At 71.7% G+C, this 55,581-nt stretch carries 52 protein-coding genes and 1 riboswitch (1 of these 53 only partly in view); of the genes, 19 read left to right on the top strand and 33 right to left on the bottom strand.

All coding sequences use genetic code 11. The features are described from left to right. Nucleotides 1-186: 186 nt before the first annotated feature. The gene (locus tag ACH4YL_RS32915) at nt 187-1,131 is read left to right on the top strand and encodes a 5-dehydro-4-deoxyglucarate dehydratase (RefSeq protein ID WP_398511160.1); all 945 of its coding nucleotides are present in this window, start codon (nt 187-189) and stop codon (nt 1,129-1,131) included. Then, complete coding sequence (locus ACH4YL_RS32910) at nt 1,128-2,291, top strand: hypothetical protein (protein ID WP_398511159.1); 1,164 nt, start codon at nt 1,128-1,130, stop codon at nt 2,289-2,291. The genes ACH4YL_RS32915 and ACH4YL_RS32910 overlap by 4 nt, the downstream gene beginning before the upstream one ends. On the opposite strand, the gene ACH4YL_RS32905 is transcribed toward ACH4YL_RS32910, so the two are convergent. Beyond that, on the bottom strand, nt 2,277-3,470 hold the full coding sequence (locus ACH4YL_RS32905; protein ID WP_398511158.1) for an MFS transporter: 1,194 nt from the start codon (nt 3,468-3,470) through the stop codon (nt 2,277-2,279). The two genes, ACH4YL_RS32910 and ACH4YL_RS32905, sit on opposite strands and share 15 nt — an antisense overlap. Nucleotides 3,471-3,612: 142 nt before the next feature. Between ACH4YL_RS32905 and ACH4YL_RS32900 the strand changes: the two genes are divergently transcribed. The 4 genes from ACH4YL_RS32900 (at nt 3,613) to ACH4YL_RS32885 (ending at nt 8,387) form a co-directional block, all read left to right on the top strand. Next, nucleotides 3,613-4,254 carry a GntR family transcriptional regulator gene (locus ACH4YL_RS32900; RefSeq protein ID WP_398511157.1) on the top strand — a complete coding sequence of 214 codons (642 nt, stop codon included), beginning with the start codon at nt 3,613-3,615 and terminating at the stop codon, nt 4,252-4,254. Further along, entirely contained in the window at nt 4,251-5,162 is a 912-nt protein-coding gene (locus ACH4YL_RS32895) for a dihydrodipicolinate synthase family protein (protein WP_398511156.1), read from the top strand. The genes ACH4YL_RS32900 and ACH4YL_RS32895 overlap by 4 nt, the downstream gene beginning before the upstream one ends. After that, on the top strand, nt 5,159-6,883 hold the full coding sequence (araD, locus tag ACH4YL_RS32890) for an L-arabinonate dehydratase (RefSeq protein ID WP_398511155.1): 1,725 nt from the start codon (nt 5,159-5,161) through the stop codon (nt 6,881-6,883). Before ACH4YL_RS32895 ends, araD begins: the two co-directional genes overlap by 4 nt. Nucleotides 6,884-6,980: 97 nt before the next feature. Next, complete coding sequence (locus ACH4YL_RS32885; RefSeq protein WP_398511154.1) at nt 6,981-8,387, top strand: NCS2 family permease; 1,407 nt, start codon at nt 6,981-6,983, stop codon at nt 8,385-8,387. Between the two features lie 12 nt (nt 8,388-8,399). On the opposite strand, the gene ACH4YL_RS32880 is transcribed toward ACH4YL_RS32885, so the two are convergent. The 6 genes from ACH4YL_RS32880 to ACH4YL_RS32855 form a co-directional block, all read right to left on the bottom strand. Next, entirely contained in the window at nt 8,400-9,848 is a 1,449-nt protein-coding gene (locus ACH4YL_RS32880) for a peptidoglycan D,D-transpeptidase FtsI family protein (protein ID WP_398511153.1), read from the bottom strand. Between the two features lie 93 nt (nt 9,849-9,941). Beyond that, entirely contained in the window at nt 9,942-10,598 is a 657-nt protein-coding gene (locus ACH4YL_RS32875) for a response regulator (RefSeq protein ID WP_398511152.1), read from the bottom strand. Beyond that, complete coding sequence (locus tag ACH4YL_RS32870) at nt 10,595-11,755, bottom strand: sensor histidine kinase (RefSeq protein ID WP_398511181.1); 1,161 nt, start codon at nt 11,753-11,755, stop codon at nt 10,595-10,597. Before ACH4YL_RS32870 ends, ACH4YL_RS32875 begins: the two co-directional genes overlap by 4 nt. 239 nt (nt 11,756-11,994) lie before the next feature. Beyond that, nucleotides 11,995-12,966, bottom strand: a complete 972-nt coding sequence (locus tag ACH4YL_RS32865) for a hypothetical protein (protein ID WP_398511151.1) — start codon at nt 12,964-12,966, stop codon at nt 11,995-11,997. A gap of 79 nt (nt 12,967-13,045) precedes the next feature. Then, a complete protein-coding gene (locus ACH4YL_RS32860; RefSeq protein ID WP_398511150.1) occupies nt 13,046-13,522 on the bottom strand; it encodes a GNAT family N-acetyltransferase in 477 nt (158 codons plus the stop codon). Beyond that, nucleotides 13,523-14,293, bottom strand: coding sequence for an IclR family transcriptional regulator (locus ACH4YL_RS32855; RefSeq protein WP_398511149.1), 771 nt, complete (start codon nt 14,291-14,293; stop codon nt 13,523-13,525). Between the two features lie 127 nt (nt 14,294-14,420). Between ACH4YL_RS32855 and ACH4YL_RS32850 the strand changes: the two genes are divergently transcribed. Further along, nucleotides 14,421-15,959, top strand: a complete 1,539-nt coding sequence (locus ACH4YL_RS32850; protein WP_398511148.1) for an aldehyde dehydrogenase (NADP(+)) — start codon at nt 14,421-14,423, stop codon at nt 15,957-15,959. A gap of 4 nt (nt 15,960-15,963) precedes the next feature. Beyond that, on the top strand, nt 15,964-16,578 hold the full coding sequence (locus ACH4YL_RS32845; protein WP_398511147.1) for a DUF1349 domain-containing protein: 615 nt from the start codon (nt 15,964-15,966) through the stop codon (nt 16,576-16,578). A gap of 5 nt (nt 16,579-16,583) precedes the next feature. Here ACH4YL_RS32845 and ACH4YL_RS32840 read toward each other — a convergent pair whose 3' ends face one another. Beyond that, on the bottom strand, nt 16,584-17,504 hold the full coding sequence (locus ACH4YL_RS32840) for a 2-dehydropantoate 2-reductase (protein WP_398511146.1): 921 nt from the start codon (nt 17,502-17,504) through the stop codon (nt 16,584-16,586). 120 nt (nt 17,505-17,624) lie between these two features. On the opposite strand from ACH4YL_RS32840, the gene ACH4YL_RS32835 reads away from it, so the two are divergent. Next, nucleotides 17,625-17,972 carry an ArsR/SmtB family transcription factor gene (locus tag ACH4YL_RS32835; protein ID WP_398511145.1) on the top strand — a complete coding sequence of 116 codons (348 nt, stop codon included), beginning with the start codon at nt 17,625-17,627 and terminating at the stop codon, nt 17,970-17,972. Here ACH4YL_RS32835 and ACH4YL_RS32830 read toward each other — a convergent pair. Both ACH4YL_RS32830 and ACH4YL_RS32825 read right to left on the bottom strand, forming a co-directional pair. After that, a complete protein-coding gene (locus tag ACH4YL_RS32830; RefSeq protein ID WP_398511144.1) occupies nt 17,884-18,936 on the bottom strand; it encodes a DNA-3-methyladenine glycosylase family protein in 1,053 nt (350 codons plus the stop codon). The genes ACH4YL_RS32835 and ACH4YL_RS32830 overlap by 89 nt on opposite strands. 2 nt (nt 18,937-18,938) lie before the next feature. Further along, a complete protein-coding gene (locus tag ACH4YL_RS32825) occupies nt 18,939-19,310 on the bottom strand; it encodes a VOC family protein (RefSeq protein ID WP_398511143.1) in 372 nt (123 codons plus the stop codon). 80 nt (nt 19,311-19,390) lie between these two features. On the opposite strand from ACH4YL_RS32825, the gene ACH4YL_RS32820 reads away from it, so the two are divergent. The 3 genes from ACH4YL_RS32820 (at nt 19,391) to ACH4YL_RS32810 (ending at nt 21,842) form a co-directional block, all read left to right on the top strand. Beyond that, nucleotides 19,391-19,852, top strand: a complete 462-nt coding sequence (locus tag ACH4YL_RS32820) for a MarR family winged helix-turn-helix transcriptional regulator (RefSeq protein ID WP_398511142.1) — start codon at nt 19,391-19,393, stop codon at nt 19,850-19,852. A 137-nt stretch (nt 19,853-19,989) separates the two neighbouring features. Next, the gene (locus ACH4YL_RS32815) at nt 19,990-20,700 is read left to right on the top strand and encodes a DsbA family oxidoreductase (protein WP_398511141.1); all 711 of its coding nucleotides are present in this window, start codon (nt 19,990-19,992) and stop codon (nt 20,698-20,700) included. Nucleotides 20,701-20,795: 95 nt separating this feature from the next. Beyond that, complete coding sequence (locus ACH4YL_RS32810) at nt 20,796-21,842, top strand: aminotransferase class V-fold PLP-dependent enzyme (protein ID WP_398511140.1); 1,047 nt, start codon at nt 20,796-20,798, stop codon at nt 21,840-21,842. On the opposite strand, the gene ACH4YL_RS32805 is transcribed toward ACH4YL_RS32810, so the two are convergent. After that, nucleotides 21,791-22,405, bottom strand: a complete 615-nt coding sequence (locus ACH4YL_RS32805) for a MarR family winged helix-turn-helix transcriptional regulator (protein WP_398511139.1) — start codon at nt 22,403-22,405, stop codon at nt 21,791-21,793. The genes ACH4YL_RS32810 and ACH4YL_RS32805 overlap by 52 nt on opposite strands. Nucleotides 22,406-22,539: 134 nt before the next feature. Here ACH4YL_RS32805 and ACH4YL_RS32800 point away from each other — a divergent pair, with 134 nt between their 5' ends. Then, nucleotides 22,540-23,619, top strand: a complete 1,080-nt coding sequence (locus ACH4YL_RS32800) for an alkene reductase (RefSeq protein ID WP_398511138.1) — start codon at nt 22,540-22,542, stop codon at nt 23,617-23,619. A gap of 52 nt (nt 23,620-23,671) precedes the next feature. Here the strand turns inward: ACH4YL_RS32800 and thpD are convergent, their stop codons facing one another. The 5 genes from thpD to ACH4YL_RS32775 all read right to left on the bottom strand — a co-directional run bounded on the left by thpD (nt 23,672) and on the right by ACH4YL_RS32775 (nt 28,300). Next, nucleotides 23,672-24,562, bottom strand: a complete 891-nt coding sequence (gene thpD / locus ACH4YL_RS32795) for an ectoine hydroxylase (RefSeq protein ID WP_398511137.1) — start codon at nt 24,560-24,562, stop codon at nt 23,672-23,674. Between the two features lie 3 nt (nt 24,563-24,565). Then, on the bottom strand, nt 24,566-24,964 hold the full coding sequence (locus tag ACH4YL_RS32790) for an ectoine synthase (RefSeq protein WP_156695024.1): 399 nt from the start codon (nt 24,962-24,964) through the stop codon (nt 24,566-24,568). A 36-nt stretch (nt 24,965-25,000) separates the two neighbouring features. Continuing rightward, a complete protein-coding gene (gene ectB / locus ACH4YL_RS32785) occupies nt 25,001-26,269 on the bottom strand; it encodes a diaminobutyrate--2-oxoglutarate transaminase (protein ID WP_398511136.1) in 1,269 nt (422 codons plus the stop codon). Nucleotides 26,270-26,292: 23 nt separating this feature from the next. After that, nucleotides 26,293-26,832, bottom strand: coding sequence for a diaminobutyrate acetyltransferase (gene ectA, locus ACH4YL_RS32780; protein WP_398511135.1), 540 nt, complete (start codon nt 26,830-26,832; stop codon nt 26,293-26,295). A gap of 367 nt (nt 26,833-27,199) precedes the next feature. After that, nucleotides 27,200-28,300: a pyridoxal-phosphate-dependent aminotransferase family protein gene (locus ACH4YL_RS32775; RefSeq protein WP_398511134.1), complete on the bottom strand. Its 1,101-nt coding sequence runs from the start codon at nt 28,298-28,300 to the stop codon at nt 27,200-27,202. Between the two features lie 83 nt (nt 28,301-28,383). On the opposite strand from ACH4YL_RS32775, the gene ACH4YL_RS32770 reads away from it, so the two are divergent. Then, on the top strand, nt 28,384-29,469 hold the full coding sequence (locus tag ACH4YL_RS32770; RefSeq protein WP_398511133.1) for an amidohydrolase family protein: 1,086 nt from the start codon (nt 28,384-28,386) through the stop codon (nt 29,467-29,469). Nucleotides 29,470-29,844: 375 nt separating this feature from the next. Then, nucleotides 29,845-30,756, top strand: coding sequence for an SCO1860 family LAETG-anchored protein (locus ACH4YL_RS32765; RefSeq protein ID WP_398511132.1), 912 nt, complete (start codon nt 29,845-29,847; stop codon nt 30,754-30,756). An 80-nt stretch (nt 30,757-30,836) separates the two neighbouring features. On the opposite strand, the gene cobC is transcribed toward ACH4YL_RS32765, so the two are convergent. From cobC to cobM, 6 genes are read right to left on the bottom strand one after another with little or no spacing between them, the layout of a single operon-like run. After that, nucleotides 30,837-31,898, bottom strand: coding sequence for an Rv2231c family pyridoxal phosphate-dependent protein CobC (gene cobC, locus ACH4YL_RS32760; protein WP_398511131.1), 1,062 nt, complete (start codon nt 31,896-31,898; stop codon nt 30,837-30,839). Next, nucleotides 31,882-32,814: a sirohydrochlorin chelatase gene (locus tag ACH4YL_RS32755; RefSeq protein WP_398511130.1), complete on the bottom strand. Its 933-nt coding sequence runs from the start codon at nt 32,812-32,814 to the stop codon at nt 31,882-31,884. The genes cobC and ACH4YL_RS32755 overlap by 17 nt, the downstream gene beginning before the upstream one ends. Next, nucleotides 32,811-33,395, bottom strand: a complete 585-nt coding sequence (locus ACH4YL_RS32750) for a precorrin-8X methylmutase (protein ID WP_398511129.1) — start codon at nt 33,393-33,395, stop codon at nt 32,811-32,813. Before ACH4YL_RS32750 ends, ACH4YL_RS32755 begins: the two co-directional genes overlap by 4 nt. Beyond that, nucleotides 33,392-35,137 (bottom strand): precorrin-3B C(17)-methyltransferase, encoded by a 1,746-nt coding sequence (cobJ, locus tag ACH4YL_RS32745; RefSeq protein WP_398511128.1) that lies wholly within the window; start codon nt 35,135-35,137, stop codon nt 33,392-33,394. Before cobJ ends, ACH4YL_RS32750 begins: the two co-directional genes overlap by 4 nt. Continuing rightward, nucleotides 35,134-36,390, bottom strand: coding sequence for a precorrin-6y C5,15-methyltransferase (decarboxylating) subunit CbiE (gene cbiE, locus ACH4YL_RS32740; protein WP_398511127.1), 1,257 nt, complete (start codon nt 36,388-36,390; stop codon nt 35,134-35,136). The genes cobJ and cbiE overlap by 4 nt, the downstream gene beginning before the upstream one ends. Beyond that, nucleotides 36,387-37,208 carry a precorrin-4 C(11)-methyltransferase gene (cobM, locus tag ACH4YL_RS32735; protein ID WP_398511126.1) on the bottom strand — a complete coding sequence of 274 codons (822 nt, stop codon included), beginning with the start codon at nt 37,206-37,208 and terminating at the stop codon, nt 36,387-36,389. Before cobM ends, cbiE begins: the two co-directional genes overlap by 4 nt. A 103-nt stretch (nt 37,209-37,311) precedes the next feature. On the opposite strand from cobM, the gene ACH4YL_RS32730 reads away from it, so the two are divergent. After that, on the top strand, nt 37,312-38,034 hold the full coding sequence (locus ACH4YL_RS32730; protein WP_398511125.1) for a ZIP family metal transporter: 723 nt from the start codon (nt 37,312-37,314) through the stop codon (nt 38,032-38,034). A gap of 20 nt (nt 38,035-38,054) precedes the next feature. Here ACH4YL_RS32730 and cobI read toward each other — a convergent pair whose 3' ends face one another. The 9 genes from cobI to ACH4YL_RS32685 all read right to left on the bottom strand — a co-directional run bounded on the left by cobI (nt 38,055) and on the right by ACH4YL_RS32685 (nt 50,808). Beyond that, on the bottom strand, nt 38,055-38,798 hold the full coding sequence (gene cobI / locus ACH4YL_RS32725) for a precorrin-2 C(20)-methyltransferase (protein ID WP_398511124.1): 744 nt from the start codon (nt 38,796-38,798) through the stop codon (nt 38,055-38,057). Next, complete coding sequence (locus ACH4YL_RS32720; protein ID WP_398511123.1) at nt 38,795-40,162, bottom strand: cobyrinate a,c-diamide synthase; 1,368 nt, start codon at nt 40,160-40,162, stop codon at nt 38,795-38,797. Before ACH4YL_RS32720 ends, cobI begins: the two co-directional genes overlap by 4 nt. Continuing rightward, nucleotides 40,156-40,752 (bottom strand): cob(I)yrinic acid a,c-diamide adenosyltransferase, encoded by a 597-nt coding sequence (cobO, locus tag ACH4YL_RS32715; RefSeq protein ID WP_398511122.1) that lies wholly within the window; start codon nt 40,750-40,752, stop codon nt 40,156-40,158. Before cobO ends, ACH4YL_RS32720 begins: the two co-directional genes overlap by 7 nt. After that, nucleotides 40,752-42,764 (bottom strand): putative cobaltochelatase, encoded by a 2,013-nt coding sequence (locus ACH4YL_RS32710; RefSeq protein WP_398511121.1) that lies wholly within the window; start codon nt 42,762-42,764, stop codon nt 40,752-40,754. Before ACH4YL_RS32710 ends, cobO begins: the two co-directional genes overlap by 1 nt. Then, on the bottom strand, nt 42,761-46,468 hold the full coding sequence (cobN, locus tag ACH4YL_RS32705; RefSeq protein WP_398511120.1) for a cobaltochelatase subunit CobN: 3,708 nt from the start codon (nt 46,466-46,468) through the stop codon (nt 42,761-42,763). Before cobN ends, ACH4YL_RS32710 begins: the two co-directional genes overlap by 4 nt. Further along, nucleotides 46,465-47,976 (bottom strand): cobyric acid synthase, encoded by a 1,512-nt coding sequence (locus ACH4YL_RS32700; protein ID WP_398511119.1) that lies wholly within the window; start codon nt 47,974-47,976, stop codon nt 46,465-46,467. The genes cobN and ACH4YL_RS32700 overlap by 4 nt, the downstream gene beginning before the upstream one ends. Then, nucleotides 47,973-48,917, bottom strand: a complete 945-nt coding sequence (locus ACH4YL_RS32695; protein WP_398511118.1) for a cobalamin biosynthesis protein — start codon at nt 48,915-48,917, stop codon at nt 47,973-47,975. Before ACH4YL_RS32695 ends, ACH4YL_RS32700 begins: the two co-directional genes overlap by 4 nt. Before the next feature lie 141 nt (nt 48,918-49,058). Then, a riboswitch (cobalamin riboswitch) is annotated at nt 49,059-49,133 on the bottom strand. A gap of 244 nt (nt 49,134-49,377) precedes the next feature. Then, nucleotides 49,378-49,596, bottom strand: a complete 219-nt coding sequence (locus tag ACH4YL_RS32690; RefSeq protein ID WP_398511117.1) for a hypothetical protein — start codon at nt 49,594-49,596, stop codon at nt 49,378-49,380. Between the two features lie 12 nt (nt 49,597-49,608). Continuing rightward, nucleotides 49,609-50,808, bottom strand: coding sequence for an anion permease (locus ACH4YL_RS32685; RefSeq protein WP_398511116.1), 1,200 nt, complete (start codon nt 50,806-50,808; stop codon nt 49,609-49,611). Nucleotides 50,809-50,943: 135 nt separating this feature from the next. On the opposite strand from ACH4YL_RS32685, the gene ACH4YL_RS32680 reads away from it, so the two are divergent. The 3 genes from ACH4YL_RS32680 to ACH4YL_RS32670 all read left to right on the top strand — a co-directional run bounded on the left by ACH4YL_RS32680 (nt 50,944) and on the right by ACH4YL_RS32670 (nt 54,309). Further along, nucleotides 50,944-51,606, top strand: a complete 663-nt coding sequence (locus ACH4YL_RS32680; RefSeq protein WP_398511115.1) for a class II aldolase/adducin family protein — start codon at nt 50,944-50,946, stop codon at nt 51,604-51,606. A gap of 91 nt (nt 51,607-51,697) precedes the next feature. Next, nucleotides 51,698-52,825: an alpha/beta hydrolase gene (locus ACH4YL_RS32675; protein ID WP_398511114.1), complete on the top strand. Its 1,128-nt coding sequence runs from the start codon at nt 51,698-51,700 to the stop codon at nt 52,823-52,825. An 89-nt stretch (nt 52,826-52,914) separates the two neighbouring features. Then, nucleotides 52,915-54,309, top strand: a complete 1,395-nt coding sequence (locus tag ACH4YL_RS32670; protein WP_398511113.1) for a hypothetical protein — start codon at nt 52,915-52,917, stop codon at nt 54,307-54,309. Nucleotides 54,310-54,583: 274 nt separating this feature from the next. Here ACH4YL_RS32670 and ACH4YL_RS32665 read toward each other — a convergent pair whose 3' ends face one another. Both ACH4YL_RS32665 and ACH4YL_RS32660 read right to left on the bottom strand, forming a co-directional pair. Then, complete coding sequence (locus ACH4YL_RS32665) at nt 54,584-54,988, bottom strand: VOC family protein (protein ID WP_398511112.1); 405 nt, start codon at nt 54,986-54,988, stop codon at nt 54,584-54,586. 109 nt (nt 54,989-55,097) lie between these two features. Beyond that, on the bottom strand, nt 55,098-55,581 hold the 3' portion of the coding sequence (locus tag ACH4YL_RS32660; RefSeq protein ID WP_398511111.1) for a neutral zinc metallopeptidase. 407 nt of this gene lie beyond the right edge of the window; only the last 484 of its 891 coding nucleotides appear in the window; the start codon falls outside the window, past its right edge — the gene reads right to left on this strand; it ends in the stop codon at nt 55,098-55,100.

The raw sequence follows: 55,581 nt of genomic DNA, 5'->3' as shown, positions 1-55,581 counted from the left end.
ACGCTAGGGAGTGGTCCGAACACCGTCAAGTGTTGCGCGGAGCGGCCGACTCCGGGTCTGAGTTGCGGTTTTCCGTCTTGACCCGCGCCGCATGGCTGGCCTAGCGTTGCGGCGTTCAGAAATATGGACGTCGATCAGAATTGTGCACGAGCCGCGGAGGCTCGGTGCACGGCCCAGGGAGCGCCCGTGACCACAGCCCCGCTCGCCGCCCGGCTCACCCGGGTCCAAGGACCGCTGTTCTTCCCCGTCACCGCGTACGGACCCGACGGGGCGATCGACCTCGACGCCTTCCGGGCCCATGTGCGAAACGGCGTCGACGCCGGCGCGGCCGCGGTCTTCGCCTGCTGCGGCACCGGAGAGTTCCACGCCCTCACGCCCGAGGAGTTCGGCGACTGCATCGCCGCCGCGGTGGCCGAGACCGCCGGCGAGGTGCCCGTCGTCGCCGCCACGGGCTACGGCACCGCGCTCGCCGTCCGCTACGCGAAGATCGCCGAAGAGGCGGGCGCGGACGGGCTGCTCGCCATGCCGCCGTATCTCGTCGTCGCCGACCAGTCCGGACTGCTGCGCCACTACACCGAACTCGCGGCAGCCACCTCGCTCGACGTCATCGTCTACCAGCGCGACAACGCTGTCTTCACACCCGAGACCGTCGTCGAACTCGCCGGGACCGACGGCATCATCGGCCTCAAGGACGGCTACGGCGACCTCGATCTGATGCAGCGCATCGTCAGCGCCGTCCGCCGGGACCGGCCCGAAGAGGATTTCCTCTACTTCAACGGACTGCCCACCGCCGAGCTCACCGGCCTCGCCTACCGCGGCATCGGCATCACGCTCTACTCCTCCGCGGTCTTCGCCTTCGCGCCCGACATCGCTCTCGCCTTCCACCGTGCGCTGACCACCGGCGACGACAAGACGGTCAACCGTCTGCTCGACGGCTTCTATGTGCCGCTGGTCGAACTGCGCAACATGGGCCGCGGATACGCCGTCTCGCTCGTCAAGGCGGGCGTACGGCTCGAAGGGCTGGACGTCGGCGAAGTCCGCCCGCCGCTGAGCGAACCCCTCGCCTTCCACGTCAAGATGCTGGCCGTACTGATCGAGCGCGGCCGCGCGCTGCTGGAGGATGTCGCGTGAAGACCTCCGCCTTCCTCTACCCCTGGGACGTCGTCGGCGACCCGGACGCCGCCGCCCGTATCGCCGACCTCGGCGTCCAGCAGGTCACGCTCGCGGCCGCCTACCACTCCACGCGTGCGCTGACCCCGCGCCATCCCAGGCACCGGATCGTCACCGCCGAACACGCCGCCGTGCTCTACGAGTTGGACGAGGAGCGCTGGGCGGGACGGGAGCTGCGGCCGTACGCCGCCGGTGACTGGGCTCCCCGGGACGCGTACTCACAAGCCGCGGCCGCGCTCGCCGACGCCGGGATCGACGTCCACTCCTGGGTGGTCCTGGCACACAACTCCCGCCTCGGCGCGGAGCGTCCGGATCTGAGCGCCGTCAACGCCTACGGCGACCGCTACCCGTGGGCGCCGTGCATCGCGCAACCCGCGGTCTGTTCCTACCTGGTGGAACTCGCCGCCGAGGCTGCTGCCCGGCCGGGCGCTCTCGGCACCGAGCTGGAGTCCTGCGGCTGGTACGGCCTCGCGCATCTGCACGCCCACGACAAGATCGCGGGAGTGGGGCTGGGAGACGCGGCTCAGTATCTGATGTCGCTCTGCTTCTGCTCGGCCTGTCGCGAGGAGTACGGACAACGGGGAGTGGAACCGCATCTGCTGGCCGCGGCGGTGCGGGGAGCGCTGGAGCCGGTGTGGGCGGGCACCGCGTCGCCGGACGCCGGGATCGAGAAGCTGCTCGGCGCCGAACTGACCGCCGCGACGCTGGACTTCCGGACCCGTGCGGCCCGCACGCTCCAGGAGTCCACGGTCGCCGCGGTGCGCGCGGCGGCGCCGGAAGGTTTCCAGGTGCTGCTCCACGCGGACCCGGTGGCCTACCACTGCGGTGCGAACGCGGGTGTCGACCCGGCGCATGTGCTGGCCGTGGCGGACGGAGTGGTGGTGCCGTGCACCGGAGGCGCGCAGCTGCTGAAGCCGTTCCGGGACCGCAGGTCGGAAGGCTCTGTGCTGGCCGCGAACTTCACCGTGGTGAGCGGGATGGGCGGCAGCCCGGGGACGCTGGCCGAGGACGCGGCGGGCGCGGCCGCGCTCGGCGCCAATGAACTGCGGCTGTACCACGCCGGGTTGGCGTCCGACGGCGACCTGGCGGCGGTGGCCCGGGCGCTGTCACGCGTGGGCTGAGCCCCGCACGCCTCGGAGCAGCAGCGCCGTGGCCACACCCGCCACCCCGATCGCCGGCAACAGCACCCGCACATCCACCACCGCCACCAACCCCGCACCCACCGCCAGCGCCACCGCGTTCGGGACGAAGACCAGAGTGTTGGCCGTCGCCGCCGTGCGGCCGAGTATCGCGTCAGGGGTCTCCCGCTGGACCGCTGTCATGGCCGCGATCAGGACGCACGGCAGGCCAAGACCGATCGCCACGCTGCATCCCACCGCCACCGCGTCGTACGGCAGCACGCGCAGCGCGACCGCGGCCGCGAAGAGCGCCGTACCCGCGGCGGCGAAGGAGCGCCCCGGCATGCGGCGCAGCAGCGGCCCCGCCAGCAGACCGCTCAGGACCGAACCGACGCCCTGGGCCGAGTACAACAGGCCCACGAACGCGGGGGAGCGGCCGAGCACACCGTCCACGACCGCGAAGATCAGCGCGCCGTTCAGGCCGGCCAGCAGCATCGTCGCACCGCCGCCGAGGACGAGCGGGCGCAGCGCCGGTGAACTCCACAGGTACCTGGCGCCCTCGGCCGTGCCGGTGCGCAGGCTCCCGGACGGCCGGACCGGGCGGTCCTCCCGCACCCGCAGCAGCGCGAAGATCCCGGCCGCCGCCGCGAACGACGCCGCGTCCAGCAGCGCAACCGAGGGCCCGCCGAAGCTTGCGAAGAGCCCCGCGCCGGCGAGCGGGGCGATCAGCTTCATGCCCTCGTTCGCCGTCATCCGCAGCCCGTTGAAGTCGCCGAGCAGTCTGCTGTCGACGGCGGCCGCGACCAGGCCCGCCTCCGCGGCGTCGTGCACCACCGAGCTCACGCCGTACACCGTGAGCACTGCGAACAGGATCCACAGCCGCTCCGCCGACCCGACCGCGAGCAGCGGCAGCAGGACCACCGCCATGACGAGATTGCTGCCGATCAGCAGCGGTCGCCGGCGCACCCGGTCGGCGACCGTCCCGAGGAGCGGTCCGACGAGCATCGGCGCCCACATCGCGAAGGTCGTCAGCGCCGCCAGACTGTCCGAACCTGTCAGCGACTTGACCCAGATACCGGCAGCCAGCCACATCGCGGACGTGCCGAAGCCCGACACGACCACGCCCGACAGATACAAACCCGCATTGCGGTCCCGCAGCACCGCGCCCGCCGCCCATCCCATGCGCCTCAGCGTGGCCGCTAAGGACCCCATGCCGGATCCGGCAGTTGACCTACCGGCAGTTGACCTACCGGCAGTTGACCTACTGGCCGTGCGTCGTATCTCATATACGAGACACGAGACGCGATGAGACCTGAGAGTGGCGATGACCTTCGCTCCCGCCCCGAACCCCTCCCGCACCCAGTACGTCCTCGACGCCGTGCGGCACGCCATCCTCACCGGACTGCTCAGACCCGGACAGGCCCTGGTCGAGACCGAACTGGCCGCGCAGTTCGGCGTCTCCAAGACACCCGTGCGCGAAGCGCTCAAGACCCTGGCCGGCACCGGCCTCGTCGTGATGAGCGAGTACAAAGGCGTCACCGTCCGCACCGTCGACGCCGCCATGGCCCACGAGGTGTACGACGTACGCCTGCTGCTCGAACCCGAGGCGCTGCGCCGGACCGTGCGGCGCGCGGATCTGGACGCCGCCCGTGACGCGCTGCTGAAGGCCGACGACTCCACCGACCGCGCCGAACGCTCCCTGGCCAACCGCGAGTTCCACCGCGCCCTGTATCTCCCGTGCGGCAACCCGCTGCTGACCCGGATGCTCGACGACGTACGCGACCAGGCCGCCCTCGTCACCGCCGTGGCCTGGGCCGCCGAGCCCTCCTGGGAACGTGAGGCCGCCGAGCACCGGGAGATCCTGGGCCTGGCGCTCACCGGCGACGCGCAGGGGGCCGCCCGCGCCCTGCACGCGCACATCGCCGGCTTTGTACGGCGGGCCTTCCCGGAGGAGGACAGAGCATGACCGAGGACCGGTTCACCGCACTGCGTGCCGCGCTCGCCGATGTCGTGGCCATCCCGGTCACCCCGTTCGCCGAGGACGGATCCGTCGACGACGAGGCTCAACGCGCCCTGCTGCGGCGGATGCTCGACGCCGGCGTCCGCACGCTCACGCCGAACGGCAACACCGGCGAGTTCTACGCCCTCACGCCCGACGAGCGCCGCAGGGCCGTCGAGCTGACCGTCGACGAGGCGGCGGGCACGACCACCGTAGTCGTCGGCGTCGGACACGAGGTGCCCACGGCCGTCGCCGCCGCACGGCAGGCACGCGACGCCGGGGCACAGCTGGTGATGGTCCATCAGCCCGTCCACCCCTATGTGTCGCAGCAGGGCTGGATCGACTACCACCGTGCCGTCGCCGACGCCGTCCCGGAACTCGGCGTCGTCCCGTACATCCGCAATCCGCTGCTCGCGGGCGCCGCCCTGGCCGAGCTCGGCCGGCTCTGCCCCAATGTGATCGGCGTGAAGTACGCGGTCCACGACGCGGCACGGTTCGCCGCGTTCGCGCGCGACGCCGGCCTGGAGCGCTTCGTCTGGGTCGCCGGGCTCGCCGAGCTGTACGCGCCCGCGTACTGGGCCGGCGGAGCCACCGGCTTCACCTCCGGACTCGTCAATGTCGCGCCGTCCGTCTCGCTCGGCATGCGCGACGCGCTGCGCGAGGGCCGGTACGCGGACGCCATGCGCACCTGGGAGCTGATCAGGCCCTTCGAGGAACTCCGCGCGGACCGGCAGTCCGCCGACAATGTGAGCGTCGTCAAGGAGGCCCTCGCCTCGCTCGGCCTGTGCCGCCGCGACGTGCGCCCGCCCAGCAGCACCCTGCCGGACGACCGGCGTGACCGGGTCGCGGCCCTGGTCAAGGGATGGGACGTATGACCGCCAGGCGTCCCGAGGAGCTGCGCAGCCACCAGTGGTACGGCACGGACGGGCTGCGCTCGTTCAGCCACCGCGCCCGCACCCGGCAGCTCGGCTACCTCCCGGAGGAACACCTCGGCAAGCCGGTCATCGCGGTCCTCAACACCTGGTCCGACATCAATCCGTGCCATGTCCATCTGCGGGAGCGGGCGCAGGCGGTCAAGCGCGGGGTCTGGCAGGCGGGCGGCTTCCCGCTCGAGTTCCCGGTCTCCTCGCTCTCCGAGACCTTCCAGAAGCCGACTCCCATGCTCTACCGCAACATGCTGGCGATGGAGACGGAGGAGCTGCTGCGCTCCTACCCGGTGGACGGCGCGGTGCTGTTGGGCGGCTGCGACAAGTCCACGCCCGCGCTGCTGATGGGCGCGGCCAGCGCCGATCTGCCTGCCGTCTTCGTGCCGGCCGGACCGATGCTGCCGGGCCACTGGCGCACCGAAGTACTCGGCTCCGGCACGGACATGTGGAAGTACTGGGACGACAAACGGGCCGGTCTGATCGGCGACGCCGAGCTGGCCGAGCTGGAGAACGGACTGGCCCGCTCGCCCGGTACCTGTATGACCATGGGCACCGCGTCCACCCTGACCGCCGCCGCCGAAGCGCTCGGCGTCACCGTCCCGGGCGCCTCCTCCATACCGGCCGTCGACTCGGGGCACGAGCGGATGGCCGCCGCGTCCGGCCGGCTGATCGTCGACCTGGTGCACCGGGACCTGAAGCTCTCCGAGATCCTCACCGCCGAGGCGTACGAGGACGCGGTCGCCACCGTTCTCGCGCTCGGCGGCTCCACCAACGCGGTGATCCATCTGATCGCGATGGCCGGACGCTCGGGCGTGACACTCACCCTCGACGACTTCGACCGGATCGCCCGTACGGTGCCGGTGCTGGCCAACCTCCGTCCCGGCGGCCGGTATCTGATGGAAGACTTCCACTTCGCCGGCGGACTGCCGGGATTTCTGACCCGGCTCACCGACATACTGCATCTGGACCGGCCCACCGTCGCGCACCCGAGCCTGCGCGAACAGCTCGCCGGCGCGCTCGTCCACAACCCCGATGTCATCCGCCCGCGCGACAACCCGCTCGCCGACGAGGGCGGGGTGGCCGTGCTGCGCGGCAATCTCTGCCCGGACGGCGCGGTCATCAAGCACATCGCCGCCGACCCGCGGCTGCTCAAACACACCGGACCCGCCGTCGTCTTCCCGGACTACCGGACGATGCAGCGCACCATCAACGACCCGGAGCTCGGCATCACCGCCGATCATGTCCTGGTGCTCCAGGGCGCGGGCCCCAAGGGCGGCCCCGGCATGCCCGAGTACGGCATGCTGCCGCTCCCCGACCAACTGCTCAAGCAGGGCGTACGGGACATGGTCCGGATCTCCGACGCCCGGATGAGCGGCACGAGTTACGGCACCTGTGTGCTGCACATCGCGCCGGAGTCGCACATCGGCGGGCCGCTGGCGCTGGTCCGCAACGGCGATCGGATCACTCTGGACGTCGCGGCCCGCACACTGCGCCTGGAGATCACGGACGAGGAACTGGCCCGCCGACGTGCCGCCTGGACGCCGCCGCCGGAGCGGTACGAGCGCGGCTACGGCGCCCTGTACAGCGAGCAGATCACCCAGGCCGACACCGGCTGCGACTTCGCCTTCCTCGCGCGCCGCGGCAAGAACCCGGATCCGTACGCGGGGTGAAAGTCCGGTGCGAAGTAACACGCGCCTAACCTGAAACAGCCTTCTCGCAGGAACAATCCAGCTACCCCCGGCCGGATCGCTGCCAACGAGGAGAGCCATGTCCGCACAGGTCGACCGCTATTTCCGCATCACCGCACGAGGCTCGACCTATGCGCGTGAAGTCCGCGGAGGGTTCGCCACGTTCTTCACGATGGCCTACATTCTGGTGCTCAATCCGATCATCCTGGGCAGCGCCGAGGACAAGTTCGGCGCCCATCTCTCCGGTGCCCAACTCGCCACCGCCACCGCTCTGGTGGCCGCCGTGATGACCGTGATCATGGGTGTCGGCGGCAATCTGCCGCTCGCCATCGCCGCCGGACTCGGCCTCAACGCCGTCGTCGCCTTCCAGATAGCCCCGCTGATGAGCTGGCCCGACGCGATGGGCCTGGTGGTGCTCGAAGGCCTGCTGATATGCGTCCTGGTCGTCACCGGCCTGCGCGAGGCGGTCATGCATGCCATCCCGTCCTCGCTGAAGCAGGCCATCAGCGTGGGCATCGGGCTCTTCATCGCCTTCATCGGCTTCATCGACGCCGGCTTTGCCACCCGCATCCCCGGCGAACAAGGCACCGTGCCCGTCCAGCTCGGCGCGAGCGGGCAGCTCTCCGGCTGGCCCGTGCTCGTCTTCTGCATCGGCGTGCTGCTCACCATCGCGCTGATGGCCCGCAAGGTGAAGGGCGCGATCCTGATCTCCATCGTCGCGACGACCGTCGTCGCGATCGTGATCAACGAGATCGCCACCATCAAGCCGACAGCCTGGGGACTGACCGTGCCGTCCGTGCCCGAGGACGTCGTGGCCGCACCCGACTTCGGGCTCGTCGGCGACTTCAGCCTCTTCGGCGCGTTCGACCAGATCGGCGTCATCACGCTGGTGCTGCTCGTCTTCACACTGATCCTGAGCGACTTCTTCGACACCATGGGCACGGTCGTCGGCATCTCCAGCGAGGCCGGGCTCCTCGACGAGAAGGGCAATGTGCCGAACCTCGGCCGGGTCCTGCTGATCGACGGCGCGGCGGCCGCCGCCGGCGGCGCGGCCTCCGCCTCCTCCAACACCTCGTACATCGAATCGGCGGCCGGCGTCGGCGAAGGCGCTCGCACCGGGCTTGCCTCCGTGGTCACCGGCGGACTCTTCGCCGTCGCGCTCTTCCTGACCCCGCTCGCCACCGTCGTCCCGGCCCAGGCCGCCGCCCCGGCGCTCGTCGCCGTCGGCTTCCTGCTGATGGCCCAGGTGCGGCACATCGAATGGGAGCGCTACGAGGTCGCCATCCCGGCCTTCCTGACGATCGCGGTCATGCCGTTCACGTACTCCATCACCAACGGCATCGGGGCCGGCTTCATCGCGTACGTCGTCATCAAGACGGTCCTCGGCAAGGCGCGCGAGGTGCACTGGCTGCTGTGGGGCACGACGGCGCTGTTCGCGATCTACTTCGCCATCGACCCGATCGAGCAGCTCCTCAACGTCAAGTAGCCATCGGACGCGTCAGGACTTCAGGGCCGCGGCCATCATCTTCTTCGCGATGGGCGCGGCCAGTCCGTTGCCGCTGACCTCCGAGCGGGCCGCGCCCGAGTCCTCGATCATCACGGCGACCGCCACCTGCTTGCCGCTGTCGGACGTGGCGTACGAGGTGAACCAGGCGTACGGCGTCTTGCTGTTGTTCTCGCCGTGCTGCGCGGTGCCCGTCTTGCCGCCCACCTCGACGCCGTCGATCTGCGCGTTCGACCCGGTGCCCTTGTCCACCACGGTGACCATGGCGCTGCGCAGCTGCTCGGCGGTCGACGCGGAGACGATCCGCTGCGAGGCGCCGTCCTCATAGGAGTTGAGCGTGTTGCCGTCGGCGTCCACGACCTTGGAGACCATATGAGGTGAGGCCATGACGCCGTCGTTGGCAATGGCCGCCGACACCATGGCCATCTGCAGCGGAGTCGCGGTGACATCGAACTGGCCGATGCCGCTGTACGCCGTCGACGGCTTGTCCATGTCCTTCGGATACACACTGGCGTAGGCGCGCACCGGCACGTCCAGCTCGCTGTTGTTGAAGCCGAACTTCTCCGCCATCGCCCTGACCTTGTCCTCGCCGAGGTCGACCGCCAGCTTCCCGAAGACGTTGTTGCAGGAGTACTGGAGCGCGGTGCGCAGGGTCGCGTTCTCGCAGGGCGCGGACTTGTTCTCGTTCTCCAGGACCCTGGTGGTGCCGGGCGGGGTGTACGGGTCCGGGCTGTCCGTCTTGTCGTCCACCGAGCCGTACAGACCGTCCTCCAGCGCCGCCGCCGCGACCACCAGCTTGAAGGTCGAGCCGGGCGGCAGCGGCTGCCGCAGCGCACGGTTGACCAGCGGCTTGTCCGGGTCGGCCAGCAGCTTCTTCCAGGCCTCTCCGTCCGTGGTCCCGGCGATCGCCGACGGGTCGTACGACGGTGTGGAGACCATGCCGAGAATCTCGCCGGTCTCGGGGTCGATGGCGACGGCCGCGCCCTTGGTGTCGCCGAGCGCCTCGTAGCCCGCCTTCTGCACCGCCGGATCGATGGTGGTCAGCACGTCGCCGGGCTGCTGCTGCTTGCCGGTGAGCGCGTCGACCGGGTTCTTCAGCCGGGTGTCGGTGCCGTCCAGAACCTTGTCGTAGATGCCTTCCAGCTGCGTGGTGCCGTACGCCTGCGAGCTGTAGCCGGTGACGGCCGCATAGAGCGGGCCGTCGGCGTACGAGCGCTGGTATGCCAGATCGCTGCCGGTCGTCCGCTTCGAGCCGGTGACCGGTGATCCGGCCACCACGATGTCGCCGAGCGGCTGCCCGTACCGGGCGATGATCTTGCGCCGGTTCTTGTCGTTGTCCGCGAGTGCCGTGCCTTCGTACGCCTGGACCCAGGTGGCCCGCACCAGCAGGGCGAGCACCAGCAGCAGGCTGAAGACGGCCGCGTTCCTGATCGTCTTGTTCATCCCGCTCAAAGGACGAGCGAAGCGGTGGGACCCGTTCCCTGTTCATCCCGTTTCTCAGGAATTCTTCATGTCGTGGGTGAGGCCACGGAGCCGTCAGCCGGGCGAGATGAAGCCTGATTCGTACGCCGCGATCACCGCCTGCGTACGGTCCCGCGCGCCGGTCTTCGCCAGCACCGACGCCACATGTGTCTTGGTCGTCGCCGGACCCACGCCCATCCGCCCGGCGATCTCCGCGTTCGTCAGGCCCTTCGCCATCAGCCGCAGCACCTCGGCCTCGCGCTCGGTCAGCCGGGCCGCCCACGGCGGGGCAGCGGCGGGCCGCGGCCTGCCGTACTCGGCGGCCAGTGCGCGCACCGCGGAGGGAAAGAGCAGCGAGTCGCTGCGGGCCACCAGCCGCACCGCCTGGACCAGGTCCTCGGCCTCGGCGCGCTTGAGCAGAAAGCCCGCGGCTCCGGCGCGCAGCGCGTCGTACACGTAGGAGTCGTTCTCGAAGGTCGTCACCACCACGATCCGAGGCGGCTCGGACAGCGTGCCGAGGATCTGCTCGGTGGCCCGGATGCCGTCGATCTGTGGCATCCGCACATCCATCAGCACCACGTCCGGGCGCAGCTCACGCACCACGGACACGGCCTCGGCGCCGGTCGCCGCCTCGCCGACGACCTCCATGTCCGGCTCGGCGTCGAGGATGACGCGCAGCGCCGTACGCACCATCCGTTCGTCGTCGGCGAGGACGACCCGGATCGTGCTCATCGCTCGCTCCCCAGCGGCAGCTCGGCGGACAGCCGCCACACCGCGTCCCGCGGCCCCGCCTGCGCGGACCCGCCGAGCAGCGCGGCGCGTTCGGCGATGCCACGCACGCCGCGGCCGCCTCCCGGGCGGACGGCCGGGGCCCGGTCGGGCAGCGGATTCTCCATCGTGATCTCCAACTCCTCGCCGCGTACGGCGATGCGCAGGGTCACCGGGGAAGCCCCGGCGTGACGCAGGGCGTTGCTCAGCCCTTCCTGGACGATGCGGTACGCCTCGCGGGAGACGGGCGGCGGCACGGCGGTCAGGTCGCACTCGGCGGTGTACGACACCGGCACGCCGCTGCGGGCCAGCAGCCCGTCCAGGGTGTCGAGGCAGGGCCCGGACGTGAGCGCGTTCGCCTCGTCCTCGCCGTCCTGCCGCAACAGGCCCAGTACGGAGTCGAGTTCGCCGACCGTACGGCGTGTGGTCTCCTCGATCGCGGCCAGCGCCTCCCGTACGAACTGGGGATCGCTGTCCAGGACCTTGCGGGCCGCGCCCGCCTGCAGGGTGACCGCGCTCAGCGCGTGTCCCACCGAGTCGTGCAGCTCGCGGGCGAGGCGGTTGCGCTCGGCCAGTTCGGTGGCCCGCCGCTCGGCGGCGGCCAGCCTGTCCTCGGGCGTCGGGCCCAGCAGCACCGGTGCCTCGCGGGCCAGCAGCGCGCCGGCCGCCGCGGCGCAGCCCGCGAGCGCCAGCAGCATCGCGATCCCGGCGATCGGGAACAGGGCGAGCTGCCAGCCGGGATCGTCGGGCATCTCCAGCCAGTCCCGCATCGCCGGGAAGAACGGGACCGCGATCAGGCTCACCGCGAACGGCGGCAGCGCCAGCGACGCGCCGCTGACCAGCGCGCCGACCCCGGCATGCAGCGTGAACCAGGCCGAAGTCCGCACCCGCGCGGCCCGGGTGCGCGCGGGCCCGTCGGCGTACAGCTCGGCCGGCACCCCGCACAACGGCCGGGCAAGGGCCACCGACAGCGGCCTGGTCAGCCGGAACAGCGCGGTCACCGCGGCGATCGGCAGCGCGAGCGCATACGCCCCGAGCTGGTGTGTCAGCGACCCGTTGAAGACGTTGTCCGAGCCGACCAGCGGACCGATCACCGTGGAGCCGACGAGCCAGTAGGGCATCAACAGCGCGCCGCCCAGGATCAGATGGACCCAGCGCAGCCTGGCCCGCGCCCCGAACAACGTCCTAAGGGGGTGTCTTTCAGATCTTGCCGGGCTCGCGTGCCCTGGCACGGCACCTCGCCGCGTTGTCGTCAGTCGCCGACGCTCCGCGTCGTCTCCCTCCTCCGCCTTGCGATGCACCGCACCAGACCCCGCTCGCTGATCCGGCCTGATCCGAAAGACACCCCCTAGCAGCCGCTTCACGCGCCGCGCCGCCGCAGCAGCGAGGTGGTGCCGGTGACGACGAGCAGACCGACGATCATGCCCACAGCGTAGGTCAGGGACATCAACACCGATGCCCGCTCGCCGTCTTCGGCCCCCGGCAGCACCGCGGCGATCAGCAGCCAGATGCCCCAGCAGCCCGCGGCGCCCGAGCCCAGCCAGGCCATGGCCAGCGGCACCTTCACAGGCAGGGCGCGGCCCCGCCGGAAGGCAAGCATCAACCCGCCCGCCACGGCGACGGCCACGAAGATGAAGCTGATCGCTTCGAGCACGTAGAAGTCGGCCGTACGGTCCGCGATCCGCGCCCGGGAGAGACCGGCCGTCGCGCCGCACGCCCACAGCAGGCGCATCGTGGCGGGGAAGAGCGCGAGCACGGCGGCGGCCGCGGCGGTCACCTTCAGCGTCCGGCCGGTGGCGGCGGTGGGCAGGTCCCAGACCCGGCCCCGCCACACATGGCTCCAGCGCTCCCGCGCGTACAGCACGAAGAGCGCGCCGAGGGCCAGGCCCTGGACGATGAAGCCGGAGTACACGACGCCGAAGACCCACTCGTCGAGGAACGGCTCACCGCCTGCGCCCCCGGGTTCGTCCCCGGTGAAGGCCTTCACCAGCAGCTGCACCGGGAAGCCGATCATGATCGGGAGCAGCAGCCCGCCCGCGATCCACATCGGGGCGGCCAGCAGCCAGGACGGGACGCGGCGGCCCCAGGGCCGGGTGAGCAGCAGAGCCAGGACGATGACCGCGCCGTCCATCAGAACGGTGACGCTGTTGGCGAAGGCAATCGTGACGCGGTGCTCCAGCAGCACACTGCCGCTCGGGATGCCGATCGTGCTGCCCGCGATCCAGGCGATCTTGAGCGAGAGATACGGCACGCAGGAGGCGATCGCGGCGGCACGGAGCACGGAGCGTGCGGCGGGAGCCCGTAGGACGGAAGCGGGCTGTGTCTGTGTCATGACACCCACGCTCCCGGCGGGAGCCCTCGCGCACGTCCTGCGCTGCGACGAGCCGCCTCCGCCGCGCGGCGGAGGCGGCTCAGCCGGCCAGGGTGAGCAGCACCTCGTCGGTCTCCGCACCACGGGCGTTCGCAAAGCCTCGGTCGCTGCCGGTGACGGTGAATCCGCACTTCTCGAGGACCCGGATCGAACCCGCGTTGTCCGCGGCGGCGCGGGCGTGCAGCGGGCGTTGCGGTACGAGTTCGAGCAGCGCGCGCAGCGCGGCGGTGGCGATGCCCCGGCCCCAGTGCGCGCGGTCGATGAAGTACGTGACCTCGAGCTCCTCGGGCGGCCCGTACACCGCGGCGTGGCCGACGACCACCCCGTCTGCGACGACGGTCCGTGTGACGGCGTCCGAGGCGCGGACCCGCACCCAGTGTGCGTCGAAAGCGACCCGGTCGGTGGGGTCCTTGCTGGTGAAGGCGGCCATCCGGTTCGACTCCGGATCGCTCATGTGCCGGAAGAAATGCGGCAGATCGCCGTCGGCGACCTCGCGGAGAGTGACCTGCGTGGACATTCAGAGCCTCCGTGTCGCCAGTGTCAGCCGGTCACGCGCGTCGAAGAGCGCGTCCTTGATCATCTGTTCGTGGGCCGGGGTGAGCCGGGCCACCGGGACCGAGCAGCTGATCGCGTCCCGCGCCGGAGTGCGGTACGGGATCGCGATGCCGAAGCAGCGCAGGCCCAGCGTGTTCTCCTCGCGATCCACGGCGTAGCCCTGCTCGCGGATCACATGCAGGTCCTCGATGAGCTTCTCGCGGTCGGTGATCGTGTGCTCGGTCAGCGAAGCCAGCGTCTCCGGGAGCATCTTGCGGACCTGCTCGTCGCTGTGCGTGGCGAGCAGCGCCTTGCCCAGCGAGGTGGAGTGCGCGGGCAGCCGGCGGCCGACGCGGGTGAAGGGGCGGAGGTAGTGCTGCGACTGGCGGGTGGCGAGATAGACGACATTGGTGCCGTCGAGCCGCGCGAGGTGGATGGTCTCGGTGGTGTCGTCGGAGAGCCGGTCCAGCGTGGGCCGGGCCGCGGCCACGACCTCGTCGCCGTCGATGTACGAGGTGCCGACCAGCAGCGCGCGTACGCCGATGCCGTACCGCGTGCCGGTCGCGTCCGTCTCCACCCAGCCGAGTTCGACCAGCGTGCGCAGCAGCATGTACAGGCTGGACTTCGGGTAGCCGACGGCCTCCTGGACGGCGGCGAGCGAGTGCATGCCGGGGCGCCCGGCGAAGTACTCGAGCAATTCCACCGTCCGCACCGCGGACTTGACCTGTGCCCCACCGGAATCGGCCGTCGACATTGCTCTCGCCCCTTCTTGACCGTGCGGAACGCACGGAAATAGAGTCCCCAGAGATTCACCATCAGGAACACTGTTCAGAATACCGAACACTACTGATGGGTGGCAGAAGAAGGGGAAGGAAGCCGCGGTGGCAGCAGCACCAGTCTGGAGTGTCGACCCCCGAACCGGGAACCCGCGTGAACAGGTTGCCGTGGAGTCCACGGCAGAGGAGATCGACCGCGTGGTCCGCGCCGCGCACGCCGTCCGCCCCGCTCTCGCCGACCGGAGTGTACGCGCGCGGCTGCTGCGCACCGCCGCCGACCTGCTCGACGAGGCGCGCGAGCACGTCATCGAAGCGGCGGACGCCGAGACCGCGCTCGGCCCGGTGCGGCTGACCGGCGAACTGGCCCGCACCACCGCCCAGTTGCGCGCCTTCGCCGAGGTCGTCGAGGACGGCGGTTATCTCGACATCCGCATCGACCACGCGGACGCCACCCGCACCCCGCCGTGGCCCGATCTGCGCCGCTACAAGATCCCGCTGGGCGTTGTCGCCGTCTACGCGGCCAGCAACTTCCCGCTCGCCTTCTCGGTGCCCGGCGGTGACACCGCCAGCGCGCTCGCGGCCGGCTGCCCGGTCGTCGTCAAGGCGCACCCCGACCACCCCGCCACCTCCGAACTCTGCGCGTCCGTGCTGCGCAGGGCCGCCCGCCAGGTCGGCCTGCCCGAGGACGTCGTGACGCTCGTCCACGGCTTCGACGCGGGCGTCGAACTGGTCGGACACCCGCTGGTCTCGGCCGCCGGCTTCACCGGATCCGTACGCGGCGGCCGGGCGCTCTTCGACGCCGCGGCCTCCCGTTCCGCCCCCATCCCGTTCCACGGCGAGCTGGGCTCCCTCAACCCGGTCGTGGTCACCGAGGCGGCCGCCGCGGAGCGGGCCGAGCAGCTCGGAGCCGGGCTCGCGGGCTCGATGACGCTGGGCGAGGGCCAGTTCTGCACCAAGCCCGGCTTTGTCCTCGCGCCCGCCGGCGACGCCGGCGACCGGCTGCTGAAGTCGCTGACGGCCGCGGTCAGCGAGACCGAGCCGGGTGTGATGCTCGACCACCGGATGCGCGGCGCGTTCGTCGAAGGCGTACGGGAGCGGGCCGCACTGCCCTTCGTCGAAGCACCCATCACCCCGGGTGCGGGCGGCGAGCACACCGTGAGCGCGGGCTTCCTGTCCGTACCGGCCCGGCTGCTGGCCGCCGAAGGACCGCACGACCTGCTGCTCGAGGAGTGCTTCGGCCCGGTCACGGTCGTCGCGCGGTACGACTCCGACGACGAGATCACCGCGGTGCTCGGCCGGCTCCCCGGCAACCTCACGGCCACGCTGCACCTCTCCTCCGGCGAGGCGGACGGTGCGGGCCGCGGCACCGAGCTGCTCGCCGAACTCACCCCGCTCGCGGGCCGCGTGCTCGTCGACGGCTGGCCGACGGGCGTCGCCGTCGCACCGGCCCAGCACCACGGCGGCCCCTACCCGGCCACCACCTCCACCTCCACCTCGGTCGGAGCCACCGCCATCGAACGCTGGCTGCGCCCGGTCACGTACCAGAGCACACCCGATGCGCTGCTCCCGCCCGAGCTGCGCGACCAGAACCCGCTCGGTCTGCCGCGTCGGGTGGACGGACGACTTCAGACTCCAGCAAGCTGAGCGCGTGACCGACCAGATCGAACTGCCCGAACTCCCCTTCCCCCTGCGTCCGTACGGCCCCGACGCCAACTGGTCGTACGAGAAGGGCACGCTCACCGGCTGGGCCGGCGCCCGGCAGGACCGCTTTGTGCCGCCATCCGGCCACGCCCTGGACCCCGCGTCCGACGCGCCGCGGCTGCTCGGCGCGCCGGAGGGCGACTTCCAGCTGATCGCCCGGGTCACCGTCGGCTTCGCCGCCGCGTTCGACGCCGGAGTGCTCTATGTGCATGTCGGCGAGCGGGAGTGGGCCAAGCTCTGTCTGGAGCTCTCGCCGGACAAGCCGACCATCTGCACGGTGGTCACCCGCGGCTACTCCGACGACGCCAACTCCTTCGAGGTGGACGGCGACCGCGTGTGGCTGCGGGTCAGCCGCACCGGCAAGGCGTTCGCCTTCCACGCCTCGACGGACGGCGAGCGCTGGACCTTTGTGCGGATCTTCGCGCTCGGGACCGAGGAGCAGGCCGGAGCGGCGCTCGTCGGGTTTCTGGCGCAGTCGCCGGTGGGCGAGGGGTGTGTGGTGACCTTCGACCGGATCGAGTACCGGGAGGGCTGGCCGGAGGGCCTGCGCGACGGATCCTGACCAGGTCAGGCGGAAACGCGGTGCTGGTGGACACGCAGGTGCAGGGTCGCCAGGTCCAGCAGCGGTGTGGCGACCGACAGCCCACGCGCACGCGACACCAGGTCCGCGAGGATGTGCTCGGCCTCGGCGGGGCGACCGGCCACGACGTCCCGGTACATGGAGGGCGCGAACGGCACATCGGTCCGGGTCACCAGCTCCTTGGTGGCGGTGAGTTCGGCGTCCGGGACGGGGAACCCGGCCGCCGCCGACACCGAGGCCGCCTCGGCGAGGATCGCGGGGCCGAGCGCGGGCCCGCCGGGCACGGCGTTGATGTCCGCGACCGTCCCGCGCATCAGACACGTCAGCGCGCCCAGAGTGGCGATGAAGACCCACTTGTGCCACATCGCGGCCACGATGTCCGCCGAGGCATCGGCATCGACGCCGGCGGTACGCAGCAGAGCCGCGAACTCCTCCACCCGCGGTGACAGCCGGCCGTCCTGTTCGCCGACGGCCAGCTGCGCGAGCGGGGCGAGCCGCACGATGTCGCCGTCGTCGTTCAGGGTGGTGACGACCTTGGCGACACCTCCCAGGACCCGGGCGGTGCCGAAGCGGGCATTCAGGTCGTCGAGGTGGGCCATGCCGTTGAGCACGGGGAGCAGCGCGGTGTCCGGGCCGACCGCGGGCGCGAGGTCGGCCACGGCCGAGTGCATGGCGGCCGCCTTCACCGACAGCAGGATCAAGTCGTACGGCTCCGACAGGCCGCCGGCGGTGGCCAGTTGGGGAGTGAGCACCTCCTCCTCGCCGAGCCCGGTGAGGCGCAGGCCCCGCTCGCGAAGTGCCTCGGCGCGCCGCGGGCGGACCAGGAAGGTGACGTCCCCGCCCGCCTGAACCAGTCGCGCGCCGAAGAAGCCTCCTGTGGCGCCGGCGCCGACGACCAGAACCTTCATGGGAATCCCTCCGCAGTGGCCCGAGGCCGATCAGGTGTTCAATAGAAGTCGAACACCTGGAGTGTAAGATCGCCATCGAACACTCGGCAAGAGGCATTCACAGGACGCGAGGAGAACGCCATGCGGGACCAGGCCGCCGGCGGACACCGCGCCGCCCCGGTGCACACGCACCCCGACGACGTCTCCGTGCTGACCGCGCTGTCCGCTCTCGCGGACCCCGTGCGCATCCAGCTCGTCCGCGAGCTGGCGGGCTCCGGCGACTGGACCCGCAGCTGCGGCAGCTTCGACGTCCCGGTCGGCAAGGCGGCTCTCAGTCACCACTTCACGGTCCTGCGCGGAGCGGGTCTGGTGGAACAGCGCGACCAGGGGCCCAGGCGGGTCAACCGGCTGCGCCGCGAGGAGTTCGACGCGCGCTTCCCGGGGCTGCTCGATCTGCTGCTGCGGCCGGAACCTCCGGCGCCCAGGTGACCGGATTGCCGAACCCTTGGGCCTTCTGCTCGGCGCGGACGCGGAGCAGGAGTGCGATCCAGCTGCGGTACGGCTTCCAGTGGTCGGCGATCTCGGCCAGCCGGTGCACATCGTCCGCGCCGGTCTCACCGAGGTCGTAGGCGTCGGCGATGGACGCGTGCAGCCGCCGCTCGTGGCGAGGGAAGACGTCGGGATGTCCGGCGCCACGGATGAGAATGAGTTCGGCGGAGAAAGGGCCGATGCCGGGAAGGGCGCGCAGCGCCGCGAGGGCCTCGTCCGCCGGCATCGCGCGCAGCCGTGCGGCGTCGAGCTCGCCGGCGGCGGCCGCTTCGGCCAGCGCGTGCAGCCGCTCGACCTTCACGTCGGTCAGGCCGGGGACGCGGGTGATCGCGCGCAGCGTCGGCGGGGCAGGGAAGGCGTGCAGGGTCCGGCCCGCGAACTGGACGCGCTGTCCGTGCTGCTCGGCGATGCGGGCCTTGACGGCGGCGGCCTGGGTCATGCGGATGCGGTGGCCGATGATCGCCCACGCGGCGGCTTCGTAGGGCGAGTTGAAGCACACCGGCCGAAGCCCTGGATGGTCCGCCATGAGCCCGGCCACCACGGGATCGGCGGCAGCGAGTTCAGGGAAGCCGCTCGCGTCGACGTCGAGCGAGAGAATGCGGGCGAGCTGGGCCCGGACGGCCTTGGCGGGCCCGGACCCGGCGGACACGGGGTCCGCCGGAGGCTCGTCCGCGTCGCCGGGGTACAGGGTGAACTCGGCCCGTACCCTGCCCGCGGCACCGTCCGCCGTCTCCTCCTGCCGCACCGCGACGGCCACCGTCGAGTCGCCGTCGTCGGCCGGAAAGGCCAGGCGGAGGACCCCGTCCGCCGCGTCGTCATAGCTCGCGGGCGTGAAGCCCTCCAGGAAGCGCACGCTCGCCGCGAGCGAGAAGGGGCCGGACGGGGTGATGGCGACGGCGGTCATGGTCAGCCTCCGTGGGCCGTGATGGCGTAGCCCTCGGGGCCGTTGAAGGTGAACGTGCGGCCGAAGGGGCTGTCCATGGGCGGGCTGATGATGGGCACCCCGGCGGCGGTGAGCCGGTCGTGCAGTTCCTGCGCGTCCGTAGTGCGGAACCACAGGGCCACGCCGAGCCCGGGCCGCGCGACACCGTCGAGATCCACGCCCGGCAGCGGCTCGCGGACGGCGAACGAGACCGGCTCGGTGGCGAACACCACCGCACCTGGCGGCGAGGCCGGTGCGCGCCGCAGTCCGAGGTGCTCTTCGCAGAAGGCGGCGGCTGCCTCGACATCGCGTACTTGCAGAGCGATGAAGTCGGGGCCGTCGACGGTGACACTCATGGTGCTCCTCGATTCTTTGATGTCAGGACTTTGACATACGGAACTGTACTCACGGCGGCCTCCTATGTCAAAATCCTGACATGGAAGAACGGAAGCCCGTGGCCCCGCCCCACCCCGCCAAGGACGTCACGGAACATGTGGGATACCGCCTCAAACGCGCCGCTGCGGCACTGCGCGGCGCCATGGACAAAGCCCTGCGCGAGCACGGCCTGACGGTGCCGCAGTACGCCTGCCTCGAACTCCTCGACCAGCGGCCCGGTCTGTCCAACGCCGAGCTCGCCCGTGGCACTTTCGTCACACGGCAGTCCATGAACGTCGTCCTCCGCGGCCTCCAGGACACGGACCTGATCTCCCGGCCCGCCACCACCGACCACGGCCGCGCCCTTCCCGCACACCTCACCGCAGAGGGCCGCCGCCGTCTCGACGCGGCGCGGTCCGCCGTCTATGCCATCGAACGGCAGATGATCGACGCGGTCCCGCAGCGGCGGCTGGCCGCCCTCCTCGCCGACCTCGACCGCATGGCGGAAGCCCTCGGCGGGTGACCCGCCGACTCACGCGCCCGGCGGTCCGGTGTTGTGCCTCACTGCGGCGACCGCGACGGAATGGGCCGATCGACGTGCGCGTTGAGATGGCGGCGGAGGCAGCCTCCGCACCGTACGAACCCCTGGAGAGAATCAGCATGCGCGTGGAGATCTGGAGCGACATCGCCTGCCCCTGGTGCTACATCGGCAAGGCCCGCTTCGAGAAGGGGCTCGCGGACTTCGCCCACCGCGACCAGGTCGAGATCGTGCACCGGTCCTTCGAGCTCGACCCGGGACGCGCCAAGGGCGACACCGCGCCGGTCGTCGACATGCTGGCGCTGAAGTACGGACGTACCCGCGAGGAGGCACAGGCGATGGAGGAGCACGTCGCCTCCAACGCGCGCTCAGAGGGTCTCGGCTACCGCACCGAGGGCCGGGACCACGGCAGCACCTTCGACGTCCACCGGCTGCTGCATCTCGCCAAGGCCCGCGGCCGCCAGGACGAGCTGCTCGATCTCGCCTACCGGGCGAACTTCGCCGAGGAGCGGTCGGTCTTCGACGCCGAGATCCTGGTGGAGCTCGCGGTCGAGGCGGGCCTGGACGCGGACGAGGCGCGTGCGGTGCTGGCCGACGAGGACGCGTACGCCGACGACGTACGGGCCGACGAGCGCGAGGCCGCGGAGCTGGGCGCGAACGGCGTCCCGTTCTTCGTGCTGGACCGGCGCTACGGAGTCTCGGGCGGTCAGCCGGCCGAGGTCTTCACCCAGGCGCTGGAGCAGGCCTGGCAGGGCCGGGCGATCACCCCGATCGGCTCGGAGGACGCGGCGGCCTGCGACACGGACGGTTCCTGCGAGGTCCCGCAGCGCTGATCAGGACCGCCGGGGCCGACGGTTAAGCGCTGCTGACAGGTGTCCCTCAACAATTCGCGATTGACCAGCGGTTGAGGGCACCGCAGGGTGATCCCATGGAGAATCTGGGCGGTGCCGAGTTCGCGCCGGACGCGACGTATCTGAACACCTCCACCTGTGGGCTGCTGCCGCTGCGCAGCGTCGCCGCGGTGACCGCGCTCCTCGATGAGCTCGCCGCCGGGCGTCCCGGCGGCGCCGGCGACTTCTCGGCGGTGACCGCGGCCCGGCAGTCCTTCGCCCGCCTGACCGGTGTGGACGAGGGCCGCGTGGCCGTCGGCGGCTCCGTCTCGGTGCATGTCGGGCTGATCGCGACCTCGCTGCCGCCGGGCGCGGAAGTCCTGTTCCCGGTGGGGGAGTACGCCTCGGTCATCACGCCGTTCCTCGTCCGCGGCGACCTCAAGCTGCGGTACGCGCCCCTGGAGGGTCTGGCCGATGCGATCCGTCCCGGCACGGCGCTGGTCGCGTTCTCTTCGGTGCAGTCGGCCGACGGCCGGATCGCCGACCTGCCGGCGATCCGCGCGGCGGCGGCCGCGCACGGCGCACGCACGCTGGTCGACGCCAGCCAGTCGGCCGGCTGGCTGCCGCTGGACGCGGGAGCCTGGGACTTCACCGTCACCGGCGGCTTCAAGTTTCTGCTCTGCCCGCGCGGCGTCTCGTTCCTCACGGTCACCGAGGAGGCCCAGCGGTCGGTGGTGCCGATTCATGCCGGGACCTTTGCCGCCGAGGAGCTGTGGAGCACGACATACGGCCCGGTCGACGATCTCGCCCGCTCGGCCCGCCGCTTCGACGAACCTCCGGCCTTCCCGTCGTACCACGGTGCCGAGCAGTCGCTCGCACTGCTGGAGGAGATCGGCATCGACGCCGTGCACGCCCATGACACCGCGCTCGCGCGGCGCTTCAGGTCGGGGCTGACGGAGCTGGGTCACGAGCCGGTGCCCGGCGACTCGGCGATCGTCGCCGTGCCGGGCCTCGGCCACCGCGTCCCGGAGCTGGCCCGCGCCTCAGTCGCCGTCGCCGAGCGGGTGGGCAATCTCCGGGCGGCCTTCCACCTCTACAACTCGGCGGCCGACGTGGACCGGACGCTGGACGTGCTGGCGGGCTGAGCCTCGGCCGGGGTTCCGGTCCAGGCCTCCTGCGCGGCGGCCTGGGCCTGAGTCACGGCCCACTCCGGGCAGCCCGCCGTCTCCGTGCACAGATTCGCCTCGACCTTCGCCAGCAGCCGGGTCAGCTCGGCGCGCTCGTCCGCGTCGATCCCGGCGAGCGTGTACTCCTCGAGACTGGTCCAGGCGGCGGTCACCTCGGCCTTCAGCGCGCAGCTCTTGTCGGTGGCCTCGACCAGGACCGCCCGCCGGTCCTTCGGGTCCGGACAGCGGCGTACGTGCCCGGTCTGCTCCAGGCGCTGGAGCATCTTGGTGACCGTCGACGGATCGAGGTCGACCGCCTTGATCAGCTCCGACTGCCGTACGGGACCGGCCTCCCAGAGCCGCATCATCAGGTGCTCCTGGCCGGGGTAGAGGCCGGCGTTCTTGAGCACCTTGCCCATGGCGATGCGATGCAGCCGCGCGACCCGGGACAGGGCATGACTGACGGGGCCGCCGCGGGCGGCTGCGGGCAGCAGCTCGGCGGGACAGGCGGGGTCTTCCTGCGCGCCGGGAGTGGCGGACATCGCGGCCTCCTCAGACCTCCGGGTTGAGGTACAGAGAGTACTCACCCAAAGATTACCTTGGTCGGCCAATCAATGCGCTACAGTGGCTTCCGGAGCGAATAGTTGGCCGACCATATAACTCTCTGGGAGCACCCATGACCACCGCGTTCGACCCCATCGAACTGTCCGGCACAGAGCTCGCGAACCGCATCGCCATGGCACCGATGACCCGCAGCCGTGCCTACGGCGAGGGACTCACGGTCACCGAGTCCACCGTCGAGTACTACAGCCAGCGAGCCTCGGCCGGCCTGATCGTCACCGAGGGCATCCAGCCGTCCGTGCAGGGCCAGGGCTACCCGAACACCCCGGGCCTGCACTCCGACGAGCAGGTCGCCGCCTGGCGCAAGGTCACCGACGCCGTGCACGCCAAGGGCGCGAAGATCTTCGCGCAGATCATGCACGCCGGGCGCATCGGCCACCCGGTGCTCTGGCCGGACGAGGAGCGCCTCAGCGTCGCGCCCTCCTCCGTCGCCGCCGACGGACAGCTCTACACGCACGAGGGACCGAAGGACTTCCTCGCGCCGCGCGAGCTGACCGCCGACGAAATCCCGGCCATCATCGAGGAGTTCGCCGAAGCGGCCCGCAACGCCGTCGCGGCCGGCTTCGACGGCGTCGAGCTGCACGGCGCCAACGGCTACCTGATCCACCAGTTCATCGCCGACAACACCAACCTGCGCACCGACGAGTGGGGCGGCTCGGTCGAGAACCGCATCCGCTTCGCCGTCGAGGTGACGAAGGCCGTGGCCGCGGCGATCGGCCCGGAGCGGACCGGCCTGCGCCTGTCGCCCGGAAATTCCTACAACGACATCGCCGAGACCGACCCGAAGGCCACCTACCCGGCCCTGGTCAAGGCGCTCGAGCCGCTGGGCCTCGGCTATCTGCACATCGTCGAGATGATCCCGGGCTACCGGGACATCACGCTGGAGCTGCGCGAGCTGTTCAGCGGCACGCTGATCCTCAACCCGGCGACGGAGGGCCCGACCGACCACAAGGCGCTCGGCCTGGTCGAGGAGGGCGTCGCGGACATCGTCGCCTTCGGCGCGCTGTTCCTGGCCAACCCGGACCTGCCGACCAGGCTGCGGACGGAAGGCCCGTACAACACTCCGGACACCGCCTCGTTCTTCGGCGGCGACGACAAGGGCTACACCGACTACCCGACGCTCAGCGGCAGCTGACGGCAGCCGAAAGCGGGGCCGGTCCCATGGGACCGGCCCCGCTCGCGTCAGGTCACCGCACCGGCGTGAAGTCCCGCGCTCCAATGAACTCCGGTCGCGGCACCGGCGCCGCGAACGGCTTCACCGCCGCGTTCTCCACGCTGTTGAAGACGATGAAGACATTGCTGCGCGGATACGGGGTGATGTTGTCCCCGGAGCCGTGCATGCAGTTGCAGTCGAACCAGGTCGCGGACCCCGCCCGGCCGGTGAACAACCGGATGCCGTGCCGGTCGGCGAACCGCGTCAGCGCCTCGTGCGACGGGGTCCCGGCGTCCTGCATCTGCAGCGACTGCTTGTAGTTGTCCTTCGGCGTCTCGCCCGCACAGCCCAGGAACGTCTTGTGCGAACCGGGCATGATCATCAGGCCGCCGTTGGTGTCACGGTTCTCGGTCAGCGCGATCGAGACCGAGACGGTCCGCATGTTCGGCAGTCCGTCCTCGGCGTGCCAGGTCTCGAAGTCCGAGTGCCAGTAGAAGCCCGAGGCCCCGAAGCCCGGCTTCACATTGATCCGCGACTGGTGGACGTACACGTCCGAGCCGAGGATCTGCCGGGCCCGGCCCACCACCCGCTCGTCGCGCACCAGAGCGGCGAAGATCTCGCTGATTCTGTGCACCTCGAACACCGAGCGCACGTCCTGAGACTTCGGCTCGATGATCGACCGCTCGTCGGCCCGTACGGCCGGATCGGTGATCAGCCGCTCCAGCTCGGTGCGGTAGAGCGCGACCTCGTCGTCCGTGATCAGCTCCTGGACGGTGAGGAAGCCGTCCCGCTCGAAGCCCATCAGCTCGGACGGGACGATCGGCCCCGGCGCTCCGGGCGCCGACCAGACGACCGGGTCCTGGCGAGGGGTCAGCGCCTCGGAGGCGCCGCGGGTGGGGTAGAGGTCGGTCAGGGTGTCGGTCATGGTTCAGCCCTCCTCGGTCAGCAGCGGGTAGACGCCGTTCTCGTCGTGGTCCTCCCGTCCGGTGACGGGCGGGTTGAAGACGCAGACACAGCGGAAATCGGTCTTGGGACGCATGGTGTGGCGCTCATGGCCGTCCAGGAGATACATCGTCCCGGGCTCGATCCAGTGGGTCTCACCGGTCTCGTCGTTGGTGAGTTCGGCCTCGCCCTCCACACAGAGCACGGCCTCGATGTGGTTCGCGTACCACATCGACGTCTCCGTGCCCGCGTACAGCACGGTCTCGTGGAGCGAGAAGCCGACCTTCTCCTTGGCGAGCACGATGCGCTTGCTCTCCCAGGTGCCGGAAGCGGCTTTCACATGGCGGTCGGTGTTCTCGATGTCCTTGAACGATCGGACGATCACGGTGAGTCGGTGCCTTTCTCGTACGGTGTCGGGCTGTCAGGCGGTCTCGCGGACGGAGCGCGCCAGGATGCGCAGGCCCTCGTCGAGTTCGTCGGGCGAGACGGTGAGCGGAGGCAGCAGCTTGACCACTTCGCTCTCCGGGCCGGAGGTCTCCAGCAGCAGCCCCAGCTCGAAGGCGCGGGCGCAGATCGCGGACGCGCGGGCCTTGTCCTCGAACTCCAGGCCCCACACGAGGCCGCGACCGCGGAAGGAGACGCCGGGCTCGCCCGACTCGGCGACGACGGCCAGCAGTGCCTGCTCGACCTGCTCGCCGCGGGCCAGCGTCTGCTTCTCCATCTGGCCGTCGGCCCAGTACGTCTCCAGCGCGGCGGCGGCGGTCACGAACGCCGGGTTGTTGCCGCGGAAGGTGCCGTTGTGCTCGCCCGGCTCCCAGATGTCCAGCTCGGGCTTGAACAGGCAGAGCGACATGGGCAGTCCGTAGCCGCTGATGGACTTGGACAGGGTCACGATGTCCGGCGTGATCCCGGCCTCCTCGAAGGAGAAGAAGCCGCCGGTGCGGCCGCAGCCCATCTGGATGTCGTCGACGATGAGCAGCATGTCCTGGCGGTGGCACAGGTCCTGGAGCGCGCGCAGCCACTCGGGGCGGGCCACATTGATGCCGCCCTCGCCCTGCACGGTCTCGACGATCACGGCGGCGGGCTTGTTGAGCCCGGAGCCCTGGTCCTCGAGCAGCCGCTCGAACCAGAGGAAGTCCGGGATCTGGCCGTCGAAGTAGTTGTCGAACGGCATCGGTGTGCCGTGCACCAGCGGAATGCCCGCACCGGCGCGCTTGAAGGCGTTGCCGGTGACGGCGAGCGCGCCGAGCGACATGCCGTGGAAGGCGTTGGTGAACGAGACGACGGACTCGCGGCCCTTGACCTTGCGGGCCAGCTTGAGCGCCGACTCGACCGCGTTGGTGCCGGTCGGGCCGGGGAACATGACCTTGTACGGCAGATCGCGCGGCCGCAGGACGACGTTCTGGAACGACTCCAGGAAGGCGCGCTTGGCCGTGGTGGCCATGTCCAGGCCATGGGTGATGCCGTCGCGCTCGATGTAGTCGATCAGCGCGCGTTTCAGCACCGGGTTGTTGTGCCCGTAGTTGAGCGATCCGGCGCCGGCGAAGAAGTCGAGGTAGGTGTGGCCGTCCTCGTCGTGGAGGTAGCTGCCCTGCGCACGGTCGAACACGGCCGGCCAGCCGCGGCAGTAGCTGCGCACCTCCGACTCCAGGGTCTCGAAGACACTCAGGGCGGGCGGGGTGATGGTCACAGCAAGTCTCCAGAAATGGGGGGTCAGGCGGAGATGGGGCCGATGCGGTACAGGACTTCCGGCTGGTGCGTTCCCTCCGGGAACAGCCCGCCGTCGAAGAGCACTTCGCGTTCGACGCGCGCTCCGTGCCGCTGGGCGTACGAGGTGAACAGCCGGTCGGACGCGGCGTTGTCCGGGGTGATGGTCGTCTCGAGCTCGCGCACCCCGCGCTCGCCGGCGGTCTTCGCGGTCAGCGCGTCCAGCAGCACACCGGCGAGGCCGCGGCCGCGGTGCGCGTGGTCGACGGCGACCTGCCAGACGACCAGGGCCTCCGGGCGGTCGGGCCGGGTGTAGCCGGTGACGAAGGCGATCGGCTCGCCGTCCGTGCCGCGCGCCACCAGGGAGGTGGCGGCGAAGTCACGACACCACAGCAGGTAGCTGTACGAGGAGTTGAGGTCCAGGACCTTGGAGTCGCGGGCGATGCGCCAGATCGCGGCTCCGTCCTCCACTCGTGGGGTGTCTGTCTCCGGGAATTCGCTCGGGTTCGTCGTGGCTCGTACAAGGTTTTCTTGTGCGGCGGTCATGCCCAAGCAATTTACCGAGCAAATTCGGAAAATGCATTGTCGGTTGGGGTTGGGTGGAGCGTCCTTGTGTGTTATCGCGCGGGCGCGACCTTCGATGCTGCGAGGTGGCGGTTTGTGGCGTTTTCCCGCGTAAATAAGGGGCGAATCGGATGCTCTGTGGGGTCGGTCACATGTCTGAAATCGCCGCGAGATCCGCCCGAATTACGTGGATGAGTCTTGTCGAAACCTTAGTGTTTAGGGTCGGGAATCGGGGGCAGACGAATACGGGAAGCTGCCACCAATAAAACCACTTCGCGAATTTCTAAATTCACGTCGACTTTGCTGTGCGGAGAAAAGACGTTAACCGTCGGAGCCGCCGGCCCGCGATTCAGCGCCAGGCTTCGGCGACCGCGCGGGCGGAGGCCTCCGGATCGACCGGCGCGCCCCGCTCCGCGAGCGCCGCGCCGAGCGCGGTGAGCGAGGAGTGCACCGCCTCGCGCGTCGCGTCCGCGCCGTAGTGATTGACCCGGATCATCTCCCCGGCCAGCGCGCCTCCGCCCGCGGTCAGCGGCAGCGAAGGGTCCGCCGCGAGCGCCTTCGCGACCAGCTCGGAGGCGTCGATCCCGGCCGGCGCGCGCAGCGTCGTGGCCACCGGAGCCGCGTCCCGCGCCTCGTACACAAACGGCTCGAGACCCCCGCCGAGCGCCGACGCACCGGCGCGCGTCGCCGCCGCGGCCGAGGCATGACGGTCCATCACCGCATCGAGACCTTCCGCCTCGATGCGCTCCACACACGCCTCGAGTGCCAGCATCTCCAGCTGCGCCGGAGCGTGCAGCAGTGCCTTGCGGCCGCCGTCGATCCAGCGCTCCTTCCAGTCGAGCAGCGAGAGGTACGACCGCCGGGGCGCGGCCGGATTCGCCGCGAACCGCGCCCATGCGCGCTCGCTCACCGACACCGCCGACACCCCGGCCGGGCCGCCCATCGCCTTCTGCGCGCCGATCACACACAGGTCCACGCCCCACGCGTCCGGCAGCAGTGGCTCGGCGGCCACCGAGGCCACCGCGTCCAGCATGAACAGCGCGCCGTGCGCCCGGACCACCTCGCCGATCTCCGCGACCGGGTTGGTGTTGCCGGTCGCCGCCTCCGCGTGCACCAGCGAGACGAAGTCGATCTCCGGGTGCGCGGCCAGCGCCTGCTCCACCTGCTCGGCGGTCACCGCCGTGTGGAACGGCACTTCGAGGTCGACGACGCTCGCACCGCAGTCGCGCAGCCAGTTCCCGAAGGTCTCCCCGTACGGCCCCGTCACCACGTTCAGCGCGGTCGATCCGGGCCTGGCGCCGCCGCGGATGCAGCCCTCCAGCGGGAGCAGCGCCTCCCCCTGCATGATCACCACGTCCTGCTCGGTGGCGAGCAGCGCGGCGACCCGGCGCTCGATGCCGGCGAACTGCGCGGCGGTCAGCGGGGCGAGATCGAGAAGGGGGTGCGTCACGGCGGTGCTCTCTCCGGGAGGTGCGTCACGAGGTCTGTCCGGGCTGTCGGCCGAGCCTACCGAGGGCCTCGTACAGTGCTCGTATGAGCGATCACGTGGTGCTGCATGTGAAGGGACGGGTGCTCGTCGGCCCGGAGGACGTACGCGACGAGCTCTGGGTCGTCGGCGGACGGATCACCTTCGACCGGCCCGCCGCCGAGGTCCGGACCGTCGAGGGCTTCGCGCTGCCCGGGCTGGTCGACGCGCACTGCCATGTGGGCCTCGACCAGCACGGCCCGGTGGACGACGCGACCAGCGAGAAGCAGGCGCTCACCGACCGGGACGCCGGCGCTCTGCTCATCCGGGACGCGGGCTCGCCGTCCGACACCCGCTGGATCGACGACCGCGAGGACCTGCCGAAGATCATTCGCGCGGGACGGCACATCGCCCGCACCCGCCGCTACATTCGCAACTACGCCCACGAGATCGAGCCCGACGATCTCGTCGCGTATGTCGCCGCCGAGGCCCGGCGCGGCGACGGCTGGGTCAAGCTCGTCGGCGACTGGCTCGACCGCGAGGCGGGCGATCTGGGCGCCTGCTGGCCGCGCGGAGCCGTCGAGGCGGCGATCGCCGAGGCGCACCGGCTGGGTGCCCGCGTGACCGCGCACTGCTTCGCCGAGGACTCGCTGCGGGATCTGGTCGAGGCGGGCATCGACTGCATCGAGCACGCCACCGGGCTCACCGAGGAGACGATCCCGCTGTTCGCCGAGCGCGGTGTGGCCATCGTGCCGACCCTGGTCAACATCGCCACGTTCCCGGCGCTCGCCGACGGCGGGGAGTCCAAGTTCCCTGCCTGGTCCGCCCATATGCGGCGGCTGCACGAGCGGCGCTACGACACGGTGGGCGCGGCGTACGACGCCGGCATCCCGGTCTTCACCGGCACCGACGCCGGCGGCTCGCTCGCGCACGGCCTGGTCGGTGCGGAGGTGGCCGAGCTGGTGAAGGCCGGCATCCCGCCGGTCGACGCACTGTCGGCGGCGACCTGGGGCGCGCGGGAGTGGCTGGGCCGGCCGGGTCTGGCGGAGGGCGCACCGGCGGACCTGGTGGTGTACGAGACGGATCCGCGGGCGGACATCAGGACGCTGGTGGCGCCGCGGCGGGTGATCCTGAACGGCCGGGTGATCGGCTGAGGTTGGGGTTTGGGTTGGGGTCGAAGTGGAGGTCGATGTCGGGGTTGGGAGCCGCGGGAGGAGCAGAGCCGGCGCGGCGTCGTGTTGACCGAGCGTGACCTGCGGCTGTGGCCGTTCGTTGAAGCACTTCTTGCGCGATCCGCCGCGGTCGACCGGCGCACCACCTTTGCGCCGTGACGCGCGGGGCTCAAGGGAACGCCCGTGCCTCAAGAATCGAATGCGGACACGGAAACCCCACTTTGGGGTGAACTAACGCCAGGTGTCTGTCGGTTCACTCTCAGTGCGTAAAGATTCCGGTGTCCCAGTCGCCGCCGTCCACGCGTCCCCGTGGGGTCCGGCCGGCGACGCCGTGTCTCTTGTGGGGGTTCCACCACCGTGAACAGCAACACCTTCCGCATGCCCGCACGCCGCTGCGCAGCCGTCACGGCAGCGGCGGCGCTGGTCGCAGGACCCGCGATGTTCGCCGCCCCGGCGCACGCCACCGGAGGCGGCGGCGAGGGACGCGCGAACGCGGCCGTGCTCCGTACCGGGCTCGATGTGTCCCTGCTCAACAAGACCGTCAACGTGCCGCTCAAGGCGACGCTGAACGAGGTCTCGGCGCCCGCGAGCGCCGCGAAGACCGCGCTGAGCGTGCAGTTGGACGGGGTCGACCAGGGCCGGCCGTTCCAGGTCCTGCGCGCGGACGCGGCAACCGCGAAGGCCACCGTCGACCGCCGCAGGTCCGAGGCGTCCAGCAACCTCGTGCGCGCCACCGTGCATGTGCCCGGGCTGCCGCTGCTCTCGCTGATCGAGGTCGAGCAGGTGACCTCCAAGGCGGTCTGCGAGGCGGGCAAGGAGCCGGTTGCCGAATCGAATCTGCTCGGCCGCGTGAAGGCGCTCGGCAAGAAGGTCACGCTCACCACCGGCGGCCCGACGCGGATCGAGGTACCGGGGGTCGGTGAGGTGACGCTCGACCTCTCCAAGACCCGCACCACGTCCCGTACGGCCGCGGCGACCGCGCTCGAACTCAAGGTCTCCGTGAACCCGCTCAAGCTGAATGTCGCGGAGGTGACCGGTGTGGTGACGCTCGCGGAGGCGACCTGCGAGTCCCCGAAGGCACCGGCTGAGCAGAAGCCGTCGACCCCGCCGGCCGCGGACGTCGAGCCGCCGTCCGGCACCGAGCCCAAGACGGAGAACCTCGCGGAGACCGGCGGCAGCGACATGACGGCGTACCTCGCGGGTGGTTCGGCGATCCTGCTGGGGCTCGGGGGAGGGGCAGTGATGGTCTCCCGCCGCCGGGGGAACTGACCCGGGCGCGGTCCGGCTCCGTCGGGGCTCCGCCGACTTGATGGCTCCGCCCGCTTCGGGGCGGAGCCCTCAGCAGGGAACTACTCGCCGACCATCGTGAGTGCCACGTCCAGCGCCTGCAGGAAGCGGTTGGTCGTCGCACGGTCGCGGACCGCCAGGCGGAGCCAGTCCGGGCCCAGACCCGGGAAGGTGTCGCCGCGGCGGGTGGCGAAGCCCAGGGTGCGCAGGCGGTCGCGGACCTGTGCTCCGTGGCGTACGTGCAGGAGCACGAACGGAGCCTGGGCCGCCGCCACCACCCGGACCTCGTCGAACTCCGCGAGCCCCGCCAGCAAATGGGCCCGTTCCGTCGCCGCCAGCAGCGCGGCCTGACCCGCCTCCTTCAGCGCCGCGGGCTCCATGCACGCCTGTGCCGCGGCCAGCGAAGGCGTCGACACCGGCCACAGCGGCTGCGCGCGCTCCAGCGCCGAGATCGTCTCCGGCTCGGCGAGTACGTAGCCGACGCGCAGGCCCGCCAGTCCCCACGTCTTGGTGAGGCTGCGTAGCACCACCAGGCCGGGCAAGTCCGTACGGCCCGCCAGCGTCCCGGACTCGTCCGGCACCGCGTCCATGAACGCCTCGTCCACCACCAACAGCCGCCCGGGCCGGGCCAGTTCGGCGATGTCGGCGGCCGGATGCAGCACGGACGTCGGATTCGTCGGATTGCCGACCATCACCAGATCGGCCGCATCGGGGACGGCCCGGGGATCGAGCCGGAAGCCGTTCTCCTCGCGCAGCAGCAGCCGCGCCACCTTGTGGCCCGCGTCCCGCAGCGCAGCCTCGGGCTCCGTGAACTGCGGGTGCACGACCAGTGGACGACTGACCGTCAGCGCGCGGGCGAGCAGCACGAACGCCTCGGCGGAACCGGCGGTCAGCAGCACCCGCTCCACCGGCAGGCCGTGTCTTCGCGCCACCGCATCCCGCGCCGCCCGGCCGTCCGGATACGCGGCCAGCGACGCCAGCGAGTCGGCGATCCGCTCGCGCAGCCACTGCGGCGGAGTGCCGGTGCGCACATTGACCGCGAGATCGGTCAGACCCGTGACGGCGTCACGCAGCTCCGCGTCACCGTGGTGCCGCAGATCGTGGGCGTCAGTGTGCGTGTGCATGGCTGCCGTGTGGGTGATGGCCGTGTCCGTGGCCGTGATGGTGTCCGTCGTCGTCCGGGTGGAAGTGCGGCTGCTGCGGCAGGCCCACCTTGTCCTCGAAGCCCGGCAGCGCGATGCGGTAGACGCAGGAGTCGCAGTTCATCCGGATGTCGCCGGCGACGGCCTCGCGGTAGCGCTCCATCACCAGGTCGAGCAACTCATCGGTCGGGCCGATCACATCGGCCGAGACGACCTCCACATCCGGGTGCGCCGCCGCCCAGCCCTGCGTCTGCAGCAGCACCCGCTCCGGCAGGATGCCGGTGAACAGGAAGTACGGCAGCACCACGATTCGCCGCGCGCCCAGCCGCACGCAGCGGTCCAGCCCGCTCGGCACATCGGGCGCGGCGAGCGACACGAACGCCGTCTCCACACCCGCGTATCCCCGCCCCTCCCACAGCAGCCGCGCCGCCTTGAGGACTTCGGCGTTGGCGTCCGGGTCGGTGGAGCCGCGGCCGACCAGCAGCACGGTCACATCGGCGCGGTCGGCGGGCGTACGCACGGTGGAGCCGAGCGCCTCGTCGAGCCGCCGCTCCAGCACGCGCAGCAGCGCCGGGTGCGGGCCGAGCGGACGGCCGTAGATGTACGAGATCCCGGGGTGGCGCTCCTTCTCGCGGGACAGCGCCGCCGGGATGTCGCCCTTGGCGTGCCCGGCGGACACCAGCATCAGAGGCACCGCGGCGAAGCGTTTCACGCCCCGCTCGACGAGCTCGGTGACGGCTTCGCCGAGCGGCGGCGGCGACAGCTCGATGAAGCCGCCGGCGACCGGGAGTTCGGGATGGCGCCGCCCCAGCTCCCGTACGAAGTCCCGGAAGGCCTCGGCCCCGGCTTCGTCACGAGTGCCGTGACCGGCGATCAGCAGTGCGGGCGGGGTGGTCACGCGTTCTCCTTGAAGTGGGGGTGGTACAGCAGAGCGTTCAGCGCGGCCGCGGCGACGGCGCTGCCGCCCTTCTCGGACACGTTGCTGACGGCCGGGAGTCCGCTCGCGCGGAGTGCGGCCTTGGACTCGACGGCGCCGACGAAGCCGACGGGCAGCCCGATCACCAGCGCGGGCCGGGCATCGAGCAGCAGCAGCTCCTCGAGTGCGGTCGGCGCACAGCCGATGACCCAGATCGCGCCGGGCCCGACCTGCTCGTGGGCGAGCCGGACGGCATGCGCGGAACGGGTGAGACCCGGGCCGGACGAGGCGTCCTTGAGGCGGCAGACGGTCTCGCGGCGGGTGATACCGGCGGCGACCATCTCGACGTCGGCGACCACCGGCGCACCGGCGTGCAGCGCGGCGTGCGCGGCGGTGAGTGAGTCCTCGTCGCAGACGAGGTCGGTGGCGTAGTCGAGATCGGCGGCGGAGTGGATGACCCGCTCCACGACGGCCCGCGTGAGTGGCCGAAAACCGCTGGTGTCGACACGTGTCCGCAGCCGCCGGAAGGACTCCTGCTCGATGGGGTGGACGATGCGGCTCACTGGGCGGCTCCTGGAGGGGCGGTGGGGCGCTGCGACGTCTGCCACCGGTAGCCGCGGGGGGTCACCATGCGGGCTGCTACTTCGCGCGTGGCCGTGTTGCCGACGGTCACGACCGTCATCATGTCCACCGTCGCGGGATCCAGTCCGGCCAGTGTCGTCAGGCGGCTGGATTCGTCCGCCCGCGACGCGTTGCGCACGACGCCGACCGGCGTGGCCGGAGCGCGGTGCTCGGCGAGGATCGACAGGGCCTTCGGGAGCTGCCAGTCGCGGCCGCGGCTGCGCGGGTTGTAGAACGTCACGACGAGGTCCGCCTCCGCCGCGGCACGCACCCGGCGTTCGATGACCTCCCACGGCGTGTGCAGGTCCGAGAGGCTGATCGAGACATGGTCGTGGCCGAGCGGCGCGCCGAGTACGGCCGCGGCGGCCAGCGCGGCGGTGACCCCGGGCACGCCCACCACGTCGATGTCGTCCGACGCCTCGGCGAGTGCGGGGGAGGCCATCGCGTACACGCCCGCGTCGCCGCTGCCGATCAGCGCGACCGCATGTCCGGCGCGGGCCTCGGCGACGGCGGTACGGGCCCGTTCCTCCTCGGCGCCGAGTCCGGACTCGAGGATCCTGGTGCCGGGCCTGAGCAGATCGCGGATCTGGTCGACGTACTGATCGAGCCCGACGAGCACGGACGCGCGGCGCAGCTCGTCGGCGGCCCGCGGGGTGAGCAGATCGCGTGCGCCGGGCCCGAGCCCGACGACGGCGAGCCGTCCGCGCGGCGGCCTGCGGACGACGGCGCACGTCGCCATGGCTGGGCGGCCTTCGGGGTTCGACTTCCGCTTCGGGACGAGCAGTTCACCGCCGCGGGCGAGCGCGGCGGCCTCCGCGACGGAGGGGGTGCCGACGGCGGCGAGCGGTGCGCCGGACGGGTTCGGCACGGTGATCTGTGCGAGCGCCTCGGCGGTGTATGTGGTCAGGGGCACCCCGAGCCGCGCAGCGGCCGACACGATCCCGGGCTCCTCCGCCTTCGCGTCGACAGTCGCCAGCTCGCAGACGCTGAGCCGGGACAGTCCGGAGTCCTGAAGAGCATCCTCGACCAGTCCGAGGACTTCCTCGACGGAGGCACCCTTGGAGGCCCCGACGCCGACGACGAGCGACGCGGGACGCAACACGGCGTCGCGGGGCCCGAGTTGTACGACCCGGTCGGTCACCAAGAGCCGGGCGACAGGGCTGCCGCCCTCGGCGGCGGCCGCACCCGCCCCCACGTTCGGTGGCAGCGCAGGCAGCGGCCACACCGCGTCCTGCACCAGTCCCACCGGCTCGCCGTCCAGCACCGCCCGCGTCACCGCGGCCACCGCGCCCTCCACCGGCAGGCCCAGCGTGTCCAGGCCCGGGATGCCCGTCGCGTCCGTGGCCGTGGTCACCACCGGCTCGCAGGCGAGGACCGACGAGACCTCCTCCGCCAGCGCGTTCGCGCCGCCGCCGTGTCCGCCCAGCAGGGCGAGTGCGTACCGCCCTGCCTCGTCCACGCACACCACGCCCGGGTCCGTCGACTTGTCCGTGAGCAGCGGGGCGATCAGCCGGACCACCGCGCCCGTCGCGAGGAAACAGACCAGTTGCTCGCACTCCGCGAACGCGCGCTCCACCGACTCGCGCACCGGGCCCTCGTACACCCTGGTGCGCCCGGGCCAGGCCGTGGCCAGGCGGTCGCGGGCGGCGGCGCCCGCCGCCGTCGCGGAGATCAGGCCGATCACTGAATCGCTCCTTCGTTCACCGAGTCCGCGGGACGGTCGCCCCACAGCAGGAAGACGGGGTTGGCGGCCGCGAGCCGGGTCACGTCCCCGGGCAGCGGTGCCAGCCGGGACGAGTGCAGCAGTACGCCGTCGGTCGCGAAACCCGCCGCGCCCAGCGCGGTCCGCACCGCCGGCACCCGGTCCAGCGCCGCCAGCGCGACGACCACCGTGCGCCGGGCACGCCGCGCACACGCCGCGACGATCGGCGGCAGCTCCGCGCCGCCGCCGCCGATGAACACCGCGTCAGGGTCCGGCAGTTGCGACAGCACCGTCGGCGCGGCCCCGTGCACGGCGTGTACGTCCACCCCGTGCGCGGCCGCGTTCGCGCGGATCCGGTCGATCCCGTCCGAGGTCTTCTCCACCGCGACGGCCGCCGCACCGAACCGGGCGCACTCCACCGCCACCGACCCCGAGCCCGCTCCGATGTCCCACACCAGATCGCCGGTGCGCGGCCCGAGCCTGGCCAGCGCCAGCGCCCGCACCTCGAACTTGGTGATCATCGAGTCGCGGTGCTCGAACTCACCCTCCTCCAGCGCCCATCGGGCCGGACCGGCCCGCCGGCCCGCGACCGTACGCTGCCCGGCGGCGAGCGCCCGCCGCTCGTCGAGACAGAGCACCACGCTCACCGTGTCCCACTCGCGCGAAGCCGCCTGCGCCGGGGTCATCCGCTCGACGCGCTCGCGCTCCGGGTCGCCGAGCGCGGAGGCGACGACCAGCATCCGGTCGGCGGCCCAGTAGGAAAGCTCCGCGCCCAGTTCCGCCGGACCCGCGCCCGGGCCTGTCAGCACGGCCGCCTTGGGATGCGCACGGCAGACATTGACCGCCGTCCGCAGATCGCGTCCGTGCGCGCTGACGACCACCGCGTCGTCCCACGGCAGCCCGATCCGCGCGAAGGCGACCGCCGCCGACGCGACACCGGGCCGTACGTCCAGCGCCTCCGCACCGAAGCGCTCGGCCAGCACCCGTACGATCCCGAAGAATCCTGGGTCCCCGGAGGCCAGCACGACGATCCGCCCGCGGTCGTCCGCCAGCGCCTTGCCGATCGCGTCGAGCGCGGGCGGCAGCGGACCCAGCGCCAACTGCCGGGCGCCCGGGGGCACATCCGCCGCCGTCAGATGCCGGGCCGCGCCGACCACCAGGGTCGCCGCGTCCAGCGCCTCGCGGTCCCGCCCGGACAGCGGCGTCCCGGTCCCGGTCCCGATGACCGTGATCACCGCGCGGCACCCCGTTCCCGCAGCGCCTTGCGCGCCGCGGGATCGGCCTTGCGGAAGCCGTGGAAGTGGCCCGGGTGGTACAGATGCGACCGTGTCCCCGACGCGGCCAGTGCCGGACCCACCAGGAACAGCGTGTGCTTCCACAGCTTGTGCTCCTTGACGGTCTCCTCCAGCGTGCCGAGCGTGCAGCGCAGCACCAGTTCCTCAGGCCAGGTCGCCTGGTACGCGATCACCACCGGAGTGGCCGTCGGATAGCCGCCCTCCAGCAGCTCCTGCACCAACTGCCCCGACCGCGCCGCCGACAGGAACAGCGCCATCGTCGTGCCGTGCCGCGCGAACTCCCGTACCTCCTCGCCCGGCGGCATCGGCGTCTTGCCGCCGCCGAGCCGGGTCAGGATCACGGACTGCGCGACCTCCGGGATCGTCAGCTCGCGCTGGGCGATCGCGGCGACCGCCGAGAACGACGAGACGCCCGGCACGATCTCCACCTCGACGCCCAGCTCCACGCACCGGTCGAGCTGCTCCTGCGTGCCGCCCCAGAGGGCCGGATCGCCGGAGTGGATACGGGCCACCTTCAAGTCCTCGTTCCGCGCCCGCTCGTACACCGTGACGACGTCCTCCAGCGACATCGCCGCCGAGTCGAGGATCTCCGCGCCCTCACGCGCATGGTCGAGGACATCGGCCTGCACCAGGCTCGCCGCCCAGATCACGATGTCGGCCTCGGCGATGGCACGCGCGGCGCGGAACGTCAGCAGATCGGCGGCGCCGGGGCCGGCGCCGACGAAGGTCACCTTGCCGTGAACGGCGGCTTCGGCCATGAGCGGTGGTCCTCTCGGGTCATTCGGGTGATTCGGGCGGATCGAAATCCGGGATGGGCGCAGAACATGACGAACGAGCGGATCAATCCGCTAGCAAGGGCACATGGCGGTGTTCGTCGCGCTCGGCGCGTTCTCGATGACGCTCTTCGGCGGCTGGACGGCGGGGCGCGTCACCGACCGGCGGCACCTCGTGCTGGGCCTGTCCGGCGGACTGATGCTCGGCGTCGTCGGCCTGGACCTGCTGCCGGAGGCGCTGGACGCGGCAGGCACCCAGGTCTTCGGCGTACCGCAGGCGCTGCTGCTGTTCGTCGTCGGTTTCCTCGCCGCGCACCTGGTGGAACGGCTGCTGGCGGTACGCCGGGCCGCGCATGGCACGGGCCAGGAGCGGACTCCGCAGGTGGGCATGACCGCGGCGGCGGCGATGGTCGGCCACAGCCTGATGGACGGCATCGCGATCGGCGCGGCCTTCCAGGTCGGCGAGACGATGGGCGCGGCAGTGGCACTCGCCGTCATCACGCATGACTTCGCCGACGGCTTCAACACGTACACGATCACCAGCATGTACGGGAACAGCCGCCGGAAGGCGACCGCGATGCTGGTCGCCGACGCGCTCGCACCGGTCGTCGGCGCGGCGTCGACGGTCCTGTTCACGCTGCCGACCGAACTCCTCGGCAGTTATCTCGGGTTCTTCGGCGGCGCACTGCTCTATCTCGCCGCCGCCGAGATCCTGCCCGAGGCGCACCACACGCATCCGGCTCGCTCCACGCTGCTGTGCACGGCGGCGGGAGTCGGCTTCATCTGGCTGGTGGTGGGCATCGCCGAGTGAGGCGCCGGCGCTCCGGACGCTCATAGCTTGCCTCCTCTGCCGCCGTCGCGCGGAGCGGGCGCGATCAGCGTCGACAGATACGGCAACGGACCGACTTCAAGCTCCGATTCCAGTTCCGACGCGCCCCTGATCGACTCCTCCGCCAGCCCGAGCGCCGAACCCCACACCGCGCCTTCGGTACGCCCGGTCTCGCGCAGCGCGGTCGCCACCTCCGCAGCGAGCCGTCCGAACTTGTACGCCACGACCGTCCCCGGACCCTCCAGCGCGTCCTTGAGCACGGCCGCGCCCGCGGTCACGGGCACCAGCGTCAGCGGCTCCGTGCCTTCGGTGAGGACCGCGCCGCTGCGGGCCGCGAGATCCTGCATCGCGGTGATGCCGGGCACCGTCTCCACGACGAGATCCGGCACGAGTGACCCGGCGGTCTGCGCGAGATAGGTGAACGTGGAGTACACATTCGGGTCGCCGATCGTCGCGAACGCCACCGTGCCGTGGCGGCCCAGCAGTTCGGCCACCCGGTCGCCCGCCGCGTCCCAGGCGGCCTCGCGACGGGCCCGGTCGGTCCGCTCGTTCAGCGCGAACACGACTCGTACGACCTTGGACGCGTCGACATAGTGCAGCACCGTCGCCTCGGCACGACCCCGCTCCAGCGTGTCCATCACCGGCACGACGACGACATCGGCCTCCCGCAGCGCGCGCACGCCCTTCACGGTCACCAACTCCGGGTCACCGGGCCCCACTCCGACACCGATCAGCCTGCTCATCACGCGCACCTCTCCACACTGCGTCTGTCCACACTGCATCTGTCCACGAACCGACGGGCCGTGCCGGGCTCGGAAGCCCAGTGCGTGTGCAGATAGCTCGCATGCACGCCCTGCTGTACGAAGCCCTCAAGCCGCCGCTCCGGCCGGTGCAGCCCCCACGCGGGAGCGTGCCCCGCGCCGGGCGCGACGACCGTCCGGTGGAACTCGTGCCCGCGCATCCGCGTCCCGTTGGCCGCGAGGCAGCTGTCGGTCACGGCGACGGCATCGCGGTAGCCGAGCGTCAGCCGCTCACCCATCCGGGCCTCGGCGTCCAGCACACCGCACATCGGCTGGCCGTCGAGCGAACGCGCGAGATACAGCAGCCCGGCACACTCGGCGGCGACGGGCGCGCCGGAGTACGCGAGTTCGGCAACGGCCTTGCGCAGCGGCTCATTGGCGCTGAGCTGGGGCGCGTAGACCTCCGGAAACCCGCCACCGATGACAAGCCCGGCGGTCCCGGCGGGCAGCTGCTCGTCCCGGAGCGGGTCGAACGTGACGACATCCGCGCCGGCGGCGGTCAGCAGCTCGGCGTGCTCGGCGTACGAGAACGTGAACGCGGCCCCGCCGGCGACGGCGACGACGGGCCGCACGCCTGCGGAGGCGCCCGGATCCGGGCACCACGGCTCGGCCTGCACCGGCGGCGCGCCCCGCGCCAACGCGAGCAGCGCCTCCACGTCGCAGCCCTGCCGCACCAGCTCACCCATCGCCTCGACGGAGGCCACCGCGTCCGCCGCCCGCTCGGCCACCGGCACAAGTCCCAGATGCCTGCTCGGAGTCCCGACGGCATCCGCCCGCCGCAGCACCCCCAGCACCGGCACTCCCGCCTCCTCCAACGCCTCCCGCAACAACTCCTCGTGCCGCTGTGACCCCACCTTGTTCAGGATCACGCCACCGACCCGCACCTGCGGGTCCCAGGTCACAAACCCGTGCACCAGCGCCGCCACCGACCGCGACTGCGCGGACGCGTCCACCACCAGCACCACCGGCGCCCGCAACAGCTTCGCGATCTGGGCCGTGGACGCCAGTTCACCCGCTCCCGCGGCACCGTCGTACAGCCCCATCACGCCTTCGACCACGGCCACGTCGCACCCCGCCGCGCCGTGCGCGAACAGCGGCGCGATCAGCTCCGTACCGCACAGGTACGCGTCCAGGTTCCGGCCGGGCCGGCCCGTCGCGAGCGTGTGATAGCCGGGGTCGATGTAGTCGGGACCGACCTTGTGCGGCGACACGGCGAGGCCCGCCGAGGCGAACGCCGCCATCAGCCCCGTGGCGACCGTGGTCTTCCCACTGCCCGAGGCCGGTGCGGCGATGACGAGACGTGCTACCACTCGATGCCCCGCTGCCCCTTCTGACCGGCGTCCATCGGGTGCTTCACCTTCGACATGTCGGTCACGAGATCGGCGAGGTCGACCAGCTCCGCAGGAGCGTTGCGCCCGGTGATCACCACATGCTGCGTCCCCGGCCGGTCCCGCAGCACGGAGACCACCTCGGCCGTGTCCACCCAGCCCCAGTGCATGGGATACGCGAACTCGTCCAGCACGTACAGCTGGTACGTCTCGGCCGCCAGGTCCCGCTTGACCTGCTCCCAGCCCTCGCGCGCCGCGTCCTCGCTCGACTCGATGTCACGCTGCACCCAGGACCAGCCCTCGCCCATCTTGTGCCACGCGACGCTGCCGCCCTCGCCCGAAGCGCCCAGCACGCGCAGCGCCCGCTCCTCGCCGACCTTCCACTTCGCCGACTTGACGAACTGGAACACCCCGATCGGCCATCCCTGGTTCCAGGCCCGCAGCGCAAGCCCGAACGCGGCCGTCGACTTGCCCTTGCCGACGCCGGTGTGCACGACGACCAGCGGACGGTTGCGCCGCTGGCGCGTGGTGAGCCCGTCCTCGGGTACGACGGTCGGCTGTCCCTGTGGCATTACGCGGCCCTCCTGGCGGATCCTGCGGCGGTCCGAACATCCTTGACGAGCCCGGCGATCGCGTCGGCCCGCAGCTCGTCGAGCGTCACGGCGGTCCCGCCGAGATCGCGGGCAAGCTCGACGGCCAGCCCGAGCCGCACCGGCCCCGACTCGCAGTCCACGACGATCGCCGCCGTCCCTTCCGCGGCGTGCAGCCGCGCCGACCGCGAGGCCAGCGCCACCGGATCGACCCCGCCCGTCGCGCGGCCGTCCGTGACGACGACGAGCAGCGCCCGGCGCGACGGATCGCGCATCCGCTCCACCCGCAGCACGTGATGCGCCTTCAGCAGCCCGGCGGCCAGCGGCGTGCGCCCGCCCGTCGGCAGCAGTTCGAGCCGGGCCGCGGCCGCGTCCACCGAGGACGTCGGCGGCAGCGCCACCTCCGCGTCCTTGCCGCGGAAGGTGACCAGGCCGACCTTGTCGCGCCGCTGGTAGGCGTCGAGCAGCAGCGAGAGCACCGCGCCCTTGACCGCGCTCATCCGCTGCCGGGCCGCCATCGACCCCGAGGCGTCCACCACGAACAGCACCAGGTTGCCCTCGCGCCCTTCACGGTTCGCCTGCCGCAGATCGTCCCGGCGGACCACCAGTCCCCGGCCGCTGCGTCCGCGCGCCCGCTGGTGCGGGGCCGCGGCCTGCACGGTCGCCGCGAGGTGCAGCTTGGTCAGCGCACCGCGCGGCCGCCGAGCGCCGGTCGTCCTGCCGTGCTCGGTCCGCGCCCGCGACCTGCGGCCCGCCGCGCCCTCGCCGATGCCGGGCACGCTCAGCGCCTTCGTACGGAACGGCTCCGCGGCCCGTACGGCCTGCTGCTCCCCGCCGCCCGCCGACTGGGGCTCGCCGCCGTCGGCCTCCTGCGGCCGCGCGGGCTCCTCGCCCTGCGGCGGCGCGTCGGGACCGCCCTGCGGAGGCTGACCGCCGCCACCGCCTCCCGGCCCGTCCGGACCGGGATCGGGATCGTCGTCCTGGTCGCCGAACTCCTGGAGCGTGTCGTCCAGTTTGTCCTCGTCGAGCCCCGGCGCGTCGAAGGGATTGCGCCGCCTGCGGTGCGGAAGGGCCAGCAGCGCGGCCTGCCGCACGTCCTCGGCGATCACCTCCGTACGCCCGGCCCACGCGGCCAGCGCGGTCGCCGTACGCGCCATCACGATGTCCGCGCGCATGCCGTCCACCTCGAAGGCCGCACACGTCGCGGCGATCTGCCGCAACGCGCCGTCCCCGAGCAGTACTTCGGGCAGCAGGGCACGAGCGGCCACGATCCGGGCCCGCAGCGCGTTCTCGTCACCGGCCCAGCGGTCGGCGAACCCGGCCGGATCGTCGTCGTACGCGAGCCGCCGCCGCACCACCTCGACACGCTGATCGGGCTCGCGCGACGCAGTGACCTCGACGGTGAGACCGAAGCGGTCCAGCAGCTGCGGACGCAGCTCGCCCTCCTCCGGATTCATCGTCCCGACGAGCAGAAAACGCGCGGCATGCCGCACCGAGACGCCCTCGCGCTCGACATACGACGCGCCCATGGCGGCCGCGTCCAGCAGCAGATCGACGAGATGGTCATGGAGCAGATTGACCTCGTCGACATAGAGGATCCCGCGGTGCGCGTCGGCGAGCAGCCCCGGCTCGAAGGCCTTCACACCCTCGGCCAGCGCCCGCTCGATGTCGAGCGCGCCGACGAGCCGGTCCTCGGAGGCGCCGACCGGCAGCTCGACCATCCTGGCCGGCCGCGTGGCGGCTCCTCCGGCCTCGTGCGGCCCGTCAGGGCACGCGGGGTCCGGTGAACCGGGGTCGCAGGAGAACCGGCACCCGGCGACGATGTCGACCTGCGGTATCAACGCGGAAAGAGCGCGCACCGCCGTCGACTTGGCCGTGCCCTTCTCACCACGCACGAGCACGCCGCCGACCTGCGGCGACACGGCGTTGAGCAGCAGCGCGAGCCGCAGATCGTCCTGCCCGACGATCGCTGTGAACGGGTACGGGGTGCTCACTCGTCTCCCTCCAGGTCACCTTCGAGCTCGAGATATGTCGCACGGAGCCGCTCCAGCGTGTCCGCGTCCGGCTCCGCCCACAGGCCCCGGTCGGCCGCTTCCAGCAGCCGTTCGGTGATCCCGCGCAGCGCCCACGGGTTGGACTTCTGCATGAACTCGCGGTTCTCCGGATCGAAGACGTACTCCGCCGAGAGCTTCTCGTACATCCAGTCGTCGACCACGCCCGCCGTCGCGTCGTACCCAAAGAGGTAGTCCACCGTCGCGGCCATCTCGAAGGCACCCTTGTAGCCGTGCCGCCGCATCGCCGCCATCCATCGCGGATTGACCACCCGCGCCCGGAACACCCGGTGCGTCTCCTCGCCGAGCGTGCGCGTCTTCACCTGGTCGGGCGTGGCGGAGTCGCCGACGTACGCCTCGGGGGACTCGCCGGTCAGATGGCGCACCATTGCCACCATGCCGCCGTGGTACTGGAAGTAGTCGTCCGCGTCGACGAGATCGTGCTCACGCGTGTCGACGTTCTTCGCGGCGACCGCGATCCGCCGGAACGCCGTCTCCATGTCGCCGCGCGCCGCCCGCCCGTTGAGCCCGCGCCCGTACGCATAGCCGCCCCACACCGCGTACACCTCGGCGAGATCGGCGTCGCTGCGCCAGTTCCGCGCGTCGATCAGCGGCAGCAGACCCGCGCCGTAGGCGCCCGGCTTGGAGCCGAAGATCCGTGCGGTGGCGCGCCGCCGGTCGCCGTGCTCCGCCGTGTCCTCGTCGGCGTGCGCGCGTACGTAGTTGGACTCGGCGGGCTCGCCCAGCTCGGCCACCGTCCGTACGGCGTCGTCGATCAGGCCCACGACGTGCGGGAAGGCGTCCCGGAAGAAGCCGGAGATGCGGACGGTGACATCGATCCGCGGCCGGCCCAGCTCAGCGGCCGGCACCACGTCGAAGCCGGTGACCCGCCGCGACGCGTCGTCCCACACCGGCCGGCAGCCCAGCAGCGCAAGGATCTCCGCGATGTCGTCGCCCTGCGTGCGCATCGCGGACGTGCCCCACACCGTCAGGCCGACCGACTTCGGATACGCGCCGGTGTCCGCGAGATACCGCGCCACCAGCGAGTCGGCCAGCGACTGGCCGACCTCCCAGGACAGCCGTGACGGGATGGCCTTCGGGTCCACGGAGTAGAAGTTGCGGCCGGTCGGCAGCACGTTCACCAGACCGCGGGTCGGCGAACCCGACGGGCCCGCCGGGACATAACCGCCGTCCAGCGCCAGCAGAATGTGGTCGATCTCGTCCGTCGTACGGGCCAGCCGCGGCACCACCTCCTCGCAGGCGAAGCCCAGCACGGCGACAGCGTCCGGGCAGGGGGGTTCGGGGGGTGTCCCCCCGAACGGCACAGCGGTCCCGAGCACCTCGCGTACGAGACCGCGCGCAGCCGTGAGATCCCAGCCGCGCTCCTCCATGCCCTCCGCGAGCCGCCGGCACAGCTGCTCCAGCAGATCGATCGCGTCCGCGCCGGTCCGGGCGGGACCGTCGACCAGCTCCGTCAGCTCCACCGGCACCTTCACCGGCGCACCGGGCTCGCCCAGCAGCTCCTTCTCCACCAGGCCGAAGTGCTCGGCGAGCGCGGCCCGCAGGCCGGGCAGCGCATTGGCCTGCCCGCCCCAGACCTGTGAGGCGCGCAGCACGGCCAGCACGAGATTGACCCGGGCCTCGTCCTCGGGCCCGCCGCCCAGGATGTGCAGGCCGTCCCTGATCTGCACGTCCTTGATCTCGCAGAGATAGCCGTCGATATGCATCACGAACTCGTCGAAGTCGCCGTCGTCCGGCTGCTCGTCGACATGCAGGTCGTGGTGGAGCTCGGCGGCCTTCACGAGCGTCCAGATCTGCGCCCGTACGGCCGGAGCCTTCGTCGGGTCGAGATCGCTGACGAGCGCGTACTCGTCGAGGAGCTGCTCCAGCTTTGCCAGATCGCCGTACGTGTCGGCGCGCGCCATCGGCGGCACGAGGTGGTCGACGACGGTGGCATGGCCGCGGCGCTTGGCCTGGGTGCCCTCGCCGGGGTCGTTGACGATGAACGGGTAGACCAGCGGCAGCTCGCCGAGCACGGCGTCCGGGCCACAGCCCGCCGACAGTCCGAGGCCCTTGCCCGGCAGCCACTCCATCGTGCCGTGCTTGCCCATGTGCACGACCGCGTCCGCGCCGAATGTGTTGTCGAGCCAGCGGTAGGCCGCCACGTAGTGGTGCGAGGGCGGCATGTCCGGGTCGTGGTAGATCGCGATCGGGTTCTCGCCGAAGCCGCGCGGCGGCTGGATCATCACCACGACATTGCCGAACTGCAGCGAGGCGAGCACGATCTCGTCGCCGTCGACATAGAGCGAGCCCGGCGGCTCGCCCCAGTGCTCCAGCATCCCGTCGCGCAGCCCGGGCTCCAGCTTGTCGAACCAGGCGCGGTAGTCGGCGAGCGGCACGCGCGCCGGAGCGGCGGCCAACTGCTCCTCGGTCAGCCATTCCACGTCGTGGCCGCCGGCGTTGATGAGCCGGTGGATCAGCTCGTCGCCGTTGTCCGGATACCCCTCGACCGCATAACCGGCGTCGCGCAGTGCGTCCAGCACGCGCACGGCGGAGGCCGGAGTGTCCAGGCCCACCGCATTGCCGACGCGCGAGTGCTTCGTCGGATAGGCGGTGAACACGATCGCGAGCTTCTTCTCGGCGTTCGGCTTGTGCCGCAGCCTGGCGTGCCTCACGGCGATCCCGGCGACCCGCCCGGCCCGCTCGGGATCCGCCACGTACACCGGAACGTCGTCCGGGCCCTGCTCCTTGAAGGAGAACGGAACCGTGATCAGCCGCCCGTCGAACTCCGGGATCGCCACCTGCATCGCCGCGTCCATCGGCGACAGCGCGGCGTCCGAGGCGTCCCAGGCCGCGCGCGAGGACGTCAGACACAGCCCTTGCAGCACCGGCACGTTCAGCTCGGCGAGCGCGCCGATGTCCCACGCCTCGTCGTCGCCGCCCGCACTGGCGTCACTGGCGCGGGTGCCGCCGGCCGCCAGCACGGTGGCAATGAGCGCGTCGGCCCTGCCGAGGAGTTCGTACAGCGCGTCGTCCGCGCCGCGCAGCGAACCGCAGTACACGGGCAGCGCGTTCGCGCCCCGCTCCTCGATCTTGTCGCAGAGGGTGTCGACGAAGCCGGTGTTCCCGGACAGCTCGTGCGCGCGGTAGAACAGCACGCCGACGGTCGGCCGCCCCTCGACGTGGGCGCGGGCGCCGTGCACGCCCCACTCCGCCATCTTCGCCGGCTCGGCGCTGTGCCTGTCTTGCGTGCCTCCGGCACGACCCTGCCCCGCCAGCAGCACGTCCTCGAGGAGGAAGCGCGACAGCTCCACGAGATTCCCCGGGCCCCCCTCGACGAGGTAGCGCAGCGCCTCAGCCACGGAACCGGCGTGCACGGACGACTCGGCCATCAACTCCGCGTCGGGCACGGCCTCTCCGCCGAGCAGCACGGTCGGAATCCCGGACGCCTTCAGCGCCGCGAGCCCGTCCTCCCAGGCGCGCTTGCCGCCGAGGAGGCGTACGACGGCGATGTCCGCGCCCTCGACGAGCCCGGGCAGCTCCTGCGCGACATCGACCCGTGTCGGGTTGCCGATCCGGTACGGAGCGCCGGAGGCGCGGGCCGCCAGCAGATCCGTGTCGGCGGTGGACAGAAGCAGAACTGTCATGAAGGTGCCCCCGGAGCAATGAACGGGAGACCGGACGGAGCGCCGGTCTCGATCAGGCGCAACAGCGCATCCGTGTCCGCGTGTTCTTCGATCAGGTCGCCGAGCCGGTCGAGCTGCTCCTCGCGCAGCCCGCCGAAACTGGTGTCGGGCGCGGGCACGAAACGCCGGCCGGCGGCTGACGCCACGTCGCGCAGGAAGGCCCGGCGGAAGCCGTCGCTCTCCAGCGAGCCGTGCCAGTGCGTACCCCAGACCGCGCCGGTCCGGCAGCCGTCCAAGAAGGACTCGCCGCCCAGTACTTCGGCCACGCCGTGATGGATCTCGTACCCCTCGACCCGCTCACCCAGTGCCTCGCCGACCGGCCTCGCCAGCGTCTTCTCCCGGGCGAACCGCACGCGCACCGGCAGCAGCCCGAGCCCGTCGACCGCTCCGGCCCGGGATTCGACCTCGTCCTCGATGCGCTCGCCGAGCATCTGGAAGCCGCCGCAGATCCCGAGCACCGGCCGGCCCTCGGCGGCCCTGCGCACGATCGCATCGGCGAGCCCGCGCTCCCGCAGCCACGCGAGTGCGTTGACCGTGCCGCGCGTGCCGGGCACCACCACCAGATCGGCGTCGACGAGCTCCTCCGCCCGGTCCACGAACCGCACCACGACGCCCGGTTCGGCCGCCAGCGCGTCCACGTCCGTGAAGTTCGACATCAGCGGCACGGCGCACACCGCGACCCGCAGCACATCGTCCCCGACGGGCGGCGCCACCACCGACTCGCGCACGGCCCCGCGCAGTGAGACGCGCAGCCCGTCCTCCTCGTCGATGCCGAGCCCGTGCGCGTACGGCAGCACGCCGTACGTACGCCGCCCGGTGAGGCCTTCGAGCATGTCCAGCCCGGGCTCCAGCAGCGACACATCGCCGCGGAACTTGTTGACCAGGTATCCGGCGACCAGTTCCTGGTCCTCGGGGCTCAGCAGGGCCGTCGTACCGAAGAAGGAGGCGAAGACGCCGCCGCGGTCGATGTCGCCGACGACGAGGACCGGCAGCCGCGCGGCGCGTGCGATGCCCATGTTCACGATGTCCGTGCGCCGCAGATTGATCTCGGCCGGACTGCCGGCCCCCTCGCAGATCACGGCTTCATACGTGCCCCGCAGTTCCTCCAGGCACTCCACGACGGTGGAGAGCAGCGCTTCCTGCCGTCCTCCGTGGTAGCCGCGAGCGCTGAGCTCACCGACCGGCTTGCCCATCAGCACCACCTGGCTGCTGCGGTCACTGCCGGGCTTCAGCAGCACGGGATTCATCAGCGCGCTGGGCTCGACGCGGGCGGCCTGCGCCTGCATGGCCTGGGCGCGCCCGATCTCGGCGCCTTCGCGCGTGACAAACGAGTTGAGCGACATGTTCTGCCCCTTGAAGGGCGCGACCTTCACTCCCTGCCGCACCAGCCAACGGCAGATCCCGGCGGTGACGACGCTCTTGCCCGCGTCCGAGGTCGTGCCCGCGACGAGCAGTCCTCCGCCTCTCATGAGCCTGCCCTCCGCCCGAGCACGAGCCGTCCGGCGACGCTGACCCCCAGGGCCAGCCAGCTCACCCGCCGAGACAGCCTCACCGCCCGCTCGATGTCGGCGACTTGAACCGCCCGCCCGCCGCCGTTCAGCACGGGCCGGTGCTCGACCCGTCCGCCGTACGACAGCGTCCCGCCCAGCCGTACCCCCAGCGCTCCCGCGAACGCCGCCTCCACGGGCCCGGCGTTCGGGCTCGGATGCCGCCCCGCATCGGCCCGCCACGCCCGTACGGCCCCGCGCGCGTCGCCGCCCGCCAGCGCCGCCAGGCCCGCCGTGAGCCGAGCGCCCGGCCATCCGGCCACATCGTCGAGGCGCGCCGAGGCCCAGCCGAACCGCCGGTACCGGGACGACTTGTGACCGACCATCGCGTCCAGTGTGTTGACCGCCCGGAAGCCGACGAGCCCCGGGACACCAGCGACCGCGCCCCACACCAGCGCGCCCACCACCGCGTCGGAGGTGTTCTCGGCGACGGACTCGACGACGGCACGGGCGATCTGCTGCTCGTCCAGCGACTGCGGATCCCGCCCGCACAGGTGCGGCAGCCGCTCCCGGGCCACCTCCACGTCCCCGGCGGCGAGCGCGCCGCCGACGGCCCGCGCCTCCCGGCCCAGCGACGTGCCGCCCACAACGGCCCACGTGGCCGCGGCAGTCAGCGCGACGGAGGCGGCACGGGACTCCCGTACGCAACGGGCCCCCAGCGCGGCGACAGCGGCCGCACCACCGGCGCACACGGCAGCGTGCAGCGCCCCCCACCCGCGGTGGTCACGCCACAGAACACGCTCGACTGCGCCCGCGGCCCGCCCGAACACGGCGACCGGATGCCCGCGACGAGGGTCGCCGAGCAGCAGATCACCGGCCAGGCCGGCGGTGGCGCCGTACACGAATACACGGTCGGCACGCATGGCTTCAGACCGGCATTCCGCCTGGGACGAACCTTCGACGCACAACAGGAGTACTGACAGCAGGAGATGAACCGCAGCCGGGCATGGCGATATGTCCTCACTCAGGGTGTCCGCGCCCTGGTTCGACGTGACAGGCGGTGAGAGTTCCTGGCTCCCGGGAATGTGCTTCCCGGTTCACAGTGGCGGGACCGCGCCGGATTCGCACCGGCTTCCTCTGCTGCCGCCTTGGAGGGTGTCTTTTACACCCCCTCGCTGGCCTCGGCAGTCCACCACGCTGCGCGAACACCCGTCAACTTGCCTTTGACCTGCGGTGGGACGGTGTGCGGAGTCCCACACTCAAGGCCGGATTTCACCTATCCGCCGAAAACAGGCGTCGAGGAGGTCCGTGCGCGCAGAAACCGGGCCGGGCCACGCGAACGGTGGCCCGGCCCGGCCAGGGGCTGGTGATGGCTCTGTGCCGTCAGATCACGATCAGATAGATCCCGTACGCCACGGCCGCCGAGCACAGCCCGAAGCACGCGTACGCCCCGCTCCGCGCCAGCGCCGCGGAACCACCGCGCGTCGCCGACTCCTGCTTGCTGAGGCCCACCACGCCCAGGGTGAACAGGCCCACCAGGGCCACGGTCGCGGCGAGGCTGACGCCGAAGACGGAGCCGAGGGCTGCCCAGTCGATGTTCATGCTGATCCGTCCTTACAGCGCCGCCGCGCGGGCCGGCTCCGAGCCGGTCGCGGGGGCCGGGATGGTGGTCTTGAGGTCCTGCACCGGCGTCGCGATGTCCAGCGGGTCGGCGTCCACGTCGTTGACGTTGGTGTGGTCGATCACCTGACGGCGCGAGATCAGCCAGATCGCCGCGCACGCGCCGACCAGGAAGACCGCGACCGCCGCCACGCCCCAGTCGCCCTGCTTGGTCACGAACTCCGAACCCGCCGCGACCAGCGCCGCGGCCGGCAGGGTCAGACCCCAGGCCACGAACATCCGCGTCGCGGTGGACCAGCGGACCACGCCGCCCTTGCGGCCCAGGCCCGCGCCCATCACCGCACCGGAGCAGGAGTGCGTCGTCGAGAGCGAGAAGCCGAGGTTGGAGGAGGCGAGGATGACGCTGGCCGCGCTGGTCTGGGCGGCGAAGCCCTGCTGCGGGCGGAGGTCGGTCAGGCCCTTGCCCATGGTGCGGATGATCCGCCAGCCGCCGAGGTAGGTGCCGAGGGCGATGGCGAGACCGGCCGCCATGATGACCCACACCGGCGGATTGGAGCCGGGGGACAGGACGCCGCCGGCGATGAGCGCCAGCGTGATGATGCCCATCGTCTTCTGGGCGTCATTGGTGCCGTGGGCCAGCGAGACCAGGCCCGCCGAGGCGATCTGGCCGGCGCGGTAGCCCTTCGCGGTGGCCTTCTCGTCGGTGTTCCTGCCGATCCGGTACGTCAGCCTGGCGGCCAGGTACGCCGCGACGCCGGCGACCAGCGGGGCCGCGATCGCGGGGATCAGGACCTTGGTGACGACGGTGCCGCCATTGACGCCGCCGATGCCGACCGACGCGACGGTGGCTCCGACCAGACCGCCCATGAGGGCGTGCGAGGAACTGGACGGCAGCCCGATCAGCCAGGTCAGCAGGTTCCAGAGGATGGCGCCGACGAGCGCCGCGAAAATGACTTCGGGAGTGATGCCTGACTCGGTGACGATGCCGCTGGAGATCGTCTTGGCGACCTCAACGGAGAGGAACGCGCCGACGAGGTTGAGCACGGCGGACATGGCCACCGCGGTCTTGGGCTTCAGTGCGCCGGTCGAGATGGTCGTCGCCATCGCGTTGGCGGTGTCGTGGAAACCGTTTGTGAAATCGAACACGAGGGCTGTCACGATCACGATCGCTAGCAGCAGCGTGATGTGTTCCATTTACCCAGGCAATCTTTTGACGTCAGTGGCGCGCAGACCGTAGTTAACCCAAGTGAACGGAAGATTAACTAACTCCGTATGCAAGGTGTCCTAGCCTGAGGGTTCTGTCGACAAGGGCCTGAAAGAATCGTCCCCATGACCGATCAGCCGCGGCAGGACGCGATCGAACAGGCGTGGCGGGACCTCGTCACCACCGCCCGCAGGACGGCGGCGGAAGGCCTCGTCGTGGGCACCTCGGGAAATGTCTCGATACGGGTCGGCCCACTCGTCCTGGTCACCCCGACCGGAGTTGCGTACGACCGGCTCACACCCGAGGACGTCGTCGCCGTCGATCTCGACGGCCGTCAGGTCCTCGGTGAGCTCAGACCGACGAGTGAGCTGCCGCTGCATCTGGAGGTCTACCGCAACACCGATGCCGGGGCCGTCGTGCACACCCACGCCGTGCACGCCACCGCGGTCTCCACGCTGGTGCCCGTGCTCCCGTCCATCCACTACATGACCGCTGCACTCGGCGGCCCGGTCCGCGTCGCCCCGTACGCCCTGTACGGCACGGACGAGCTCGCCGGGAACATGCTCCGCGCCCTGGAGCAGCGCACCGCGTGCCTGCTGCAGAACCACGGCACCGTCGCCTACGGCGACACGCTCGACCAGGCCTACGACCGGACCGCCCAGCTGGAGTGGATGTGCCGCCTCTGGCTGGCCGCGTCCTCGGTCCCGGGCCACACGCCCACCCTGCTCTCCGGGTCGCAGCTGAGCGAGGTCGCGGACAAGCTCCGCGGCTACGGCCAGCAGCCCTGACCCGCACGGCCGGGCACGCGAAGGCCCGGGCCCCGACACTCGCGGCCCCCGCCCACTGGCAACCCTGCTCGCCGGTGCCGACACTGGAACGGTGCGCCCGGCTATAGCGACGGCAGCAGCCGTCACCACACTGATCGGCGTCGGCGCGGCCGCGATCGCGGCCGGCCGCTACGCGAGCGATGCCGCGCTCAAGGCCCCGCCCGGCCGCCCGCTCCCCGGCGACCCACGGCTCACGGTGCACGCCACGGCCGCCGGCCAGGTCACGCTGACCCGCAGCCTCGCCTCCGGCCGCCCCGGCACATACGGAATCGACGGCCCCGGCGTCCATGCGGTCGTCGGTCCCGTGCTCGACGGAGTGCCGCATCCGGCCGACACGCTCGTACGCCGGCTGGTGCGCGTCAGCCACGGCACACTGGAGCCCGGCGCCCGGGTGCGCCTCACTCCGCAGGTGCACACCGGCGACCCGTCCACCGCGCTCGGGCTCGACCACAAGGACATCGACATCCCGGGCGAACTGGGCCCGTTGCCCGCCTGGTTCGTGTCAGGGCCGCGCGACACCTGGGTGATCGCCGTGCACGGTCTGGGCACCACACGCGAACATCCCCTGAACCTCCTGACCTTCCTGCACGCTCACCGGTTCCCGGTACTCGGCCTGGGCTACCGCGGCGACCCGGACGCTCCCAGGCCCCCGGACGGGCTCGGACACCTCGGCGACTCCGAATGGCGCGACCTGGACGCGGCCCTGCGCTACGCCGTCAGCAACGGCGCCCAGCGCGTCGTCCTGCACGGCTGGTCCACCGGCGCGTCGATGGCGCTGCACGCCGCCGCCAACTCCGCGCTGCGGGACCGGATCAGAGGCCTCGTTCTCGACTCACCGGTCCTCGACTGGCAGGCCACACTCCGCGCCCTCGCCCACGCCCACCGCACCCCGACGCCGCTGCTGCCGCTCGCCGTCCGAGCGGCCCGCGGCAGGACCGGACTGCACGGCGACCGGCTGCTCGAAGCAGCCGACGCCCGGTCCATGCGGGTGCCGACCTTGATCTTCCACGGCCCCGACGACACCCTCGCCCCCTGGCAGCCGTCGCGCGAACTCGCCGCCCGCCGCCCAGACCTGATCAGCCTCCACACCGTCCGGGAAGCCCCGCACGCGGCCATGTGGAACGCCGATCCGGTCCGCTACGAAGAGGCGCTCCGCCGCTTCCTGACCCCCTTGATGTAGCCGGCACGACCCCAGGTCGAAGGGCCGCCGGACGCGGCCGACCTGGTTCCGTTTGGGCTTTCGGGCCGTCAGCGGGAAGACTGCTCCCTGTGACGTCCCGAAAGCCTGATGAGCAATTGGCGCGCAACTCCAGACTCCGTCTTGTCCGCCCGCGATCGCTGGCCACCGCACGGCGGGCTGTGACTGCCCGGCGCACCCGCCCGGCCCCGAGGCCTCCTGAGGGCACACCCGCCCCTTCCGAGCTGGCCCGCCAGGCGCGGGAGGTCCTCGCCGACGCGGTACGGATCGCCCGCTGGGCCGCCGTGGAGCGGGACCCCAGCACCGCACCGCTCGCCGCGCGCGCCCAGGAACGGGCCGCCGCCGCACTGGAGTTGACACCGCTCCAGGTACGCGCCGGATGGGACCGCGCCCGCCTCGCCGGCCTCGTCGAACTCCACGGCGACACCGCACGCCCCGGCTGGCGGCTGCGCGCCTGGGACCGCGACGACATGGCCGTGCTCCGCGGCTGGGTCGCCCTCTTCGACGCCTGGTCGTTGGTCCACCCGGCACCGGAGGACGTCGCCCCGACCGCCGTCGCCGAGGTCGTCGAGGCGGTTCCGCAGCTGCTCTCCCTCCTTCAGCTCTCGGCAGGACCGGTGCTCGTGGCCGCGCTGCTCGACCTCCTGGAGCAGCGCGTGGCCGAACTGCGCGAGGAGCGCTGCGAAGTCCCCTACGGCCCGCAGCCCGACCCCGGCGCCGAGCCGGAGCCCGGCTCCGACGTACCCGTGTCCCTCCTGCTCGACTGGGCCCTGGAAGGCCTGTCCGCCGTCGGCGCACTGACCCTCGACACGGGCCGGTCCGCCACCCTCACTCCGCTCGGCAACTGGGCGGTCTGGGTCAAGCTCGAGCAGATCTGCGTCGCCGCCCAGAGCCCCGCCGGCAATATCGAGCAGCCCGCCGAGAACATGCTGCGCGGCTGCGCCCGCCTCACCCCGGGCCCCGCCCGCGCCGAGTACCGCGCCTGGCTCGCCGCCCGCACCGTCTCCAGCGCGGTCGCCGAACTCCTTGCCGTGGCCCGCGGCGAGGACGCGCTGCTGCGCGGACTCGCCTTCGAGGCGCTGCGTGTCGTCGGCGCCCCGGCCGAGGCCGAGGTCCGCGCCGCCGCCGGCGAGCCCTCGCTGCGCCCCTATGCGCTGCTGTGGCTCGCCGAGTACGACGGCATGGACCCGGAGGACGCCGCGGACGTGCTCACCCGGGCGGAGACGACCTGGCTGTGGGTGGACACCGCGGCGGCCGTCGCGGACCACGGCGAGCCCCAGCTGCTGCTGCGGCATCTCGACTCGGCGGTGCAGGGGACGGTCCCGGCGCTCCTCGACGAGGTCCGGGCCGGCGGCCATCCGCGCACCGTCCAGGTCCTGGTCGCACTGGCCGCCGCGCACCCGGACCCGGCCCTCGCGAAGGCCGTGCGCCGGGCGGCGTTCCAGGTCCACACCGGCGGCGCCTAGGGCCTTTCGTCTGGGTCAGGCCGGGTCAGTGAGCGGGTCTGGTGTCATGGGGCTTCCCCGGGCCCTCAGGGCCCAGGGGACGGATCGCAAGGCGGAGGAGGGAGGCATGGCGGAGCCATGCCGACCGACGACAACGCGGCGAGGCACGGCACCAGGGCACGCGAGCCCGGCAAGACCCAGACGACAGGCCCTAGCCCTCAATCGCCCAGCCCTCATCAACCGCCTTGCTCTCTCAACCCTCCGGACGGGCCCACCCTGTCGGCCCGTCCGGAGGTCAGGGTCCGTCCGTCCCCGGCGCGTACGTACCGAAGCTCCAGATGTTGCCCTCGATGTCGCGCGCCATGTAGTCCCGTGCCCCGTATTCCTGGTCCCTCGGCTCCATCACGACATCCACGCCGTGCTCCACCGCCCTGCTGTGATGGGCATCGACGTCGTCGACATGGATGAACACGCCGGCGGGACCTGCGTTCGTCATCAGCTTGTCGAACTCCCCGCCCGTGCCCTTGCTGCCCAGCATCACCATGCCGTTGCCGTACGCCAGCTCGGCGTGCACGACTCCGCCCGCCTCGTCCTCGTACACCGCGTGCTCGGTGAAGCCGAAGGCTTCGGTGAGCTGCTTGATCGCGGCCTTGGCGTCCGCGTACACCAGCGTCGGACAGATGCTCGGAGACTGCGACATCTCGATCACTCCTTCATGCTCGACGGTTGGGATGTGATCTGGATCTCAGTCTGGCACCGGGCACTGACAACGCCGGGAAGCCCGGCGGCAGCAGCTCTGAACCACCGGCTCAGGCGAAGGTGTTGCACTGCGCCATGTCGCCCGTGCGGTAGCCGTTGTAGAACCACTGCCGGCGCTGCGCGGCCGAGCCGTGCGTCCAGGACTCCGGCGTCACCCGGCCCTGGAACCTCTCCTGGATCCGGTCGTCGCCGACCGCCGCCGCGGCGTCCAGGCCGTCCCTGATGTCCGCGTCCGTCAGCTGCTTCAGCAGCGGCCGCCCCGTCCTGTCGTCGGGCGTGGTCGTCGCATGATGCGCCCACACCCCGGCGTAGCAGTCCGCCTGCAGCTCCACCCGCACCGCGTTGCTGTTCGCGCCCTGCCTGCCGTCCTGCGCCCGTTGCAGCGTGCCCATCAGGTCCTGGACATGGTGGCCGTACTCGTGCGCCACGACATACGCCTGCGCGAACGGTCCGCCGCTCGACCCGAACGTGTCCCGCAGGTCGTCGAAGAACCCCAGGTCCAGATAGACCTTCTGGCCCCCGGGGCAGTAGAAC

Origin of the sequence: Streptomyces sp. NPDC020681, assembly GCF_044334895.1 — a bacterium.
Lineage (GTDB): Bacteria > Actinomycetota > Actinomycetes > Streptomycetales > Streptomycetaceae > Streptomyces.
This window is presented reverse-complemented; position numbering and strand designations above follow the sequence as displayed.

What these genes read in the sequence shown, in the direction of transcription:
- cobM (WP_398511126.1), bottom strand. Translation starts at nt 37,208, where the DNA reads ATGGCCGAAGCCGCCGTTCACGGCAAGGTGACCTTCGTCGGCGCCGGC.
- ACH4YL_RS32810 (WP_398511140.1), top strand. Translation starts at nt 20,796, where the DNA reads ATGGAGAATCTGGGCGGTGCCGAGTTCGCGCCGGACGCGACGTATCTG.
- ACH4YL_RS32830 (WP_398511144.1), bottom strand. Translation starts at nt 18,936, where the DNA reads ATGACCGCCGTCGCCATCACCCCGTCCGGCCCCTTCTCGCTCGCGGCG.
- ectA (WP_398511135.1), bottom strand. Translation starts at nt 26,832, where the DNA reads ATGACCGCCGCACAAGAAAACCTTGTACGAGCCACGACGAACCCGAGC.
- cobC (WP_398511131.1), bottom strand. Translation starts at nt 31,898, where the DNA reads ATGCACACGCACACTGACGCCCACGATCTGCGGCACCACGGTGACGCG.
- ACH4YL_RS32815 (WP_398511141.1), top strand. Translation starts at nt 19,990, where the DNA reads ATGCGCGTGGAGATCTGGAGCGACATCGCCTGCCCCTGGTGCTACATC.
- araD (WP_398511155.1), top strand. Translation starts at nt 5,159, where the DNA reads ATGACCGCCAGGCGTCCCGAGGAGCTGCGCAGCCACCAGTGGTACGGC.
- ACH4YL_RS32900 (WP_398511157.1), top strand. Translation starts at nt 3,613, where the DNA reads ATGACCTTCGCTCCCGCCCCGAACCCCTCCCGCACCCAGTACGTCCTC.
- ACH4YL_RS32690 (WP_398511117.1), bottom strand. Translation starts at nt 49,596, where the DNA reads ATGAACATCGACTGGGCAGCCCTCGGCTCCGTCTTCGGCGTCAGCCTC.
- ACH4YL_RS32840 (WP_398511146.1), bottom strand. Translation starts at nt 17,504, where the DNA reads ATGAAGGTTCTGGTCGTCGGCGCCGGCGCCACAGGAGGCTTCTTCGGC.
- ACH4YL_RS32770 (WP_398511133.1), top strand. Translation starts at nt 28,384, where the DNA reads ATGAGCGATCACGTGGTGCTGCATGTGAAGGGACGGGTGCTCGTCGGC.
- cobO (WP_398511122.1), bottom strand. Translation starts at nt 40,752, where the DNA reads ATGCCACAGGGACAGCCGACCGTCGTACCCGAGGACGGGCTCACCACG.
- ACH4YL_RS32805 (WP_398511139.1), bottom strand. Translation starts at nt 22,405, where the DNA reads ATGTCCGCCACTCCCGGCGCGCAGGAAGACCCCGCCTGTCCCGCCGAG.
- ACH4YL_RS32885 (WP_398511154.1), top strand. Translation starts at nt 6,981, where the DNA reads ATGTCCGCACAGGTCGACCGCTATTTCCGCATCACCGCACGAGGCTCG.
- ACH4YL_RS32865 (WP_398511151.1), bottom strand. Translation starts at nt 12,966, where the DNA reads ATGACACAGACACAGCCCGCTTCCGTCCTACGGGCTCCCGCCGCACGC.
- ACH4YL_RS32860 (WP_398511150.1), bottom strand. Translation starts at nt 13,522, where the DNA reads ATGTCCACGCAGGTCACTCTCCGCGAGGTCGCCGACGGCGATCTGCCG.
- ACH4YL_RS32905 (WP_398511158.1), bottom strand. Translation starts at nt 3,470, where the DNA reads ATGGGATGGGCGGCGGGCGCGGTGCTGCGGGACCGCAATGCGGGTTTG.
- ACH4YL_RS32695 (WP_398511118.1), bottom strand. Translation starts at nt 48,917, where the DNA reads ATGCGTGCCGACCGTGTATTCGTGTACGGCGCCACCGCCGGCCTGGCC.
- ACH4YL_RS32825 (WP_398511143.1), bottom strand. Translation starts at nt 19,310, where the DNA reads ATGAGTGTCACCGTCGACGGCCCCGACTTCATCGCTCTGCAAGTACGC.
- ACH4YL_RS32820 (WP_398511142.1), top strand. Translation starts at nt 19,391, where the DNA reads ATGGAAGAACGGAAGCCCGTGGCCCCGCCCCACCCCGCCAAGGACGTC.
- ACH4YL_RS32855 (WP_398511149.1), bottom strand. Translation starts at nt 14,293, where the DNA reads ATGTCGACGGCCGATTCCGGTGGGGCACAGGTCAAGTCCGCGGTGCGG.
- ACH4YL_RS32800 (WP_398511138.1), top strand. Translation starts at nt 22,540, where the DNA reads ATGACCACCGCGTTCGACCCCATCGAACTGTCCGGCACAGAGCTCGCG.
- thpD (WP_398511137.1), bottom strand. Translation starts at nt 24,562, where the DNA reads ATGACCGACACCCTGACCGACCTCTACCCCACCCGCGGCGCCTCCGAG.
- ACH4YL_RS32700 (WP_398511119.1), bottom strand. Translation starts at nt 47,976, where the DNA reads ATGAGAGGCGGAGGACTGCTCGTCGCGGGCACGACCTCGGACGCGGGC.
- ACH4YL_RS32880 (WP_398511153.1), bottom strand. Translation starts at nt 9,848, where the DNA reads ATGAACAAGACGATCAGGAACGCGGCCGTCTTCAGCCTGCTGCTGGTG.
- ACH4YL_RS32835 (WP_398511145.1), top strand. Translation starts at nt 17,625, where the DNA reads ATGCGGGACCAGGCCGCCGGCGGACACCGCGCCGCCCCGGTGCACACG.
- ACH4YL_RS32895 (WP_398511156.1), top strand. Translation starts at nt 4,251, where the DNA reads ATGACCGAGGACCGGTTCACCGCACTGCGTGCCGCGCTCGCCGATGTC.
- ACH4YL_RS32685 (WP_398511116.1), bottom strand. Translation starts at nt 50,808, where the DNA reads ATGGAACACATCACGCTGCTGCTAGCGATCGTGATCGTGACAGCCCTC.
- cobN (WP_398511120.1), bottom strand. Translation starts at nt 46,468, where the DNA reads ATGACAGTTCTGCTTCTGTCCACCGCCGACACGGATCTGCTGGCGGCC.
- ACH4YL_RS32870 (WP_398511181.1), bottom strand. Translation starts at nt 11,755, where the DNA reads ATGCCCTACTGGCTCGTCGGCTCCACGGTGATCGGTCCGCTGGTCGGC.
- ACH4YL_RS32875 (WP_398511152.1), bottom strand. Translation starts at nt 10,598, where the DNA reads ATGAGCACGATCCGGGTCGTCCTCGCCGACGACGAACGGATGGTGCGT.
- ACH4YL_RS32730 (WP_398511125.1), top strand. Translation starts at nt 37,312, where the DNA reads ATGGCGGTGTTCGTCGCGCTCGGCGCGTTCTCGATGACGCTCTTCGGC.
- ACH4YL_RS32665 (WP_398511112.1), bottom strand. Translation starts at nt 54,988, where the DNA reads ATGTCGCAGTCTCCGAGCATCTGTCCGACGCTGGTGTACGCGGACGCC.
- ACH4YL_RS32680 (WP_398511115.1), top strand. Translation starts at nt 50,944, where the DNA reads ATGACCGATCAGCCGCGGCAGGACGCGATCGAACAGGCGTGGCGGGAC.